Raw genomic sequence first — 57,671 nt, 5'->3', positions numbered from 1 at the left:
TCAAAATTAATCCAATGGGAACTAACCAGGGCAGCAAACGCTGCCTGAGTTGTGTTCCACGTGAAACCTTCTTTTCTGCGATGGTTTCAACAGAAACGACTTTCGACATTAAGCTGGCTCCTGAACACTCGCAGCTTTCTTGTTCTCATCTGGTGTGTAGTTATTCGCCACAATTTCACCGAATGGACCTGTCAGGTTTGGCTGAGTCAATTTTTTCTGGGTTTCAAGTGGTAAAAGTGGGAATACCAGTTCAGCAAAACGGATCGACTCTTCCAGATGTGGGTAGCCTGAGAAGATAAAGGTATCGATACCCAAGTCAGCATATTCCTGAATACGTGCTGCGACAGTTTCAGGGTCACCTACCAGTGCTGTACCTGCGCCACCACGTACCAGACCGACACCTGCCCAAAGGTTTGGAGAGACTTCAAGTTTGCTACGGTCGCCGTTGTGCAGTTCAGCCATACGACGCTGACCGACTGAATCCATTTGCTTGAATTTTGCCTGCGCTGCTGCAATGGTTGCATCATCTACATACTGGATCAGCTCTTCTGCGGCCTTCCATGCTTCTTCATTGGTTTCACGAACAATCACATGTAAACGGATACCGTAGCTAAGCTTACGGCCTTTCGCCTCAGCTTTGGCACGGACATTTTCAATCTTTTCTTTGACTGCTGCAGGTGGTTCACCCCAAGTCAGGTAAGTGTCAACCTGATCTGTTGCAAGTTCAATCGCAGCATCTGAAGAACCGCCGAACCACAGTGGAGGATGAGGTTCTTGAATAGGTGGATAGAGCAATTTTGCATCGTCTACACTTAAGCGTTCACCGTGGAAAGTGAAGCTTTCACCCGTGTGAGAGCGTTTCAGGATTTCACGCCAGATTGTCGTGTATTCAGTTGCAGTCTTGTAGCGGGTTTCGTGATCTTCATACACGCCGTCGCCTTTTAGTTCCTGCTCATCACCACCAGTGACTAGATTTAGCAAGACACGGCCACCAGATAAACGGTCAAAGGTTGCTGCCATACGTGCAGCCAGTGCAGGAGTCGTTACACCCGGACGTAGCGCAACCAGGAATTTCAATTTCTTGGTCGCGTCAATCAGGCTGGCTGCGGTTAACCATGGATCTTCACATGAACGGCCTGTTGGAATCAGTACACCTTCATAGCCCAGGTTATCGACCGCAACTGCAATCTGTTTCATATAGGCATGATCGACCTGGCGTGCACCTTTGCTGGTACCTAAGTAGCGGCTGTCACCATGTGTCGGAATAAACCAGAAAATTTTCATGTCTTTGATCCTTGAATTATTTGCCTGCCCAAACGGCTTGCTGAATATTGATAGATTTTGGAATGATCTTGAGTTCGCTAAAACGGTTCGCGAGTTCTTGCTGGTCGGCAATCACTTTCTTGGTGAGCGGTGCAGCACCAGATGGATTAGGACGACGCTGGATAAAGGTCTGGCTGACAATTGGTGTTAAGCCAGTACTTTGCGCAAAGATTTTTGCAGTTTCAGCTTTATGACGCTGTACCCATTTATCTGCAACATTGACCTGTTTGATAATTCCTTTTAATGCTTGCGGGTGTTTTTTAATTAAATTTTCTGAAGCCAGATAGAAGGTATAATTGGGGCTTAAGCCTTTCCCTGAAGCTAAGACTCTGGCTTTATCTTCTACTTGCGCTGCAGCATAGTACGGGTCCCAAATTGCCCAGGCATCAATCGCACCTTTCTGGAAAGCTGCGCGTGCATCCGCAGGGCTTAACCAGATTGGCTGGATATCGGTCCATTGCAAACCTGCCTTACGTACTGCCTGGACCAGTAAATAATGCGAGCTGGAACCGCGATGAACGCCGACACGCTTACCTTTTAACTGGCTCAGTTTGGTAATTTTGGAATTGTGTTGTACCAGAATGGCAGAAGAGAGCGGTTTTGCAGTTTCATAAGCAAAATAATGCAATGGCTTATTACCAGCTTGAGCATAGACAGGAGGAGTGTCTCCAGTCGCACCGATATCAATAGAACCTACAGCTAATGCTTCTAAAATTTGTGGTCCGCCTGGAAATTCGTTCCAGCTGATTTTTGCATTTGGAAATTCCTGTTCAAGCAGCTTTTGCTGTTGTGCAATGACCAGGTTTACCGAAGCTTTTTGGTAGCCTACACGAAGCTGTTTCACTGACGGATCAACTGCCCAAGCGGCACTTGAACCCAACATCGCACAAGCAACTAATGCGGCATTCATAGCATGACTGGAGGTCTTGAACCATGTGATTGCTTTGTTGTGTCGCTGATGTTGAGTCATTATTAGATCCCCTGATATTTTCCTATGATTTATTTGGTTAAAATTGCTGATTGAATATTCAGTTTTGCTGGAATCAGTTGCTGGCCATAGAAGGCATCAGCAACCTGCTGCTGTTTTTGCGCCACCTCTGGTGTGAGCGGTTTTACCCCAAAGCCCATACGTGAAATTGAAGTTTTCAATACGTCAAATGCCAAGCCTGTTGGTTTTTCTAGAAGTTTCGCTGCCTCATCTTGATGGCTAGATACCCATTCAGTAGTCAGGTTCAGCTCATTCACTACCGCATCAATGATCTGTGGATTCGCTTCAGCGAACTTACGATCAGCCAGATAGAACTGATGATTACTCACGATATTCTCACCAGTTGCAATCACACGTGCACCAATCTGATGTTCTGCTGCCGCAAAGAATGGATCCCAGATCACCCAGGCATCAACCGCTCCACGCTCAAAAGCGGCACGTGCATCAGAAGGTGGCAGGTACACCACTTCAATATCGCTGAGTTTCAGATTATTGGCTTCAAGGACTTTTAATAGTAAATAATGAACATTTGAGCCTTTGTTGAGTGCGACACGTTTGCCTTTCAGGTCCTGGACGGACTGAATATTTGAGTCTTTTTGTACAATCAGAGCTTCAGCCTTAGGTGCTTCAGGTTGGTTTGCGACATACACCAGATTTGAGTTGGCTGCCTGAGCAAAGATTGGCGGTGCTTCACCGGCTTCACCAAAAAACACACTGCCTACATTCAGACCTTCAAGTAATTGTGGACCTGCCGGGAATTCCACCCATTTCACATTTACGCCTTGTTGTTTTAATACAGTTTCCAACGTGCCGCGTTCTTTCAAGATTGGAAGGACGCCATATTTTTGGAAACCGATATTCAGCGTTACACTTTCTTCTTTTTTAGAGCAGCCAGAGAGCAACATTACGCCAGCAATAGCAGTACTCAGGGCTGCTGTTTTTGCAATGAATTTAACCGTAGATTGGCGCATGAATATAAGCTCCTGACAAAAAGCCAATTAGATGGAATAGACAAGTTAGGCATACGCTAATCGTTTTTTATTTTCCAAAAAAATAACAATTCGGGAATTTCTAATGAGAAAAAAAGATAAATAAAAAAGCGCAAAACTTATATAGAAAAGTGATTTGGAATTTTTATGGAATTTAATTTTTATATAATTTAAGTTATTGAAATATATATATAATTTTTTTAATAAAATATAAAGATATGGATATGAAAATCCATGCAAAGCTTTTTAAGTTAAATATTTGAGAAATCTACATATCTTTAGCAAAAAATAAGATATATAAACAAATAAAAAGTCACATTAAAGTGACTTTTTACAAACCAGGGAATTACGCTGATAGTTATATAGCGCCTGACGGGCATCGGGCAGATCATCGACAGAGGACTGTTCAAAACCCTGTTCTAGGAACCAATGTGCAGTGCGGGTGGTTAGAATAAACAGTTGCTGAATACCCATGCTCCGGGCTTTATCTTCCAGATAATTCAGAATCTGGCTGCCGCGGTTGGACTTGCGATAACTTGGATCGACAGCGACACAGGCAATTTCAGCAGAACGCAGCTCATTGCCTGTGGTTGGAATCGGGTATAGCGCGGCACAGGCCAGAATCATGCCGTCACGTTCAATGACCGCGAACTGTTCAATTTCATTTTCCAGACGTTCGCGTGAGCGATACACCAGAATGCCTTCTTCTTCCAAAGGCCGTAGCAGGTTAATCAGACCGCCAACATCCTGAATGGTAGCCATACGTACATCTTCATAATGGGCATCGGTAATCAGGGTGCCGGAACCATCTCGGGTGAAGAGTTCTTCCAGCAGCGCGCCATCATGAGCATAGGAAATCAGATGCACACGATTGACGCCATTCATTGAAGCTTCCTGTGCGGCACGAAGTTGCAAGCTCAGTTCGGATGGCAGGTCTTGAGCATCCTGCATCATATAAGCATCCAGCTGACTTGGTTGTACTTCACGTTGCAATTGTCCATCTGTATTCAGCAGGCCATGCTGTTTACCCAGGAAAATCAGCTTGTCTGCCTTGATACGAATCGCAGTTTTGGTCGCAACTTCTTCAGCCAGCAGGTTGAACACTTCGCCAGTAGTGGAATAACCGGTTGGTCCAAGCACCACAATGTTATGGCTGTCAAGATGACGCTGAATCGCATTGGTATCTACGGTACGGACTTCACCGGTTAACTGGAAATCAATACCGTCACGAATCCCATAAGGTTTGGCAGTAACAAAATTACCGGATACGACATCAATACGGGCGCCATACATGGGTGAGTTGGCCAGTCCCATCGAGAGCAGGGCTTCAATCTGCAGGCGGATTGAACCGACGGCATTCATGACACAGCTCAACGATTCACGGGTTGTGATTCGGCGCTGACGATGAAAAGGCGTGCTGATCTGACTTGCTGCCAGATTCAGGTTGATCTGTGGACGCGCACCATGCACCAGAATCAGATGAATTCCGAGAGAATGCAGCAGGGCAATATCGTGAATAATATGCTGGAAATTGTCATGCAGCACCGCCTCGCCATCAAACATGATCACGAAGGTCTTGTTACGGTGCGCATTAATATAGGGCGCAGAATGGCGAAACCAATGCACATATTGCAAAGTTGTGCTTTGAGACGGTTCTGCTGGGTTCATGCGCAGGCCTATATTAGAAAATAATACTTAATTGAATTTGATTCTAAAAAAACCCGGGAACGAAGTACAGCAATAAAAAAACACCTGAAGCGTGGGCTTCAGGTGCAATGGAGAAAAGATACAGAATTGAGATTTAGTTGAGGATACGGATAATCTTGTCATTACGCTCATTGACTAGCACATAATCACCATTAATTTTGTACCACTGCTGGTTTCTGCCTGCATTTGGCAGACGGCGTGCTTCATAACCACTTACTTCAAAACGGCGGTTGTCATACTGGTTAGGCAGCTTTTGACCGACACGCCAGTCACGGCTTGGATTTACCACGCGGTTGTTATAGCGTTTATCATTCCAGCGACGGTCATCACGGCGATCTTCCCATTTTTTCGCATCTTTATGATCCCAATGCGGTGCCGGTTTATGTGGCGCATAACGCGGATCATGTTGCGGTGCAGCCATTGCAGAAGTTGCAACTAAAGCACTCAAGGATAAAGCGATTGTTGTTAACACTTTTTTCATGGCATTCACCTGAATTCATCATTATCGTTTCGATGAGACTAAATTAGCGAATCAGTAGAGAGAAACCGTGAGGGCAATTTAGGCGAATTGTTAAATTTATGAAGAAAAAAAGAAGAATAAGAGTGAATTACAGGTTTTTTTAGTCAAGAACAGCATCCAATACCACCTGACTAAAATAAAAAAGACCCAAACAAGTTGGGTCTATGAAAATGTGAGGATTTAATGTCCAAGAATTCGAATGATACTGTTGTTGTCCGAATCGACCAGAATGTATTCATTATTGACTTTATACCATTGCTGTCTGCGGTCAGGTTTTGGCAACTTGTGGTCTTTATATTCAACTTTATAACCATTACCGCGATAATGCTGTGGCATCACATAGCCGGGTTGCCATTTCATTTGCTGTAAACGCTTTACACCACGCTCTTCACGCATGCGGCGACGGTCTTCATGGTCATCATCTGCGCGATCACGGAATTTTTTAGACTGACCTTGACGTTGATCCATATGACGTTCATCATCAAAATGCGGCGCAGCATTGGCAACATTCGTCAGCATTAATGTACTGATAGACATTGTCAAAGCAACCAAAAGCTTTTTCATGGTGAACCCTCAATCAATTGTTCATTTTCTACAGTCTAATTTACGCAAAAATTGCAGAGAAACTGTGAAGATCAGGCATGTATTCTTTAAAGAATGCAGAGAGATTATGACTATGCCATGATTTCAGTAGTTTTTGAACACTTCATACAGGCTAAGCGCTTGAGAAGCTGTGAAATACTATCCTGAGGCTAATGTATGGTGAGGTCAAGAGAAACTCGGTTAATTAGGGCAATTTATCTCCTGTATTCCAGTCGAATAGTACCTCAATATTTGCAGGTCTGAACTAGTTCCATTGTTCAGTCAAACCCTGTAACGACTGGATTGCTTCAGCCACACATTCCGCTTCAGTGGCATCATCTAAAGCTTGAATCAAGCTAGCTGATAATTGCAGGCTTTCAATATGGCGAATAGTCTCGATTTTACGTTTTTGGTCAGCCATGCTGGATTCTCCTTTATCTGGTCATCATCTTGAATACAGGTATCATAGCGCTCAGGCTTTAATTTGAAAAACCGAATAAAATTATTATTAGTATGTAAAAAACCGATTTATAGCTGTTTTTAATAGGTTTCCCGAATAAAAAAAGAACACGCTTGGCGTGCTCTTATATCGGTTTAAACCTGGCTTAGTAAGCGTAGTTCAGATCGGTATAGTCAGTCAGGGACTTCTGGATATGTGCATTAATAAAGGCACGTACATCATCCGTGGTCATGGGCTTGCCTTGATTGCTAATTACATGTTCGATATCTGGCTGATTTTCAATTTTAATGCGATACACAAAATGTTTAGCCAGACGGTAGCCATCATCCAGTTTTTCAATACCTGTCACATAGTAATAAGCATGTTCAAAGTTCAGATCGGTATGGGAAAAGATAAACTGCTCGAATAGTTTCAGCTTGCTGCCATTTTCGAGTGCCTTGATGTCGTCCACAATGCTGGCTTCAAACTTCACGCCGTATTTTTCAGAAACTGGCTGCTGATCAATCAGAAGTGACACCATGCCATCTTCCAAAGTGGTCACGGTGATGTTGTTTAGGTCAGTCATGTTGCACTCGAATCAAAATCTGTTAGCGATAGTATGGGTGAATTTTAACGAAACTCAATGCGACCAGGGTGGAGTCAGAGAAGATTTATGCATTATTTCTGTCTAAAATAGCAATGAAAAAGGGAGCCAAGGCTCCCTCATTTCAATCATGTTCACTTCAATCAGCAGTTAATCCTGCGCATCAATACTTTGACCATTCATATGCAGGCTGTCATCACCCATCAGGTACAGATAAGCCGGCATAATCGATTCCGGGGTTGGCAAGGTTAGTGGATCTTCATCCGGATAGGCTTTAGAACGCATCGCAGTCCGGGTTGCACCCGGATTAATGCAGTTAAAGCGCACATGTGGATGTACATTTTCTTTGGCAAATAGCTGGCTTACCGCTTCAATAGCAACCTTGGAAACTGAATAAGCTCCCCAGCGTTCACGCACCTGACGGCCTACACCTGAACTGGTAAAGACCACGGAAGCATGCTCAGATTTTTCGAGCAGAGGAAGCAGGGCCTGAGTCAGCACAAAGGGTGCACGCAGGTTGACAGCCATTACATCATCCCAGACGCCGGGGCTATAGTTTGCCAGTTCAATCCGTTCACCGAGCATGCCTGCATTATGCAGAATTCCGTCCAGACGACCAAACTGTTTACTCAGTGTTTCGAACAGGAGTTCGTAATCACGCTCAGAAGCACTGGAAAGCTGTAAAGGCAGAATTGCCGGGCGTGGTGCACCCAAACCTTCAATTTCATCGTAGATGACTTCAAGCTTGTTCAGGGTACGACCATGCAGCACTACCGTCGCACCATGCAGGGCATAGCTGATCGCTGCTGCACGTCCAATGCCATCGCCGGCACCTGTGATCAGGATAATACGATCCTTTAACAGGTCTGAGCGAGGTTGATATTCTGAATACTTCATGAACGACCTCCTTATTTCTTGCTTATTGTTGTGAAGTTTAATGTTCTGACCGGAACCTGAGTTTTAGCCGAGTACTGGCTTTAAAACCAGATCCTGAATTCGTTGATGTAATTCTTCTACACTATGCACGATACAATCGGCCTGCCAGGCGTTTAAATTATCTTTATGTTCTAAAGGCAGATAACCATAGGCTGCCAGAATAGTATACATATTGGCTGCACGTCCGGCATCGATATCACGTGGATGATCGCCGACATAGATACAGTCTTTAGCCGCCAGGTCAATCTGTTTTGCTGCCAGATACATTGGCTCCGGATCCGGTTTGGTACGGCCCACATCTTCCGGGCAGACCAGTACCGAACAGCGCTCTGAGAGATTCAATGCCGCAAGCAGCGATTCACTTAACCAGCGTGGTTTATTGGTGACAATACCCCAAGGAATACTGCGTGCCTCCAAAGCTTCCAGCAGTGGATACATGCCGTCAAACAGGTCAGTATCTACTGCAATATCGGCACCATACAGGTCTAAGAAACGCTGACGATGCGCCAGCAGGAGAGGATCTTCCAGCTCGAGTTCCGGATAGACCAGCTTGACCATGGCACGAGCACCTTCTGAAACCTGAGTGCGGATCAACTCTGGTGCTACTACTTCACGGCCTTCTTCGCGGCACATATCCTGAATAATGCGGACAAAGTCGGCAGCAGTGTCAATTAAGGTACCATCGAGGTCAAAGAGAACTGCTTTCATTCAGCAGCTCCATTCGCCTGTTCTTTTGCCGTATAGACCATATAGTTAACATCTACATTGGGCGCTAACCAGTACCGTTTGGTCAGCGGGTTATAGTGCAGACCCGTCATATCTTTTAGTTTAAGACCAGCGTTGCGGATGTCATGCGCCAGTTCAGATGGTTTGATAAATTTGCTGTAATCATGCGTACCACGTGCCAGCATACGCAGCACATATTCTGCACCAATAATGGCAAACAGATATGACTTCGGATTACGGTTAATGGTCGAGAAGAACACATGACCGCCTGGTTTTACCAGCTTATGGCAAGCCTGAATGATCGATGCCGGATCTGGAACATGCTCCAGCATTTCCATGCAGGTCACCACATCGTATTGTCCCGCCTGTTCCTCGGCGAGTTGCTCAACAGGAACCTGACGGTATTGAATATTGCTGACACCTTCCTGTTCCGCATGTAGACGTGCCACATTCAGTGGTGCTTCACCCATATCGATACCAAGCACATCAGCACCACGGCGTGCCATGCTTTCGGCCAGAATGCCACCGCCACAGCCCACATCCAGAACTTTCTTGCCGCTCAAGCCGCCAGCATATTCGTCAATCCAGTTCAGACGTAGTGGATTAATCATGTGCAAAGGGCGGAACTCGGAATGCTGATCCCACCATATGGCTGCGAAAGCTTCAAATTTGGCAATTTCTTGTGGATCAACATTCAATTGCGACATCGGTGTCACCTCAATCAAGTCATTATATTTTAAAAAAGTTCAATGTTGATTAGTGTAGCGCTTCCTGCAAAAAAAGCGATAAAAGCCTTAAAAAAGTTCACAGAATAAAAACGAAAGCCGCATATTTGATTTATCCACTGGAGCGTAAAACCTCGTGGTTCAGCACGAGGATATAAGCGACTGGAGTAAACCACATGAACGACACGAAATGTCGTTTTAAATACTTGTACTATAGTCACTATTAAGAAAAATACTGTTAAAATAATTGGATGAAGACACTCAAATTACGCATAAAAGACAAACATTGCAAGGTGCTAAATCAGTTAGCATCCGAAGTAAATTTAGTTTGGAATTATGTCAATGATTTGTGTTTTAAACATCTTCAAAAAAAACAACAATTCTTTTCAGCATACGATATTGCAAAATACACGAAAGGCACATCGAAAGAATGCAACTTGCACAGTCAAACTATTCAGGCAGTGACAGAAGAATTGGTCACAAGACGCAAGCAGTTCAAAAAAGCAAAACTAAAATGGCGTGTCAGTAATAAAAAATCAGCTAGACGCTCACTGGGTTGGATACCGTTTAAAAAGGTTGCAATCAAATATGCTGATGGCTGTGTTCAATATGGTAAACACCAATTCAAGTTATGGGATAATTACGGTTTAAGTCAATACAGGGTTAAAACAGGCTCATTCGTTGAAGATAGCCGAGGCCGTTGGTATGTATGTCTTGTAGTTGACAATGCTAAAACAGAGAAAACCGCCGCTATAACCTCAATTGGCATAGATTTAGGTTTAAAAGATTTAGCCACTTGTTCAGATGGCGTAAAACTTAAAGCCCCTCAAATCTATCGGAAATATGAACAAAAACTTGGTATTGCTCAACGTGCAAAAAATAAAAAACGAGTGAAAGCAATTCACGCCAAGATTAAAAATGTAAGACAAAACATGCTGCATCAATTCAGCCATAAACTGGTAAAAGAACATGCAGCAATCTTCGTTGGCAATGTGAATGCCAAAGCATTAGCGCAAACCAAACTAGCCAAGTCTGTGTTAGATGCCAGTTGGACAACACTAAGAACCATGCTCAAGTATAAATGCGAGAACGCAGGGGTATGGTATGAAGAAGTCAATGAAGCCTATACCACCCAAACTTGTTCGTGCTGTGGCTCACGCTCCAGTAGTCCGAAAGGTAGAGCAGGTTTAGGAATAAGAGAGTGGCAGTGTGGTGAGTGTGGTAGCTCATGGGATCGGGATGTAAATTCCGCACTGAATATTCTTGCGCTCGGGCATGAGCGTCTAGCAGTAGGAATCCCCTTGCTTTAGCTGGGGGAGGATGTCAAAGTATCTGCATAAGCTAATCATAAAGATTTTGAGGATCATAATTCCAATGAAAAAATTTATTTTAGGCACTGTTGCTGCATCTGTTTTAGCATTTTCTGGTAGTGCGATGGCCAACTTTGTAGCAGGCCAAGACTATCAAGTGCTGGCTAAGCCAGTTAAAGTTGAAAAGCCAGGGAAAATCGAAGTACGTGAATTCTTCTGGTATGGCTGTGGTCACTGCTACACACTTGAACCGCATATGCAGACCTGGTTGAAACAACTGCCTAAAGATATTCGTTTTGTCCGTACTCCAGCTGCGATGAACCCACTATGGGAACAGGCAGCACGTGCCTATTATGTGTCTGAAGCCCTGGGTGTTCGTCAAAAAGCGCACTTGCAGTTGTTCCATGATATCCATGCGAAGCAAAAACCAATTTTAGAACAAGCACAACTCGCCAAGTTCTATACCCGTTATGGTATTTCAGAAGCGAAATTTAACAGTACGTATAAATCATTCCCGATTTCTTCAAAAATCGCCCAGGCGAAAAATCTAGCCGCATCTTATCAGTTAACGGGTGTGCCAGCCGTGACCGTGAATGGTAAGTATGTCGTTCAGGGTGATGATGCCAAAGTAATTCAGGTGGTAAATTTCCTGGTAGAAAAAGAGCGTAAGGCAAAATAATTTCTGCCTGATCTTAAAAAACCTGCACATTGCTGCAGGTTTTTTATTGTTGAAAATATCTATTCTAGCTGCCTGAAGGCTGTTTATGCATGAATGCCCTGAAATAGCAGTTGCATCTGAATAACCGTCTGAGCTTTAAATTCTGCTGCGCGACTTTGTTGAAGATTGGCATCTGACAGACCCTGAATACTCAGCCAACCCATCGCCCAATTCAGGGATAAATCCACGAGCATCTGGATCAGCAGCCTCAAGTGTTGAGGCGATTTGATTCCCTGAGCGGAATAAAGATTTCCCAGCTCATCGACCAGATCAGCAACTAAAAATTGCAGTTCTCGCTCAATACTGGTCCGCAAAAAGTCTGATCCGCCCCAACGTTCTGTACTAAAAAATAGCCATGGCTCAGGATGTTCTTCAACAGCCTGAAGGAAAAGACCAATTGAGGTTTCAGTGTCTGAATGTACTTGATACAAGTAAGCTTCTACCAGCCGATTTAAGACACCTTTTAAATTAATGGCGACTTGGTCGAGCAGTTCCAGACCCAATTGCTGCATGTCCTTAAAATGCCGGTAGAACGCCGTCGGCACCAGTCCAACTTCACGGGACAGTTCACGCAGGCTGATATTGCTAAATGCACGACCACGGCTACTCAGTACCAGTGCGGCATCTAGTATTGCCTGATGACTTTGCTGTTTGCGTTCTGCACGTAAAGACATAAAAATCTTCTCGATATTTCCCTTTAAGTTTAACAAAAAATCGGCAATCACGCAGCGCCATTCAGATGGCCTGATTTTGTATTTTGATCGAACAAGACTGAATTGATTTTGTAAATCATGCCAAGGGCCGGGCAATCTTGGCAGAGGCTTCTGCTATACTGAGCCGCAATTATTTTTCAGTCAAAGCAGGACTTATTTATGCGTATCGACCAGCGAGCATTAGATCAATTACGTGACATCAAAATTACCCGCAATTACACACGTTATGCGGAAGGTTCAGTATTGGTTGAATTTGGTCATACTAAAGTGCTTTGTACTGCCAGCATTGACAACTCGGTACCCCGTTTCCTGAAAGGTCAGGGCCAAGGCTGGGTAACCGCAGAATATGGCATGCTGCCACGTTCAACACATACCCGTAGCGACCGTGAAGCGGCACGTGGCAAACAGAGTGGCCGTACTCAGGAAATCCAGCGTCTGATCGGCCGTAGCCTGCGCGCTATGGTGGACCTGAAAAAACTCGGTGAAAATACGATTACCATCGACTGTGATGTGATCCAAGCAGATGGCGGGACACGTACAGCCTCTATTACCGGTGCTGCGGTAGCATTGATTGATGCGATGAATGTGTTGCTTGAAAAGAAAAAAATCAAGCAAGATCCACTTAAAGGTCTGGTTGCTGCAATTTCTGTGGGTATTTTCAAAGATGAAGTATTACTAGATCTTTGCTATGAAGAAGATTCTAACTGCCAGACTGACCTGAATGTCGTGATGACTCAAGCTGGTGAATTCATTGAAATTCAGGGTACTGCAGAAGACAAGCCATTTACCCGTAGTCAATGCAATGACATGCTGGAAATGGCTGAGAAGGGCATCCAAGAGCTGATCAAGAAACAGCAAGAAGCTTTAGGCTGGTAATTTATCTTCTAGTGAAAAACGCATCTTCGGATGCGTTTTTTTATGGGTATTCTTAGGCTTCAATATTGCCTCACAAAAATTGAACAGGACCTATCTACTGTATCGCTGTGTTTCGAGAGATGATTTTCAATCTACTTAACTATAGAGGGTCGACGTATGAAAATATTATTCATGGCACTTTCAGTCTGTACCGTTCTTGGTCTGACTGCCTGTGATAATAATTCCCGTGATGCAGATCGGGATGGTGCTTCTGCACCAGCAGGACAAAATACCAATTAGTCATCATATAGTCATCATACCCAAGTGTCACTTCATTCATCTTTATTATTTTTTTGTGCAGTTTTTGCACAAAAAAATCGAAAAATAAAAAAAAAGGGTGCTTCGCACCCTTCTTCTATCGCGTATTCAGCAAGATCTAGGCGTTAAAACGCATGGATAAATCAATTGCTTTCACATCCTTGGTCAGAACGCCCATCGAAATATAATCTACACCTGTACTAGCCACTTCACGTAAGTTCTCAATCGTAATATTGCCCGAAGCTTCCAGTTTGCAACGACCTGCTACATGCTTCACCGCATCAATCATTTGCTGCTGGCTAAAATTATCCAGCATTACAATATTTGCCTTGGCTTCAAGTGCCTGATTTAACTCATCCCAGGTTTCTACTTCGACTTCTACCGGTTTACCTGGTGCAATCTGATGTGCCTTGGCAATGGCCTGTTCAATTCCACCAGCCGCCATGATGTGATTTTCTTTAATTAAAAAGGCATCGAACAGCCCCAGACGATGATTCTGACCACCCCCAATCGCTACGGCATATTTCTGTGCAATACGTAGGCCGGGAATAGTTTTACGGGTGTCTAATAGTTTGGTATTTAAACCTTCTAATTGTTTGACATAGCTTGCTGTTTTGGTCGCGACTGCAGACAGGGTTTGGACAAAATTCAGTGCCGGACGTTCTACCGTGAGCAGGCTACGCGCAGAACCTGCCAGTTTCAGGAAGGCTTCATTTGCCCCGACACGGTCACCGTCATTCTTCAGCCAGATCACTTCAATTTTTGGATCGTAGGCTTGAATCAAAGCATTCACCCAAGGTTGCCCAGCCAGCACCATATTCTCACGACTGATAATGGTGGCAGTCGCCTGTTCATCTTCAGGTGTCAGCAGGGCAGTGATGTCACCATCACCAATGTCTTCAGCCAATGCCTGTTGAATATTGATCTGAATCGACTGTTCTAGCAAAGCTTGAGATATGCTCATGAGTATTTCCGTATCTTTTGTAAGCCGTGAAAATTGCGCGTTATATTAGCACTGTTACATAAAAATGAGCGATTTTTCGTACAGTCATCACAGCTGAATTGAGATTTGGATACGAAAGTTTTAGCATTAAGCCAGCTGCATTGCGCAGCAGTCATTTTGATTGGGGATAGGAAAGTTTTTATGCAACAAGCACCTGCGTTTCATGTGAAGGATGGACAACTCATCGGTGCACGCCAGATTCCCTCACCCAATTTTAACCAGCGTCCGGAAAATACCGAGATTCAACTGATCGTGGTGCATAACATCAGCCTGCCGCCCTCACAATTTGGCGGTGGTTATATTGAGCAGTTTTTCCAGAATCAGCTGGATTGGTCAGTACATCCTTATTTTCAGACCATTCAGGGCATGCAAGTGTCCACCCATCTGTTGATTCTGCGTAGCGGGGAAGTGCTGCAGTTTGTCAATTTTAATGACCGGGCCTGGCATGCGGGTCGTTCGACCTATCTCGCTAAGAAAGAATGCAATGATTATTCTATCGGGATTGAGCTTGAAGGCAGCGATGACCTTCCCTTTGAACAGGCACAGTACGATGCACTGGTACAGGTGACTGCCTGTCTGCAAGCCCATTATCCAAAAATCCAGCAACATATTGCCGGACATTCTGATATTGCCCCGGGACGTAAAACTGATCCAGGCCTACATTTCAACTGGGTCGCATTCCGTAAACAATTGCATCATTATAAAAATACATCAATACCTGAATAGGAATGTGATAAAGCAATGAACTTCTACCAGAAGTTTCATTACAATAGGCAAAATTTAAACATTAGGTGAACAGTATGGCGCTGTGGCGTTCGACCGTCATTGTCAGTGCGATGACCATGTTGTCACGGGTACTGGGTCTGGTCCGGGATATTGTACTGCTCAATGTCTTTGGTGCAGGTAAGGACTTCGATACCTTCGTAGTCGCATTCCGTATTCCCAATTTCTTCCGGCGTCTGTTTGCGGAAGGGGCTTTTTCACAGGCTTTTATTCCGGTACTGACCGAATATAAAACCACACGGACGCATGCCGAGGTACAGATCCTGATTAGTAGGGTATTTGGCTGTCTGTCTACCGTCATGAGCCTGCTGACCTTCGTGGCCATGGTGGCTGCACCTGCCATTATTTATGTCTATGCACCTGGCTTCCATGCAGATCCAGAGAAGTTCGCACTGGCATCGGACATGTTCCGCCTGACCATTCCTTATCTGCTGTTCATGTCACTGACGGCTTTTGCCAGCAGTATCCTGAACAGCTACGGTTCATTCACTACACCCGCTTTTGCACCGGTGCTTTTGAATGTGGCAATGATTGCCGGCGCCTTGTGGCTTACCCCATATATGGCCGAACCGATCATGGCATTGGGCTGGGCAGTATTGATTGCGGGTGCTTTGCAACTGGCGATTCAGATTCCGGAACTATGGCGCAAGAAACTGCTGATTCCACCCAAAATCGACTTCAAGCATGAAGGCGTAGACCGCATCATGAAACTGATGCTGCCAGCGCTGTTTGGTGTTTCGGTGACGCAGATCAACCTGCTGCTGAATACTATTTGGGCATCCTTTATGCAGGATGGTTCGGTATCCTGGCTTTACAGTGCTGAACGTATGACGGAGTTGCCATTGGGCTTGATTGGCGTGGCAATTGGTACCGTGATTCTGCCATCTTTGTCGGCACGTCATGCCGAACAGGATCAGGTGAAATTCCGCAGTATGATCGACTGGGCGGCGAAAGTGATTGTAATGGTCGGCCTACCGGCCAGTATTGCATTGTTCATGCTTTCTACGCCGATCATTCAGGCGCTGTTCCAGCGTGGCCAGTTTGATCTAGAAGATACCCAGATGACAGCAATGGCGCTCCAGTGTATGAGTGCTGGCGTGATTTCATTCATGTTGATTAAAGTTTTTGCACCAGGTTTCTATGCCCAGCAAGATACCAGAACACCGGTACGTGTCGGTTTAATTGCAGTAGCGGCTAACGCGATTCTGAATGTTGTGTTTATTGGATTCTTCAAGCTGATTGACTGGCATGCAGAACACATGGCATTGGCTTTAGCTTCTTCAGGTTCAGCTTTGGTCAATGCCGGAATGCTATATTTCTATCTGCACAAGCGTGATATTTTCCGCTTTGGTGGCCACTGGAAAAAGCTCATGTTGCAGTTTGGTTTTGCCAACTGTGCCATGATCGCAGCGCTGGCATATGCATTGACCTGGTATAATGGTGAGGTATCGCAATGGATCCGTGTGGCTGAAGTCATCGGGCTGTGTATTGTCGGAGTCACAGTTTATCTGCTCGCATTGGTATTGACCGGTTTCCGACCACGACATCTGAAACCATAAAATTCATATAAAAAAATAAGAGCCATGAGGCTCTTATTTTTTACTTCTTATTCCATCGGTAGATGGTCTTGAGTCAGGACAAGATCCGTTACTCTAGACCTTACCGCGGGACAAGAAACCAACAATTGCAAGAATAACCGCAATTACCAACAGAATAATCGCGAAATCCTTAGACAGACCAGCTACTCCACCAAAACCCAGTAAACTGGCAATCAATGCAATAACAGCGAATATAATAGCCCAACGAAACATCTTTGAATCTCCATGTGTTTTTATTCTCAAAATTAGTATAGGGATAATAAGCTCTTCAAACTGTTAACCTTTTGTTGATAATCTGTCTAATAGTTAGTAATCGTGTGAGTATAGTTATCAGATGCTTACAGTACGTTTGTTTTGTACAGGGCTGCTATAATAGATTTCTCCTGTCTCATCTCTGCCTGCTGTTATGACTGATACTTTGCGTCCTGAATTCTGGAAACACTATACCCTGAACGAGCTGAAGCCTCAGGAGTGGGAAGCATTGTGTGATGGCTGCGGGCTCTGCTGTCTCATTAAATTTGAAGATGAAGATACTCAGGAAGTCACCTATACACGCGTTGCCTGTAAACTGCTTGACTGTCAGACCGCGCGCTGCTCAGATTATCCCAACCGTTTACAATTCGTGCCTGACTGTATTCAGCTCACGCCTGAAAAATTGGCGACTATTCACTGGTTGCCAGCCAGTTGTGCCTATCGCCGGGTGGCTGAAGGAAAACACTTGCCGTCTTGGCATTACTTGATCAGCGGTTCACGTGAAAGTGTCATTAAAGCGCGCAAGTCAGCCGCAGGCCGCTGTCTGAGTGAGCTCGAAGTCGATGAAGATGAAATGGAAGATCATATTGTGCGCTGGGTGCGCTAGAAGTTTCATTCTAACACACAGTGCTATGCAGTAATTGCTGTGCTGCACTACCCGCCATTGGCCGATAGAAATAAAAACCTTGTCCGATCTGGCAGTCACAATTAATCAGGGTAGAAAGTTGCTCGGTATTTTCAATACCTTCTACCAGTACATCAAGCTCAATACTCGAACCGATCTGGGTAATGGCTTTGACAATTGCCAGTGCCGAGGGATCGGTATTCAGGCGTTCCACAAAGTTACGGTCAATCTTGATACAGTCCACCGGATATTCCTGCAAACGGGTCAGGGAAGAATGACCGGTACCGAAATCATCTAAAGAAATATGAATGCCCGCCTGTTTTAACAAGTTCAGTGCGCGAATAACATAATTAGCCCCACGTTCTGACAGACTTTGTTCGGTAATCTCCAGTTCAACCTTGTCTGCCGAAATATCAAAGCGAGACAGGCGTTCTAATAACTTTTCAGCATAATCGTCACGCAGGAATTCGACAGGTGCTGCGTTGATCGAGATTGGCAGAACTTCTAAGCCTTGTTCCTGCCATTGGGTCATATCTTCAAAGACTTTCAGCTGCATGGTTTCGCTGATTCGTGAGGCCAGTTCATAGTCCTGAAAGGCACAGAAAATACGGGATGGCAGCTGAACCTGGTGGTGCTGATCTTTCCAGCGCAGCAGTGCTTCAAAACCAATCACCGCACCATCGGACAGGCGTACCTTGGGTTGATAGTAAGGAATAATCTGGTTTGAATTGATAATTTTACGCGCCAAAATTAGTTGACGGGTCATCTTGTCCAGCGATTCAAACATTTCCTGACTGAACATGCGGATGCCACCGCGACCACTGTTCTTCAGATCATTGAGTGCGATATCGGCACATTTTAATAAGTTGGAACTGTTGATGGCATCACGGGGATAAATGGCACCACCAACACTGATGCCACTATTAATACTTCTACCGGCATAACTGATCGGTATTTGCATCTGCTGACAGACCTTTTTAGCCACCTCTAACAGCTGTGATTCATGCTCAAGATTTTGGACCAAGACAGCAAATTCATCACCCCCTAAACGGGAGACGATGGCTTCAGGTCCAAGATTGTTCTTGAAGCGTTCCCCCAAGACATGTAAAAGATGGTCACCGGCAATATGCCCCAAGGTGTCATTGATATGCTTGAAATAGTCTAGGTCAATCAGGAGCAGTCCAGCTTGGCTCTGTTGTTGCCGTGCTCTGAACAGGACGCGTTTAAACTGTTTATAGAAAGTGCCGCGGTTATATAGTCCAGTCAGCTCATCAATTTCTGTGACTGCTTTCAGCCGGGTTTCCACCTGTTTTTGCTGGCTGACATTACGTGAAACACACAGAATCTGTCGAGTCACATTGTGTTCATCCACGATTGGAGTGAGTAAATTATCCCAATACTCTGGTGCTTGACCCTGTAGCTGGCTAGTGCCAGAAAAACGGGCATTCATACCTTGGGCAGCACGCTTTAGCGCACGCTTGCCAGATGAACGGACCTCGGCAGGCAGCAGATTCAGCCAGGACATGCCAAAATGCTGTTCAGTTTCAGACAGTCCCAAAGCCTGTCGGCCAGAACGGTTTACATGACTCAATTTACCATCAGGCGTCATGATTTTAATGCAGTCCAAGCTTGCATCCAGCATATTTTGCTGAGTAGCAATGATCTGAGAGAGTTGCTGCTGGATTTCAAAATAATCATGCACATCGGTCAGGGTGATAGCCCAGTGCAGCAGGCTACCCGTTTCATAATGAAACTTCATGTTCAGCAAACACATACGATAACCGTGATCCAGTTTCTGGATCCGGCATTGCAGTTCTGCATTCTGACGTTTATTTAGTGCAGTATGCCATTCTCTAATAAAATTAGATAAATCATCAGGATGAATAAACTGTTGCCAGTATTCCCGACCGTACTCATTCAGGTCAATCCCGAGATAGTCCTGCATGGCCGTATTAAAATATTCAATCTCATCCCGAGTCTGCAACCACATTGGTTGAGGGAGGGCATCAGCAAAATCCTGGATACATGTCAGCTCTGGGCCAGTGGTCGACCTGAAAGTATCTGACGGTAAAGAATCCGGTGATTCAAACCGGGCAAAAGTGTCCAAATTCTGCTTATCAAATTCCATGTATTCACCGATACAGAGGTTTTATTTGATCTAACCCCGGACCCACTTATCTATTATTAGAATAAAAGAACATTCATTCAGCGCTAGCTGATCTAAAAAGAATATGATCAAATTTGTATGAAGATGCAAGGTCTAATTCACTTGAAATGATAAAAAATATTGTCATACGTCGGTACAGAGACAGAAGCTAGACAAACTTCATATTCGGAATTAAAAACAGCTAATGCTAGAATGCAAACAGATTAAATGTGAGCCCATTATAAAATGTCAGACAGCCATATCCCTCTTCCTGAACGTTTGAGGCCACGTGACCTCAGGGAAATTATTGGACAGGATCACCTGCTCGGTGAAAATGCACCTTTACGTCAGATGATTGATCAGGGGCATTTACCGTCTATCATTTTCTGGGGTCCACCCGGTGTAGGCAAAACCACAATTGCACTTTTACTGGCACAGGCAGTGGACCGGCCCTTTGTCAGCCTGTCTGCACTAAATACCGGGGTGAAAGAACTTCGTGAAGTCATTGCGGACGGTGGTGATCTGCTGACCCCCGTGGTGTTTATTGACGAGATTCACCGCTTTAATAAGTCTCAGCAGGATGCTTTGTTAAATGCGGTCGAAAAAGGCAAGATTACCCTGATTGGTGCCACCACCGAAAATCCATCTTTTGAAGTCAACAGTGCCTTGTTGTCACGCTGTCAGGTTTATACTCTAAATGCTTTAAGTGCCGAGGCAATTGAGACTTTACTTACTCAGGCGATTCAGTCTGATCGTTTCTTACAAGAACGTCATATTCAAATTGAAGAATTCGATGCCCTGATCCAGTTTGCAGCAGGAGATGCACGTAAAGCACTTAATCTGTTAGATCTGGTTGCCAGCACCTTTGAACCGGATATGGAAAATATCATCACCAACGCGGTGGTGGTAAAGGTAGCGCAGCAAAATATTGCCCGCTACGATAAGTCTGGTGAGCAGCACTATGATCTGGTCTCAGCCTTTATCAAATCGATTCGTGGCAGTGATCCGGACGCAGCACTATACTGGATGGCACGGATGTTAAAGGGTGGTGAAGATCCAGTCTTTATTGCACGCCGTATGCTGATTGCAGCATCTGAAGATATTGGCAATTCCAATCCAAATGCATTGTTACTGGCGGGAGAATGCTTCCGTTCAGTTCAGGCCGTTGGAATGCCGGAATGCCGGATTATTTTAGGACAATGTGCAGTTTATCTGGCCACCAGTGCCAAGAGCAATAGCACCTATCTGGCCATCAATAAAGCCATGGAGCTGGCAGATAAAACTTCTCATCTGCCCGTACCATTACATTTACGTAATGCACCGACCAAGCTGATGAAAGAGCAGGGCTATGGTGTGGACTATCTATATCCACATAACTATCCAGAACATTTTGTACTACAGGATTATATGCCACCGGAACTGAAAGGAACCAGGTTGTATGAGTCAGCACGGAATAAACGTGAGGTTGAAGGAGAACGCTTACAGCAACGCCGCTGGCAACAACAGCAACAGCAGCAATAAAAATTTCTACGGATATCTACGGTTTATCCTTTTAGGTGTCCATTTTTATTGGTTTTCCTGCCAAAAGCTGTACGGTCAACTCAGGCTGAACTCAGTTGCAAGTCCATCACTTTTTTAGAAACTTAAAACGGTGCGCAAAAAAAAGCCCAGTTCAGGGAGAACCGGGCTGAAAATAGGATGTCCTTGGGGGAGATACATCCTAGAGGGTAGAAAGAATTCTGGTCGGCAAGTCTGGCGAAAATAACTTATAACATCATGACCTCGCCTGCTATAGAAATGATTTTAAGAGCTTTGATCAGAGATGTAAAACTGATTATTTTTATTAATAGAATTTGTTTTTTCGATGATTGTAGAAGGCAATAAAAAAACGAGCTAGGCAGCCCGGTTTTCGATTTGATTCTGCTGAGCAGATTGCAGCAATTCATCCATTTTATGGCGAATTCGACCTTCAATTTTGCGTACATTCTTGGCATTCAGAGATTTACTCATGGCACGTAGCGGGATAAACAGTTTATCTCCCATACCATCCACCAGGACAAACTCCGGTTTACCACTGCGCTTTTCACTGTACATGATGCCGGCAATATTCACTTCCCCATAAACAATATGCAGATCGCAGCAGGCATCAAAAAATTCATCCAGTGCTTTGGCATGTGTGTCATTAAACTCACCAGTACGGCAGAGTTCGTGCAGGGTAATGCCGTTGCCATTCGGACTGATAATTTTCTCGACAACCAGCCCTAAGCCCTGATCTGTTTCCACAAAGCCATAGGGTGTTTCAATCGGGAAACTAAAAATGTTGTGCTTATAGTGATTTTTACACAGCTGTAGGTATTGCAATGCTTCACGGCGGAACTGCTTATATACACCCTGAGCATGCCCACGTTTAAAACGGCCGAGATGTGCCCATTCACCGTTATCATTGATACGGTTTGGGTTCATCACTTTAATGGCTTTACTTTCATCAGTCGGATGCTGATAAACCAGTTTATAACCGCCTTTACCTAGAAGGGTAAGATCATTAAGTTGATACATCATAGAGACCTGAATAAAATAAATGGGAGAATTTTTAACCGTAATGTAACATAAAATACACGAAAAAGCCCACCCAATACCCTTGGTGAAAGGGGTATACGATTTTAAGCTCTTGATAAATAAATTAAATAACTGAGTGGTTCAGCTCAAAAAAATGTAAATTAAGCTTCGAGCAGCTTTTGCATCTGCGCTTTAATTTTAGTCTCAACTTTACGTACATTTTTAGCATTGATACGCTTGCTCATGGCACGTAATGGAATAAGCAGTTTTTCACCCATACCATCGACCAGAACAAATTCAGGTTTATTATGCCGCTGTTCGGTATACATAATGCCGGCAATATTCACTTCACCATAGACAATATGCAGATCACAACACTGATCAAAGAAGAGATCCAAAGCCTGTGCATGCTTCTCGGTAAATTGTTTTTCACGACAAAGCTCATGCAGGGTAATTCCTCTGCCATTTGGGCTGATAATTTTTTCAACGACTAGCCCCAAACCTTTATCGGTCTGAACAAAACCATACGGAGTTTCAACGGGGAACTCAAACTGGTTATATTGATAGTTGTTCTTGCATAATTGCAGGTATTGCAATAACTCACGGCGGAACTGTTTATACGCCCCTTGAGATAACTGGCGCTTGATCTTGCCATGACCTTTCCAGCCTCCATCAATATCTACACGATCCGGATTCATGATCTTGATAATCTTATCGTCTTGCTCGGGGTGCTGAAAAACAATTTTTGAGCATCCTTGGCCCAGACGGGTAAGTTCATCAATTTTATACATCATGTAATGTTCCTGATAAGTCGAGGGATCTCATCCTAGGCCGATGGCAAAATGGACAGATGGGTTAATGCTACCTAAAAATAAGAAAAATTTCATGTGCTGACATGGAAATGATATTTAAACTGATGATTTACAAAAGCATAAAAATAAAAAACCGAGCCATTCAGCCCGGTTTTTTGAATCTGTCGATAACAGATCAGATATTGTCTAAATCAATACCTAAACGTGCAGCAACTTCTTCATACGCTTCAACCACACCGCCCAGGCCTTGGCGGAAACGGTCTTTGTCTAGTTTTTTCTTGGTATCTTTATCCCATAGACGGCAACCGTCTGGAGAGAATTCATCACCCAGTACGATACGGTCGTGGAACACACCGAATTCAAGTTTGAAATCAACCAGAAGCATATTACCCGCTTGGAATAATGCTTTAAGCACTTCGTTCACTTGGTAAGTCAGTTCTTTCATTTTTGCCAGTTGTTCAGCAGTTGCCCAACCCAAAGCAATCGCTTGAGATTCGTTCACCATTGGATCGCCAAGGGCGTCATCTTTAAAGAACAATTCGAATGTAGGAGGTGTTAACTCTTTACCTTCTTCAACACCAAGACGACGGCATAAAGAACCCGCAGCATAGTTACGTACAACACACTCTACTGGAATCATTTTGAGTTTTTTTACCAATACTTCGTTTGGCGTTAATAGCTTCTCAAAATGAGTTTCAATACCAGCAGCAGCCAGCTTTTCCATGATGAAGGCGTTAAAACGGTTATTCACCTTACCTTTACGATCCAGTTGTTCGATCTTTTCGCCATTGAATGCTGACGCATCGTCACGAAAAACTAAAATCAGGTGGTCTTCACTGTCTGTGGTATAGACAGATTTCGCTTTACCAGTATAGAGCAAGGTTTGTTTTAACATGAGGGAACCTTCTACAAAAAAAAATGCCTAGAAAATGTCTAGGCTGGCCAATTTTGGTAAATCTGGTTTAACAGTTCTGCTGCTTTTTCGCGATCGGCAAAACTGTTATCAGGATTAAACACAGCCAGGGTGTTACTCGAACCTGCAGGAGAGAGTCTTAAAACATAGGTCTGCTGATCGACCTTAATCGTTACCTGGTAACGATCTTTGCTTTGACCAACGATGGAATGGTTAAGGCTGCTGAGCGTGGCAAGAGTGTATTGCCATATTGTAGCAGCATTTCCATCAATTTTGAGCAACGGATTTTGATTTCCATCCATCACCAGTTGCGGCTTTCCCGTTATATCTGTAACAGTTTCATCAGCTTGAGTTGAACGAACTGGCTCAGCAGAAGGGCGTGGCAGGGCAAAACGGTTGCCACGTTCATTTTCCAGTTTTGGTGCATGTTCAATCGCAAGCGGATCTACTGTCGGAGCAGGATACAATGGCGTTGCAGGACGAACCATAGCACCTTCAGGGTATTGCAGAGGCTCTAGCGTAGTGGTGTCCTTGTAGTCCAAAGTGCCATTTTTAAAGGCCATTGAACTACAACCCGCTAAACTGAATGCTGAAAGGGCAAGGATAAGTCCTAAACGTAATTGCATAGTATTGTGCTCTTATTTAATGACGCCCGCTGCAGCAAGTGCTTCATGAAGCGGAGCGCGATATTGTTCTGCAAGTGGTGTTAACGGCAGGCGAATACCTGTACCGATGAGGCCCATGTCATGGAGTGCCCATTTCACAGGAATTGGATTCGATTCGCAAAATAAAATATTGTGTAAATTTGCAACCTGAGCGTTAAGCGCTTCAGCACCAGCATCATCACCGCTAATAGCAGCGGCACACACTTCGCTCATGACTTTTGGTGCAATGTTGGCGGTCACAGAAATGTTCCCTTTCGCACCATGTGCCATCAGCTGATACGCCGTTGCATCATCGCCAGAATACACGGTCATGTCTTTGCCTTGTAAGCCAGCGATCAGTGCAGCACCGCGTTCAACATCACCTGTCGCATCTTTAATCCCGACAATTTGCGGGATATCTGCCAGACGAATCACTGTTTCGTTTGACATGTCCACACCGGTACGGCCTGGTACGTTGTACAGGATTTGCGGCAGGTCTACTGCTTCGGCAATCGCTTTATAGTGCTGATACAGGCCTTCTTGAGTTGGCTTGTTGTAATACGGAGTGACTAGAAGTGTAGCATCTGCGCCCAGGTCTTTGGCTTCCTGGGTCAGCTCAATGGCTTCACGTGTTGAGTTTGCGCCTGTGCCGGCAATGATTGGAATACGTTTGTTCGCGACACGAATGATTTCTTTGATCACTTGCGTGTGTTCACTCATGCTGAGTGTAGATGCTTCACCTGTTGTACCAACCGCGACAATACTGTTGGTGCCCTCTGCAATGTGCCACTCAACCAGCTTCTCGAGACCCTTCCAATCTACGCTGCCATCTTCAAACATAGGGGTGACGATTGCGACAATGGAACCCTGAATGGTCTGTGCTTGCTGAGTCATTTTAAAAAACTATCCTATTTGTCCATCCGAAGAGAATAAGAAAACATATTTGGGATGGGTTTGTATTTTGATTTGTAGCAAATTCAATGCATTTGCGCCGAATTGAATATTGCGTATGCAAATTATGACTGATCAGCAGCATAAGAACAATATGCTTTGCTGAAAGCCACTCAATTCTTTATACAAAGCTCTGTAACAACAAGCAAGCAATAAAAAGAATGAAACTTCTTGTAAAACGATAAAAAGAGAAGAGTATTTTCACATGGTCTGGATAATTGGACACTTAAATAGAATTGTCATATAAATGACTGTTTAAGTAGGTTATTACATTGGAAATTCAAATAGTTAAGCGATTATTTAAGATTTATAAATGATTATCCAATAGCTAAAACATATCAATAATACAAGGATAGACATGGTTAAAAATGCATTGAAATCCCTGTAATAATTCTTTTTAGATATTAGTGAATCCTTAAATATTTATTGAATGTTGGATTTTTTTAGCTGATCTGTAAGCCTTAAATCCTTAAACAGGAATTTTCTGGCAATGACAATAATTGTTTTTGCGACTTTCTAAGGATTCTATCTCAAACAACAGCACCGACTCCTGTATCTGTATATCCCACTAAAACATTCAACTTATTGGTAGTTAAATCCGACTTCGGTCTCATAGATGATGACGGCTCTATTTGAACGCTGATTGAACAAGGATAATCCAATGGAAAAATCAGATAATAAGCATGCTATCGTCACGGTCGCGATCTGTTTTCTGATTGCAGTGATTGAAGGCTTAGATATTCAGGCTGCAGGTATTGCAGCAGCGGGTATTCGTGAGCATTTTGGTCTCGATAGCTCACAATTGGGTGTATTTTTCAGTGCAGGGATTCTGGGTCTATTGCCTGGTGCACTGGTCGGTGGTCGTATTGCGGACCGTATTGGCCGTAAGACTGTTTTGATCTGGTCTACAGCGGTGTTCGCTGTATTCACACTTTGTACAGTATGGGTCAATAGCTTTAACTCATTATTGGCTGTACGTTTCTTGGCAGGTGCGGGTCTCGGGGCGGCAATGCCAATCTTAATTACGCTTGCATCTGAAGCTGTAACACCTGCAAATCGTGGTCGTGCAGTCGGCTTGATGTACTGTGGTATGCCAGTCGGTGCAGCAATTCTGTCATTGATTGCAGCGACTGAATTTGGTGCAAACTGGAAAAACATTTTCTACCTCGGGGGATTATTACCAATCATCGTGATTCCGGTGATGATGTTCTTATTGCCTGAGTCTAAAGAGTACTTAAAAGCGAAAGATCTAGCAGAAAATGCACCTGCTGATGCTGCGCCTAAAGGTGCGTTTAAAGACCTGTTTAACTCACAAAACCTGCTACGTACCATGTTCATCTGGGTAAGCTACTTCTTCACATTGATGGTGGTATACATCATGCTGAGCTGGTTGCCATCTCTATTCCAAGAACTTGGCTTCACACGTAAAGAAGGTGCTACTGCTCAGTTCTACTTCATGCTAAGTGCGACTGTAGGTACAGTGATTTTAGGTGTGTTAACTGACCGCTGGAAGAAAGCATACGTCATTCTATTAATGTACGGCGGTATCTTGGCAGGTCTATTGGCGCTAAACGCCGCAAGTTCATTAATACAAATGTACATGGCATCAGCGCTAGTGGGTGCATTCGTTATTGGCTGTCAAGGTGTATTGTATGCCTTCGGTGGTATCGTTTACCCAACAGAAGTTCGTGGTACGGGTGTTGGTGTTGCATCAGCAGTAGGCCGTATTGGTGCAATGCTTGGACCAGCAATTGCAGGTAGTCTGTTAACTGCAGGCTTCGGTGCGGCGGGTGTAATCTCAGCAGCGATCCCATGTATTATTATCTCAGCAGTATTCATGTTGTTCTTGGTTCGTAAAATGAACAGTGCGGCATAAGCGAAACTGAATAAAAAAACCCGCAGGATGCGGGTTTTTTTATGCCTCAAAGGATGATTCAAACGACATAAATGAACCTCTTAAAACTTATATCGCTATTCGACTTTAGCCATATTTGTCATGATTGCACTGAAAAATAATTACAAATAGGAAAGAGTGCTTGGCTCAAAAACTACGCATTGCGCATTTCCTATAACAACATCAAAACTATACGCTATAGAGCATTCAGGGCGAAATTCAGCTTGAGTTACCTCATCTCCTTGAAACTCAAACACACTCTCTTTCTCGACGGGCATAGCTCAACTTTGAAAATCAAGCGCGTATGATGATGTCAATCTACACATCATTGTCTTTAAGCTGGATGCAATGCCGGAATATTTTGATTGGCTATATAAGACGTTATACACGGGCTTATTGTTACTTTCATGTGGCATCGCTAGGTAAAGCCAAAATCTACCTATGTTTTGTACGCCATTTGGCCCAAGAATTGCCCGAATACGATTTTTGTCAGAATGCGCAGTCATTCTATTTTTGTCACCGGGACTAAAAAACAGCATGGTTTTTAGGCTATGCTTGGGCATCATCAAGATTTCAAGGAATGAGAGCGTATGCAGCAGAATGCCGCGTTGATTGTTGTGGATGTTCAGAAGGGATTTACCCCGGGAGGTAATCTGGCAGTCGCAGGTGCGGATCAGATTATTCTGAATATCAATCAACTAGGACAATACTTTAGTAATATTGTACTGACCCAGGACTGGCATCCAGAAAATCACATTTCCTTTGCAGCTCATCATCCTGACAAAGCTACCTATGACACGATCCAGCTAGAGTATGGCCCTCAGGTGCTCTGGCCAAGCCATTGTGTGCAGGGCACTGCGGATGCTGAACTGCATCCAGAATTGGATCTGCCACAAGCGCAGCTGATTATTCGCAAAGGCTTTCATCAAAATATCGACAGTTACTCTGCTTTTATGGAAGCAGACCGGAAAACCAGTACCGGTCTGGCAGGTTATCTGCGAGAACGTGGTATCGATACGGTATTTATTGTTGGAATTGCCACCGATTTCTGTGTGGCGTGGACAGCGATGGATGCCTGCAAACTGGGTTTTAAGTCCTATGTAATTGCGGATGCTACTAAAGGCATTGACCTAAATGGTTCACTGCAACATGCCTGGCAGGATATGCTGGCTCAAGGAGTAAAAAGGATTTATCTGAAAGATATAATCGATGTGGCCTAAACGCTGGCTTTATTATTTTTGAGCTGATCTGCTTTCAGACGAGTTGATATATTTATATATTTTGAGGCATCAAACGATGCCTCGATTTCCTTTTAAATGCCCCTGGATTTCCCCATGTCAGCACTCCTTCAATTTAGCCAGTTTGTCCAAAAGACCTTTGCTTTGTGGGTGATTCTGTTTTCTGCCATTGCCCTGATGCTACCGGAGCTTTTTGTCTGGCTACGTGCCTATATTCCCTGGATGTTGGGCCTAATCATGTTGGGTATGGGCATGACCATGACAGTAGGCGATTTTAAAAGTGTGTTACAGAGTCCAAAAGCAGTGGCAATTGGGGTGGTGGCCCAGTTTATGGTGATGCCAGGGCTGGCTTTTCTCCTATGTCAGCTGTTCCAGCTCCCGGCTGAAATTGCGATAGGGGTAATCCTGGTGGGTTGCTGCCCGGGTGGAACTGCATCCAATGTGATTACCTACATGGCCAAAGGCAATACCGCCCTGTCTGTGGCCTGTACTTCGGTTTCAACTTTGCTGGCACCTGTTTTAACCCCGGCTATTTTCTATCTGCTGGCCAGTCAGTGGATTGAGATCAATGCCTGGTCAATGCTGGTATCAATTCTGCAAGTGGTATTATTTCCGATTATTTTGGGCCTGATTATCCGTGCCATTTTAAAGGCTAAAGTTGAGGCTTATATCCAGGTAATGCCACTGATCTCGGTGATTGCGATTGTCGCAATTGTCGCCGCAATTATTGCTGGCAGTAAAACCCAGATTCTGGAATCCGGACTAATGATTTTAGGCATTGTTGCCTTACACAATGGCCTGGGTTATTTGCTTGGTTATTGGGCTAGCAGAATCTTCAAACTGGCTGAAATTGACTGCCGTGCGGTGTCGATTGAAGTGGGGATGCAGAACTCAGGGCTAGGTGTGGCTTTGGCTGCAACCCATTTTGCTGCATCTCCCATCACAGCCGTACCGAGTGCCATTTTTAGCTTATGGCACAATATTTCTGGACCAGCCTTGGCTACTTATTGGGCAGCTAGAAAACCCGCTGAGACGGATCAGCAGAACTGATGCCAGCAGAAACAAGGAATAAAAAAAGCCCGATGCTAAGATCGGGCTTTTTACTCTTCAAAATTTATTAGGAGGCTTTGGACTGTTTCGATTTCAGGATATCGGTTCGGAAGCTTTGCGCCAGTTCTGCCATCTCGGCATCCATCCCATTCATCACGAAAGCATGACGGGTCAGGACATTGGTTGGATTTGGCATGCTGACCAGTTCATAGTGATCAGAAATAGATTTAAGTAAGAAATTCGGGACATGTACCGCACTTTCACGCGCTATCAGTTGCTGTGCCAGACGTTCAGCCGCTTGAGTTGAATTCAGCTGCATTTCATCCACTTTTGAAGCGATCGCGCTGCGTGTCTGCAAGACAAAACGTTTATCTTCACGATAGCGTTTGTACAGCACTTCAGAAAGTAACTGGAAGACATAGCTGATCAGGGTGAGGCAGGCGAGGGCATTGGGCTTGTCTGCGGCAATACTCAGTGTTGCACCTTTTTCATCAAACTTGTGTACCGTCCAGACATCCGAACTGTTCAGTTTATAATGTTGTACGCACAGTTCAGTGGCCTTATTTAGGAAGATCTGACACAAGTTGAAATAAGGCACAGACACAGTCTTGTTGACCGAATCCAGCAGCTGTTTGGGATCATAGAACTGGATATTCAGCGACAGGGTATCTTTTTCGACTACAGCCGGCGTGCTGTCTTTTTCCTTTGGCTTATTGTGAACCGCTTGCTGTGCCTGAGCAATTGCCAAAGCCGCATTGTGTTTTTCCTGTTCCAGTGCCTGAGTCAGCGTTTGAATTTCAAATTTCAGACGTGATTCATTATTGATGCGCGCCAGGTATTCACTGCGGCTTGGACGGGCAATGGCGCGATAAGCTAACCATAATAAACTATGCAGAATGAAAGAGAATAAAATCGCTGTCCACTGGGTACGCAGAATTTCACCGATACTTGGCTCAATCAAAGTAATCTCAACTGAACCGACTTTTTTCTCGTTAAGTAATGCTTCGCGGACAAAAACCTCACCATCTCGGGTTTTCGTCAGACCACCAGTGGCTAAAACCTGAGCATTTGCATCCAGGATGCGAATTGAGGCAACACTTGGGTTAGTGGAATAACGATTTGCCAGTAAAGCCAATGAAACACGATTGGCTGGATCCAGCTCAGCTAGGCTGTCTGTCACCAGTTGACTGGTCATGAGCTGACCTTGGCTGGCACGGTTTTCATTCAGCTGGTGAGTGGTTGCCAATACCAGTAAGAAGGTATGAAGGGCAAAACTTATAATCAGTAGGCTAGCAAATAGCCCTTGTCTAGGCGCATTCAACGTAAACTTCCAAGGCAATTCTATTCAAATTCGATTATGATTCTAACAATAGTTGTAGCTCAGACCCGAGTCAATTCATGCGAGAAATCATTCTTATATCATTCTTAGGACCCGACCAGCCTAATCAATTTACACGATTAATGCAGGTTTTGTCCGCTCATTCCTTACAGATCCTGGATGTTGGACAAGCGGTTATTCATAACCAGTTGACCTTAGGTATTGTTGTATCTTCGGACGACCAGACCGCTACCGCATTAGCCATGAAGGAAATCCTGATTCTAGCACATGATATCGGGTTAACAGTGCGCTTTAAACCGATCTCTGTCACAGAATATAATCAATGGGTCAAAGAAGGCGGTCAGACCCGTTATATCGTGACCGCATTGGCCCCGGAATTAAAGGCTTCCCACTTGCAAGCCGTGACCCAGATCGTGTCCAGTCAAGGCTTTAATATTGAAACTGTAACCCGACTCTCCGGTCGTCCGGTACTGGACGATGATGATACGGAGGCTGGACCAAAACGTGCCTGTGTACAGTTCAGCCTGAAAGGTCAGATGCTGGATGCCGCAGCAATGCGTACAGCCTGCCTAAGCCTGTCTACGGCACTGAATGTCGATGTTGCAGTTCAGGAAGACAATGTTTATCGCCGTAACCGTCGTCTAGTCTGCTTTGATATGGACTCGACCCTGATCGAGCAGGAAGTGATTGACGAGCTGGCAATTGAAGCAGGTGTCGGTGCACAGGTGGCTGAAATCACCGAACGTGCCATGCAGGGCGAGTTAGACTTCCAGCAAAGCTTCCGTGCACGTGTAGCACTACTAAAAGGCATGGATGCATCTGTGCTGCCGAAGATCGCAGAACGTCTGACCATTACTGAAGGTGCAGAACGTCTGATCTCTACCTTGAAAGCACTGGGTTATCGCACCGCAATTCTTTCTGGCGGCTTCCAGTACTTTGCTGAGCATCTGCAAGCCAAGCTAGGCATTGATGAGGTCCATGCCAATGTCCTCGATGTTGAGGATGGGATTGTGACAGGTGAAGTCAAAGGTCATATTGTTGATGGTGCGCGTAAGGCGCATCTGTTAATGACGATTGCTGAAGAGATGGGTATTTCCCTGGAACAGGCAATTGCCGTGGGTGATGGTGCCAATGACCTACCAATGCTATCGATTGCCGGTTTAGGCGTGGCATTCCGTGCCAAGCCACTGGTCCGTCAGAATGCCAATCAGGCGATTTCTAGTGTCGGTCTGGATGGCGTACTGTACCTGCTTGGTGTACATGACAAAGACCTCAGCCGTGCCTGAGATTAGCGATTTTTAAGATAGAAACGCGGTCAAATGGCCGCGTTTTTTTATGCTGATTGATCACGCGCTGAAGAGTAGTAGAGGGAACTATATAGAAATATACCGATCATCTTAAACGGAAAAATAATTTTTTCAGTCCAGAAAAACGGCGTTTATTTTGTAATGACACGCCAGCATCGATGGGGCAAATGTTTCGGAAAAACTCTAAAAATAAAAAATGTAATGACAAAATAATATCGCGACAGAATATGTCGTTGAACAGAAATAAAGGACTTTTTTTAGTCAAAAAACTCATCATAATGCTGGCATAGATAGACAAATCAATATATTCCACGAAGTGGATTTTACGACATTCAACCATGAGAACCGCTGCATTACTTGCATGATCTGGGGTTGGACGGAGGGGATTTTATGGTAACAGCGAATTTAGCAACAATTGTGGGCTTTAGTCTGGTAGCCGCTGCTGTACTTGTTGTGTTCTTCTCGCCGTATCGTCGCTGGTTAAGTTTTATGGTGGCTGGAATGTTTACCTGGGGGCTGATTGAAGTCATTCGCCTGGGAACACAGACACTATTTGAACTGCCAATGACCTATGGTTATTTAGCGGCGTTATCGAGCGTGATGGTCATAGTAACTCTATTGTTGCTACGTGAAGATCGTCGTGCCGAGCGCGCACTGGCCAAGCGCCGCTGCATCGAACATACACCTGTTTATGAAGATGACCAGCAGCAGTTATCCAGCCGATAATTGCGCTATTAAAAACAATAAAAACAAATGCACCTTCGGGTGCATTTTTTGTTAACGATCATCTACAAACTGCATGCTTAACCTCCTTGTAATTTATGCTAGGATAGCTATCAATTTTCGTACAATTACAATAGGCATAACTCATGAAACTGTCGTCAATTCCTGTCCTGAAACTTCCTTTGGTCGATCTCAGTACCGACCCGCTTGATTTACTGGTTGCAGGCTTGGCTTTGCGTATGAAGCAGTTGGCACGTACCAGTCCAAAATTTATTGAATTGGTCCATGAGCGTCAGTTCCGTATTCAGATCGGTACAGATGAAGGTCTGGCGCGCCAGATTATTGTCAATAACGGTGATATTGATACTGTATCAGGTAATGCTGAGCCAGCAGATTTTGTATTGCAGTTTGCAGACAGCGAGCAGGGTGTTAAAACTTTGATGAAAGGTGACCCAACCGCATTTATGACCGGCATGCAAAATGGCACTATCAAAATGGAAGGTGACTTTGGCTTGCTGGTCTGGTTTAACCAGGTGGCAAAGATGCTTCCACCAAAATTGCCAAAACCAGTCAAAGAAAAGGTGAAGCTGGTACGTCAGTTCATCAAAGAGAAAACGGGTAAATAAGATTTAAATTTTTTAAAAGATCTGGAATGCTAGTCAATTAAATAATTGGTTAGCATTTTTTTCGAGCTTAGAAAATATATGAAATATCATCCGCAACTGTTTCAGGCAAGACTAGAGCTAAAAGAGATTGTTTCTGCGAGATATATATTCATTAATCAGATCTGACGAGTTTTGTAGTGAAGAGCATTGCTCCGCAAGATGCCTCCCTTGCGAAGCTCCACTTCTCATTCGGGCAAAACCAAAGTAATAAGGACTGATCTAAAAGAATACTTTATAAAGAAAAAATTTCGAGAAAAAAGTATCTGAGAGCTTATTATTCAACTTCTAAATTAAACGTCACCGGTCCGTCATTGACCAGATGCACTTTCATGTCGGCAGCAAAAATACCAGTTTGTACATGATCGAACTGGCTTTGAGCATACTCTACCAGCTGCTCATACAGCGCTTTGGCCTCAGCCGGTGGCATGGCCGGACCGAAGTCAGGACGTAAACCTTTTTTGGTTTGGGCCATCAGGGTAAACTGTGAAACCAGCAATAAGCCACCGCTCGCCTGGGCAACGTTCCAGCCCATTTTTCCCTGTTCATCATCAAAGAAACGGTATTTCAGAATTTTATCAATCAGCTTCTGGCCTTTTTCTAAGGTATCTTCCTTACCAATCCCTAAAAAGACCAAGATACCGTGCTGAATTTCTCCGGTTGTTTCACCCTCAACAACGACTTTGGCTTCTAGCACTCGCTGTAATAATGCGCGCATATTTGACTCAAAAACTGAAAATTATGTGCATTGTACAAGAACCGCAGCAAGTCTGCAGATTAGCTCTGCTTAAAATGTATTCTAATCTATTGACTATATTTGATAATATTTTAAGAAATCTAAAAACACGATTGAATTTATAAAAATTATCTGTTTTATCTATTTTTTAATCTCGAGTATCTTAGCCCATGCAGGAAAGGTAATAAATTGAGAGATTTAGAAATGTTTAAGCGTTCATTACTGGTTGCAATGCTTGCAACTGTCACAGCCGCACAAGCTGCCCCATTAACTAAAGATAACGGCGCGCCAGTGGGGGATAACCAGAACTCGATCACTGCTGGTCCAAAAGGTTCCGTTTTACTTCAAGATGTACAATTAGTTCAAAAATTACAACGTTTTGGTCGTGAGCGTATTCCTGAGCGTGTGGTACATGCGCGTGGTACAGGGGCATATGGTGAATTCGTTGCAACCAAAGACCTGTCTGATCTGACCCTTGCTTCATTGTTCAAAGCCGGTACTAAAACTCCAGTTTTCTTACGCTTCTCTACCGTAATTCATGGTAAAGGTTCACCAGAGACTTTACGTGACCCGCACGGTTTCGCAGTGAAGTTCTACACACAAGAAGGTAACTGGGACTTGGTCGGTAACCAGACACCAGTCTTCTTTATCCGTGATGCGATCAAATTCCCAGACTTCATTCATGCCATGAAGCCAAGCCCGGTGACTAACGTACAAGATGCCAACCGTGTGTTTGATTTCTTGTCGAGCCAGCCATGGGCAACCAACATGCTGACCTATGTATACGGCAAGCAAGGTGTTCCAACCAGCTACCGCGAACAGGACGGTTTTGGTGTTCACGCTTACAAACTGTATAACGACAAAGGCGAATACAAGTACGTGAAATTCAACTTCCGCTCTAAACAAGGCGTGAAGGGCTTGAACGTGAAAGAAGCGGCTGAGCAGCAAGGTAAAGATTTCAACCATTTGACCAATGATCTTTACAACAACATTTATGCAGGTAACTTCCCGAAATGGGATCTGTATATTCAGGTGCTTGATCCTAAAGACCTGGGCAAGTTTGATTTCGATCCGCTAGATCCAACTAAAATCTGGCCAACTGAGCTGGTTCCAGAAACTAAAGTCGGTACCTTGACCCTGAACCGTATGCCGAAGAACTTCTTCAACGAGACTGAACAGTCGGCATTTGCGCCAGGTAACCTGGTTCCAGGTATCGAGCCATCAGAAGACCGTCTGCTACAAGGTCGAATCTTCTCTTACTCAGATACACAAATGTACCGTCTGGGTGCAAACCACCAGCAGATTCCGGTCAACCGCCCAGTGGTGAATGTGAATAATAACAACCAGGATGGCTACATGAATGTATCTGAGCGTGACTCAGATGTGAACTATGAGCCTAGCCGTAAAGAGCCAAAAGCTGCAACTGCGAAAGCACGTGCGGTTCAAACTCCACTTACTGGCACAGTTCAACAGATCGGTGCCAAAGAACAGAACTTCAAGCAGGCTGGTGAACTTTACCGCTCATACACAGCTAAAGAGAAAGATGACCTGATCATGAACCTGGCTGCTGACTTAGGTGCAGTGAAAGATTCAGAAACCAAGCACATCATGTTGTCTTATTTCTACAAGGCAGATGCAGACTACGGTACCCGTATGACCAAAGCAGTCAACGGTAACCTGGCGACGGTTAAAGCCAAAGCTGCAAAATTAAAAGACTAATCTCGATTGGTCTTGAGGAACTGGTGACTAGGGTATAGCACATCACCTCCGAAAAGTCCTGTAAAACTCCAAACCTTTCCTGCACCCTAGGGGGAGTTTTACAGGCACTCCGTTTCTATCTCATCTCAGGTGAATTGAATCCTGAGTGACTGAAATTTTCTTTTCGATTTCTGTTGGAGTTCATCATGAAATTTATGCCAAAAGCATTTTTAGCCAGTATTCTTGCCTTCAGTTCCGCATTTGCAACTGCTGCTGAAGTGAAGAATGTCTCCCCTGCAAAAACTGTGGCAAGCGTTCAGATGACTTCACAACAGGAATTGGTCGACCTCTTCTTCGCTGCTGCCAAAATTGGCAATAGCGAAGTCATCAACGAATTTTTAAAACATGGCTTTCCGGTCGATGTGCGCAATAAAGACGGTTATACCCCGCTGATGATGGCGACCTATTATGGTCATCAGAGTATTGTTACAACCTTGTTGAAACATGGTGCAGACCGCTGTGCCCGAGACAACCGCGGCAATACCGCTTTAATGGGGGCCTTGTTCAAAATGGAATTTGCCATCGCCAAACAGCTGCGTCAGATGGATTGTGATGCCCAAGCCAAAAAGGCCGGACAAAAAACCACGGCTGAATTTGCTAAAGTGATTGGCCAGGAAAAACAGCTACAAAAAATCATCCAGGAAGCAGAAAAACCTAAAGTAAAAGCAGACAAATAAGCTGTTATTTATGGTAGTACTTTGGTCTATATTTCTCCTGGCTGTATGTAATTGCTGCAATATTGCAGGGCTTTTTATGCTTTAATGCAAAGATAAGCACAGCGATATTTCCTAAGTTATGGCGCCAATCATCCAATCCCTGCTTGATACTGACTTGTACAAATTCACCATGTTACAAGTGGTATTACACAAGTTTCCGCAAACGCACAGTCTTTATCATTTCCGTTGCCGTAATCTTGAAGATACGGTTTATCCACTCACGGATATCCTGGATGATCTGAACCATCAGCTTGATCTGCTGTGCCAGCTGAAATTTAAAGAAGATGAACTGCAGTATTTACGCAGCTTGCGTTTTATCAAAAGTGATTTTGTGGATTATCTGGAGCTGTTCCAGCTCAAACGCCGCTTTATCAAGGCGACCATCGACAGTGAAGGTCGTTTAGACATTACCGTTGAAGGCCCAATGGTTCAGGCCATGATGTTTGAAATCTTTGTCCTAGCGATTGTCAACGAACTGTATTTTAGCCGGATCCGTACTCCAGAAGTGCTGATAGAAGGTGAACGTCGGCTGCAGGCCAAAATGCAACTACTGAAACAGTACGATGCTTCGCAGGATTCAAATGATCCGCCATTTCTGGTATCTGATTTTGGTACCCGCCGCCGTTACAGCTTCGAGTGGCAAAAGCATGTGGTGGAAGAATTTAATAAGGCAGCGCCACAAGTCTTCCGTGGAACCAGTAATGTACTATTAGCCAAAGAACTGGGTATTACGCCAATTGGTACGATGGCGCATGAATTCCTGCAAGCTTTCCAGGCACTGGATGTACGCCTGCGTGATTTCCAGAAAGCAGCACTTGAAACCTGGGTACAGGAATATCGTGGTGATCTGGGAATTGCCCTGACTGATGTGGTCGGGATGGATGCCTTCTTACGTGATTTCGACCTGTATTTTGCCAAGCTGTTTGATGGCCTGCGTCATGACAGTGGCGACCCTTATGAATGGGGCGATAAAGCCTATGCCCACTATAAAAAACTGAAAATAGACAGCAAAACCAAGATGCTGACTTTCAGTGATGGCCTGAATCTGGAAAAAGCCTGGAAACTGCATCAGTACTTCAAAGATCGCTTCCAGGTTAGCTTCGGGATCGGAACGAATTTGACCAATGACATGGGGCAGACACCGCTGAATATCGTGCTGAAACTGGTGGAATGTAACCGTCAGTCAGTCGCAAAAATTTCCGACAGTCCAGGAAAAACCATGACCGACAATGATACCTTCCTTGCGTATCTGCGTCAGGTATTTGACATCAGCGAAGTCGCTGAATAATAATCCCAATCAGCCGTCTCAAACTTGAGACGGTTTTTTATGCAATGTCCTGTCTGTTAGGGTCGTTAGCATAAATTGTGATAAATAACTCAATAAAAACCGCATAATTGTAAAAATGAGCTGTGCTAAGATCAGACTGATTTGAACCATAACACCTATGATAACGATGACAGCTTTAGCTTTTAATTTGGGTCTGCTGATAGAAACAGAAGACTTGGTGCAGCATCTGGGCAATGAAAAACTCCGTATTGTTGACCTGAGCCGTGCCTCTGTTTATGAACAGTTGCATATTCCGTATGCACTCCATTTACAGCCAAAAATGCTGGTTCGTCAGGAAGAGCAAGCTTTGGGTTTATTACCGGATCAAGAAGGCCTAGAAGCACTGGTTCGTTATCTGAATATTTCTCCTGAGCATCATGTCGTGGCTTATGATGATGAAGGTGGGGCTTGGGCAGGGCGTCTGTTATGGAACTTACATTGTTTAGGATTTGAGAACACCAGCTTACTCAATGGCGGTATTCATGCCTGGTTAGCGGCTGGGCTGCCGACTTCCTCTGATCCGGTGAAGCTGGAGCCAGTCGAACAACTGGTGCAAATCAACCTGAATCAGGAAAATGTAGTACGGATTGACTATGAAGCCCTACGTCAGCAGGTCGATCAAGGGCAGATCCAGCTCTGGGATTGCCGTACTGAAGATGAATATACCGGCTTGCGTCTGACAGCGCGACGCGGCGGTCACATTCCGGGAGCACGTCATTTTGAGTGGAGTACTGCCCTTAACCGTGAAAATCATTTAAAATTACACCCTTTGCAGCGCACACAACAGCGCCTGGAACAACTGGGTTTTAATCTTAAGCAGCCTGTGGTGGTGTACTGTCAGTCACATCACCGCTCCGGGCTGGCCTATATCTTAGGACGTCTGCTCGGCTGGAAAATTCAGGCTTATGACGGTGCGTGGAGTGAATGGGGCAACCGCCTCGATAGTCCAATCGCTACAGGGGAGTTGCCATCTTGAGCATCACATCGCGTTTAAAACAACAATTATTTATCCAGGCTCAGAAAGTGGTGCCACAGCATCGTCTGTCTCGTGTGGTAGGTAAAATTGCAGCCAGTGAAAATCCGGTTGTAAAAACTGCGGTGATTTCTGCTTTTAAAGCCAAATACGGCATCGATATGTCGATTGCGGAGCAGACCAATGCCTTGAAGTTCAAGTCATTTAATGATTTCTTTACCCGCGGTCTAAGAACCGGAGTGCGTGCGGTTGACGCTGACCAGGGCAGTATTGTTTCTCCTGCCGATGGCGCCATTTCCCAGCTCGGCAAGATTGAAAATGGTGATGTGTTCCAGGCCAAAGGCCAAAAGTTTACAGTTGAAAATCTGATTGCCGATCCACAACTGGCGCAGCCATTCAAAAACGGTGAATTTGCCACAGTATATCTGTCACCACGTGACTATCACCGTGTGCATATGCCATTTGCTGGCACACTGACAGAAACCCTGTATGTACCGGGTGAACTGTTCTCGGTCAATCAGACGACAGCAGAAAATATTCCAGGCCTGTTTGCACGTAATGAGCGCATGGTGTGCCTGTTTGATACTGAGCTTGGTCGTATGGCAGTGGTGCTTGTTGGGGCCATGATTGTAGCCGGTATTGAAACCGTGGCGACGGGTAAAGTAAAACCTTCAGGCCGGATTGAATTGAACCAGCATAATCTGTTTCTAGAAAAAGGTGCAGAACTTGGCCGTTTCTACCTGGGCTCAACGGCTGTCATTCTGTTTGAAGAAAACAAGATGCAATGGGATGAGAAGTTTAAAGCCAATTCAACAGTGTTGATGGGTGAAGCTTTAGGGCATACCGTTTAAGAAAATTCCTCCCGACCTTCCTTTGAAAAGGGAGGAATTAAAAGGTACAAAAAAAGCGCCATCAGGCGCTTTTTTAGATCTAGAATTTATTTATTGCTTCACAACAATCGAATCGATACCACTATGCTGCAAAGTCTGTTGTGCAATCACCGCCGCTTCTACAGAATCATAGGGACCGGAAACCACACGGTACCAGACCTTGCCATTTTCAACACTTCTGACCACATCCGCAGATAGGCCATTCAGGATAATCTCGGCACGGCGTGCATCTGCCTGATCCGGATCATCAAAACTGCGTACTTGTAGAATATAGGTCGCTACTGGTGCAACAGGTTCTTCAGTTACCAGTCCCGGCTCATTCACAGTTTCAGGTGCAGCTTCCTCAGTTCGAGGAGCTTCTACAATGACCACAGCATCCTGTTTATTGGTTTCAGGCACAGCCTGTTCAGGAATTGGAGTAACCTGCTGTTTCGGCAACAGGTCATAGAAGCGATAATCCTTGTTGGTGTCTTCCTCTTCATAATGCTGAGAAGTGATCTGATCATTGTTTGGTTTTACAGGTTCCCATGGCTTCCACAGCATGAGCGCCACCAGAAAACTTAACACGATTAAAATGATCACGAGTGTGCCTAGCCATGCAGGAATCAATGGCTTCTTTGGCTTGTTCGGACGTTCAGATACACCGCGTTGCGTTTTTCCAAACACTGGGGATTTCCTCTTGTATTTATTTTACCAGACAGAAAAAGGCATAACCGGTGTTATGCCTTACTCTCTGCATCGTATGTGATCGTAATACAAATGTCATTATACAAATCACCCACTCCACAGGATATTTTTATGAACTAGATGTCAAATCGGACATCTAATTCATAGTTTTGGCTGTCTACTTGCATGCTTACTCTGAACAAAGTTCTTCGTCTTGCGTCAAATGTAAAAGCAATGCTTTACATTTCCACTTCGAGCCCAGCTCTCGTCTTGCGAGCATGCAAAGCAGTGCTTTGCTTACATGCTCTCAGGAGCTGATACGCCAAGAAGTTCCAGACCATTACGGAGCACTTGACGTACATTTACAGACAACAGCAGACGAGCTTGAGTCAGTTCAGCATCATCACCGAGTACTTTGTTCTCATTGTACCAACCATGGAACAATGCAGCCAATTCTTTCAGATAGTTACCCACCTGGTGCGGTTCATAGCTGTTTGCAGCACGAACCACAATCTCAGGGTAGGCTGCCAGTTTTGCCAGGATTTCAGTTTCAGCATCCAGCTCGAGTTTGGCAGCCAGACTACGTGCAGCCACAGCATCAAAGTTCACGCCAGTCGCAATAGCCTTTTCTAACATACGGCAGATACGTGCATGGGCATACTGGATATAGTACACAGCGTTATCCTTGCTTTGTGACACTGCAAGATCAAGGTCAAAGTCAATATGCTGTTCAGACTTACGCATTACATAGTAGAAACGTGCTGCATCATTACCTACTTCTTTACGCAGGTCGCGTAAAGTCACGAACTGACCTGAACGAGATGACATTTGCACCATCTCACCACCACGCCATAAGCTGACGAACTGCACTAACAGCACAGTCAGTTTCTTCGAATCATAACCCAGTGCATCAATTGCGGCTTTTACACGTGCGATATAACCGTGATGGTCTGAACCCCAGATATCAATGATATCGGTATAGCCACGTTGTAGTTTATTTAAGTGGTACGCAATGTCTGATGCGAAATAAGTCGTTTGACCATTACGGCGTTTGACCACACGGTCTTTTTCATCACCAAATTCAGTTGATTTGAACCAGATATTGCCATCTTTTTCGTATAAGAAACCACGTTGATCCAGCGTTTGTAATGCTTCTTCAATTTTTTCTGTCAAAGACGCTTCACTGAACCACTGGTTGAAAGTTACACCAAATTCACCAAGGTCATCTTTAATGTCATCAAGAATCGCTTTAAGCGCTGCTTGATGGAACACGCGGTAACCTTCGCCAATTAAGCTTTGAGAATTGAAGATCAAGCCATCGATATGTTTTTCTTTATCGCCTGAAAGTATGACTTTATTGCCTTCAGCATCCGGTTCAGCCGCAAACTGCACATCTTCAGGTACGTCTTTGTAGACATCTGCTACCGGGCGTACATAGGCATCGCCATCCTGGTCGATAATGCTTTGTGCGATCTCTTTAACATAGTCGCCTTGATAGGCATTTTTCGGGAATACCAGTTCTTGGCCAGTCAATTCCAGATAACGTAAATAAGTTGAAGTCGCCAGAATATCCATTTGACGACCAGCATCATTCACATAATATTCGCGGTCAACTTTGGCACCTGTTGCCTCTAACAGGTTCGCTACGGTCATACCATATGCAGCACCACGGCCATGACCCACATGCAGGCTAGAAGTTGGATTCGCAGAAACGAATTCCACCTGGATGCGTTTTTCCGCATTGGCCTGGGTACGACCATAAGTCGCTTGTTGCGCCTGGATCTGGTCCAGAACTGCGAAACGCTGGTCAGCATTCAGGAAGAAGTTAATGAAACCCGGGCCTGCAATCTCGGCTTTGCTGATATCTGCAACTTCTGGCAAGGCAGCAAGGATTTTTTCTGCTAAATCACGCGGCTTCATACCCGCAGCTTTAGACGCGATCATGGCAATATTTGATGCAAAGTCACCGTGGCTACGGTCTTTGGTACGCGTCAAATTACTTGTATTGTTCCAGTCAGATGGGAGTACGTTTTGTGCCTGTAAGGTTTGCACTGCATGATCGAGAGCTGCTTGGATTGCCGTATTCATAATCAGTCGAAAATAGATATCGCAGAAAAACAGCAAATATAGCAAATTTCCGACTCTTTAGGTAAAACCATTTATGGGGAATAAAAAATATACGATCGGTAGCTGGAAGATTTATACAAAATTGTCATTTATTCGTTCGTATATCACATAAAGAATATCGTAATAAGCAAGTTGCAAAATTTGCTATAAAAATGAATCCTCAATCACTGAAAATAGCCTATATTAACCAGATTGAAATAACAAAAAGAGCTTGCAGTGGATTCGCAACAACGTCCGGTTATCTTTGGCAATACTCCTAAACTTCCCGCTAAATGGGCACTGATAATTATCCCTTTCATCCTGTCCTGCCTGATGAGCGGTATCATTTCTTTCATTAATATGCTGCGTACTTTGGGCTGGATTGAAGGTTTTATTTCATTATGGCTGCATAACTGGATGATTTCCTGGGCGTTCGCTTTTCCGATCGTGCTGCTATTGTTGCCATTCGTACGTAAGCTCACTGGCCTGTTGGTGGATATGAGTGGCTCACAACTACCGAAGTAGATTTATTGATTGCATACCACTCACGCGTTGATTGAGTTGATTTACCTGCCGATTTTGAAAAGTATACAGCTGGCCCGAATGATCAATTTTCAGGACTCTGGCTTGCACTAGAGCAAGCCGGAAGATCTCCAGCTTTTTGAGATTAAGCAGAACAAAAGGATTACCAAGATTGTTCTAGCAGGAACTACACCTGACCTTGTACTGCTTAAAACACGTTTAAGGTTTTCTAGAGTTCTTATCTGGCAAATAGAAAATTGAATGATGGCTCAATCCCTGAGATTTGAGCATAAGCTAAGAATCAAAGCACATATTCGACAATGGCCCGGATAATCCCCAGTACCAGACCGATAAAGGCCCCGACCACCACGCCGTTGACCCGGATCATATGCAGATCGCCACCGACCTCATTTTCAATCTTGTCAATCATTTCACGTGAATCCCATTCATGAATCCGTTCACTGATAAAACGGATGACTTTCTCGCTGTATTGATCACTTAAGTCAACTGCCATATTACTCATACGGTTATTCAGTAATTCACGCACTGAACTGTTGGAAATGATATTTTCACCCACTTGCTGAATGGCAATACGTAGATTCTCTGCAATACCGGAATCCGGTTTTTCCAGATCTGCCTTGATCGCATCACAGAGAATCACCACGGCACCACTAATGAAGTTCAGTACCTGTGGGCTGTCCAGCAGGGCATCTTTAGCAGAATTTAGACGCTGACTGGCATCGCTATCATTGTCAGCTAGTTGCAGCATCAGCTGATGGGCGGACTCTTCAATCTTCAGGCGCCAAGGATGATCCGGATCTGCCAGCATGGCTTCGACGCGCTGAATTACCGAGTCGATACTGCGCTGTTGCACGTCAATCCCGATCCAGCTGGCACCCTTTGCCAATTTCCACACCCCCATTTCCTTAAACAGGGTACGGGTCAGTTCACGGGTCTGCTCCGGATGAGACGTCATCCAGGCATGTACCAGATCCAGGCCACGTTGCAGAACATCCTGATGAAAATCATTTTCCAGTACAGCGCGCAACATCTCACTGGCCAGATGATTGATCTGGGTGCTTTTCACCCATTGCACACTATTGCTCTGAATAAAGCCGGAAATCTGTTCCTGACCGACAAATTCAAAGATCCGTGGAGCAGTCTGCTGGATGACCTGAGTCACCTGACGGTTATTCTCCGGATTTGCCAGCCAGCGGCCTGCTGCCAGGCTCAGGTCGGTACTGGCCAGACTACGCTCCACAATTTGTGGAGACAGGAAGTTTTCCTGCACAAAGCGACCCATCGACTCGGCAATACGGGCCTTATTGCGTGGAATGATCTCGGTGTGGTCACGCAGAAACCTGGGAATGGGCAACTTGCCAAAAGGATTGCGGAACAGAACGGTAATTGCGTACCAGTCTGCCATTCCACCTACCACACCTGCTTCTGCAGACAGCATCAGGATATGGATCAACCATACATATTCTGGCAGTAATTTGGCAGCGACCATCAGTGCCAGCCAGGTGACGACAGCCACAATTAAGGCAATGGTGGCAAAACGTTTACTGCGTTGCAGGCTCGGTGAACTGGTCTCTGTCTGCATAAAGACTCCTATTTAGTCATAGTCACAGGCTGTGGCTGCAGTATCTCACCTGTTGGGCTCAGACCATATTTAGCGCCGAGCGATTGTAGAATCAAGCGAGCATCGAAGGCATCTTTGGGCGCCTGTCCCTGTTTAAAGCATTCAATCGTATAGGCAATCTGTGCTGGCTCTACAGTGACACGATACGGCATGTCATAGAAGGGATCAGGCCAATAAAATGGATAACGGCGATAATAGCCATAGGGATATGGCATGGGTGTGGGATAGACGATTGCTTCACGCGGAGGTCGTTGGGTACGGTTGCTTGGATCATCCAGCACCCGAAAGAACTGGAAACCATTCTGTATAGTCGTCTGGGCCGCCTTAACTAAGGTAATTTCTTCAGCTGTCCCAAAGCTCATGTTTGGACGCGCCTTGAAACTGATCCGGTAAGTCTGGGCATTGAGAGGTGTAGTACTGTACTGGCCGAGCTGATCAAAGGTCAGTGGTTTGGAAGGCGTCGTTGCACAGCCTGAAAGCAGGGCAGTGCTTGCAAATGCTAAGGCGATGATGGTCTTCTTCATCTTCGTTCTCCTGATGGGGTGATCCAGCGACAGCAGTACCTGAAAATACCTAAAAACTGCTATCCGGCTGGGTCAGGAAACTTAATTCTTCCTCGGTAGATTCACGGCCCAGAATCTGGTTGCGATGTGGGTAGCGTCCAAAGCGTTCGATAATGATTTTATGCTTGATTTCATATTCGAGATTAGACGGATTACCGAGGCGTTGAAATAGTTTGAAGGCATATTCATGAATCAGTCTGGATTCACTGTGCATGAACGGCATATATAAAAAAGCCCGCTGTTCCGGACTGAGCTGCTTGTCCAGATCCAGGCTAATGGCTTCCTGTGCCAGAGCTAGAGCCAGGCTATCCTGGGCAAAAGCACGTGCAGTACCCCGAAAAATATTGCGAGAAAACTGGTCCAGAACAATGATTTCTGCCAGACGGCCTTCGGCAGTTTTACGCCAGGACCATAATTCGGCCTGACTTGCCTGTTCCAGAATTTCTGAAAATTGCTCAGTCAAACTTTGGTCGAAATGGTCGCTTTTGGCAAACCAGTTCGGCTGGTTCTCGGCACTAAACCAGAAGTCCAAAATATCTTGATAATTCATAAGGTTTACAATTCATTAGCATTTATTTGTTAATAAAATCACAAATTTCACATGTCTTATAGAGAAAGTTTGTGTTAAAAATTTGCGGAATTAAAATCAATGGTTTGCCTGAAAAGCAGGCAGGGTGTAATGTGCGGATCTAAAATCACGTTATACTCTTATAAAATGATGATTTTATTTTAATAGTTTAGCCCATTAAGCGAGATTGTAATGAGTCAACCTGAATCGACCAGCCAAGCTGTATTACCAACTTGGGTGGATTCGTCGCTCATCAAGGGGATGCTGCGCGGAATTGAGCGAGAAAGCCTGCGTATGCAAGGTAATGGCTTTCTGTCGCAAAGGCCGCATCCTGTAGCACTAGGTTCAGCCCTGACTCATCCGCATATCACCACTGACTATTCTGAAGCTTTGATGGAGTTTATTACTCCGCCAAAAGACAGTATTCGTGGCGCTTTGGATTACCTGATGGATATCCATGCCATCGTACATCGCAAACTGGAAGATGAAGAAAAGCTGTGGCCGATGTCGATGCCATGCATGCTCGACAGCAGCGATGACAGCATTCCACTGGCGCAGTACGGTTCTTCCAATATTGGTTTATTCAAGACACTTTACCGTCGTGGTCTAGGTGTGCGCTATGGTCGCCGTATGCAGACCATTTCGGGCGTACATTATAATCTGTCTTTCCCGGATCATTTCTTCGAAGCGCTACAGGCCAACGAAAGTGATGAATCACTGCGTAACTTAAGCCTGCAGGATTACCGTAGCCACCGTTATATGGGGCTGATCCGTAATTTTATCCGACTGACACCATTGGTGATGTTCCTGGTCGGTGCTAGCCCGGCAGTGTGCCAATGCTTTATGACCGGTCGTGACCATCAGCTGTTGCCACTTACTCGCGGCACCTTATATACCCCATATTCAACTGCATTGCGCATGGGCCGTTTCGGTTATCAGAACTCAGCCCAAAAGCAGCTCGGTATTCATTACAATAACTTGCAGGACTATCTGGAAGGTCTGCAAAAAGCAGTTAAAACACCATATAAACAATTTACCCGTCTGGGCCTTGAAGATGCAGCAGGACAACCAATCCAGATCAATGATCATGTGCTACAGATCGAAAATGAATATTACAGTCTGGTACGTCCAAAGCAGGTGCCAGAAGCCGGTGAAACTCCATCACAGGCACTGGCAAATCGTGGTATTGGCTATGTGGAACTGCGTGCAGTGGATGTCAATCCATACAGCCCGATCGGGATTGATGAACATACCGCAGGCTTCCTGGAAGTAGTTGCACTGTACTGTTTATTGCAGGACAGCCCGGCACTGCTGAGCGATGAGCAGGACATCATCGAAAAGAATCAGGCTGAAGTGGTCAATCGTGGTCGTGCTCCGAATGCGGCTATTCTGGAAAATGGTCAAAAATATCTAATCGAAGACTGGTGTGCAGTTCATCTGGCGCGCATGCAGCCGCTGGCAGAATTATTGGATGCAGCATATGGCAATAATCTTTACACGACGGCCATGAAAACCATGCAAATCCGTGTTGATGAAGTCGATGCGACACTTTCTGCGCTTGTGGTGGGTGATATCCGTAAGCAGGGTGGCATGTGGCATTTCGGCCAGGTGCTGGCACAGCAGCATGCTGCGGTTTATCAAGCGCATCAGCTCAGTAAAAAAACCACTGCATATTTTGATGAGTTAGTACAAAAGTCCTTGCAGCAACAGCAGGAACTCGAGCAAGATAGCAGCATCAGCTTTGCTGAATATCTCGCTCAATTTCGATAAAAAACAAGAGGATCGACCATGAAATGGGGTTACCGCTTCGTGAGTGGTGCGTTATTTGCCGCATCCGTGATGGGGATGGCATTTGCATTATATCTAGAACATGTGCAGGGCCTTGAGCCTTGCCCGTTGTGTATTTTTCAGCGTATTGGCCTGATTGGTCTGGGGATTATTTCTTTCATTGCTTTCTTGCATAATCCGAAAGCAAATGGCATGAAACGCCTGTATGCCTTTTTAGGATCACTGAGTATTTTGTGGTCCGCAGGTGTAGCAGGACGTCATGTCTGGCTGCAAAACCTGCCGCCGGATAAAATCCCAAGTTGTGGTCCGGGTCTGGATTACTGGCTGGAAACCTTGCCAATGAAGTCGGTGTTCCAGCAGGTACTCAGCGGTTCAGGTGAATGTGCCAAAGTGGACTGGACTTTTCTGGGGCAGTCTTTACCAGTCTGGTCACTGGTATTTTTCTGTATCTTGTTACTGGTCAGTTTATGGCAGTTATTCCGTAAATATCAGACGGCGCCAGTCAAACGCCTAAGAGATAAATACTGATGCAAATAAAAGCCCTCATTTGAGGGTTTTTTTTATAACTGAATCAGGTCAGAGCAATGCCTTCAACACTTTCCAGATCCATCATATATTCATGGATCTGGTCAAAGACTTTGTCCTCCACACTCGGATAGAACCAGCGCACGATCTGTTCAGCCACTTGTGGGTGAAACCGGATTTCAAAATGGTTCAATCCATAGAAAATCGCTTTATGGGAGTCTGGAACTTTCAACTGAAAACGCGGGTTTGGATGTTCACCGAGCGCACTTTTGACACTGACCAGATAATCCCCAATCACATTGCGGGTGCGGTTATGCCGGTTTTCATATTCAATTGTACCGGCCACCAGATAGGTCTGGATATGCGACGGAATCGGTGCCGGTTTACGGTTATCATCCATTAGGCCAATTCTGACTTCATTATGTTCCCAGTCATCATCCCGAACACTGCCGTGGCGCAGATCCAGAATGCCATTACTGCGGATATTCACCACATGACCAATAATCTTTCCAAACGGGAAGCGTCCCAATTTATCCTGCAGGCTAAAACCAAAGCGCTCTAATGCTGCACCATGATGTGGTGAGCCGAGGCAGACCAGATTGTCGACCATATTGACCCATTCATAGACATGCTGTTTACCATAGAACAGGGCACTACGAGCAACTAATCCGCCCATACTGTGTCCGATCAGATCAATACTGGTAATGCCGGGATTGCGGGTGATCAAGTCATGCAGGGTATTGGCCAGACTACGGCCATTGGCGGAGATACGGCGTCCGGAATTATAGTTGAGGTACAACATGGTATTGTTATCACGCTGCGTCAGCAGCTTTTCACCAATGCCTTCATGTTTATGATTGGACCAGGTCAGATGATTCATGCATAAACCATGCACGAAGATAGTAATTCGACCCGTCAATTCGCCCTGCTGTAGTGAGGTATAATGATCATAAATCACCATCGGCAACGCCATCGGATTTTGATGCTTGATCAGATAGTCGCCAATAATGCCATTTAATACACTTACCAGAAAATGCAGGCTTGGTGTCAGCGGCTTGTCATGCAGGCGTGGAAATTTGGTAATAATACGGCGCAGTCCAGGGGCAACCATGGTATTGCCATAGTGGAACAACAGGTCATAGGAACGCTGATAGAGCCGGACAATGGCAGGCAGGTTCTGGATTTTTTCTGAATGACGTTCACTTAAACCAAAGAAACTATATAAGATTTCACGCTGGATAGTCTTGATCAGTTCTTGGGCAACATCATTAAACCGCATGGTAACAAGCTGAGCAAGTCCTTCCAGTACATCTGCCTGGGTAGGAGGAGTACGATCCCACTTGCAATAGGTTTCATGCAATGGCGTTAAGCTTGTCATTGGATCCGTTCCTTTCATCAATGCGAATATCTGAGACCTTTCTTTTTAAAGATGTTCGCGGTATAAATTCTTCTGAACTTTGATGTTTCTAATTTTTCTGGGAATATTCTTAAAATACCGAGGAACGTGAAAAACTGCGGTGTTTTTTGTCGGACAATTCACCAAAAACAGATTAGATAACGATGATCCATCTCTGATATATAAAATAGATTTTGATTAAAATATAGGTGTTTTTATTAATAATTGATGAATGTCATTTACTTACACGGCTTTCGAAGCAGCGCTGCCTCGATCAAGGGCCAGCTGCTTCAGCAGTATTGCGAAAAAAATCCACAAATTCAGGTGCATTTGCCAGATCTGAACATGTCACCTGTGGATACGATTCATTACATGTCAGCGCTGATTGAGTCACTGGACCATGTAAGCTTGGTGGGCAGTAGCCTGGGGGGATTTTATGCGACACATCTGGTCGCCAAGTACAGTGTGCCGGCTGTACTGATCAATCCGGCCATGCGACCATGGCAGCTGTTCCGCGAACTGTTCGATGATGAGCTGCCGTTACAGGTGCATCCGAACTGGCGTCTGGACGATTCACATCTTAATCAGCTAGAAGGACTGTCACTGCCAACTGCACAAGATGCAGACAAAATACTGGTACTGTTACAACAAGGCGATGAAGTTTTGGATTATCGTGAAGCACATCGCTATTATAGTGCTGCTCATCCTCCGGCGATGCTGATGACTGAGGCCAATGGCAATCACGGGATGGATGATTTTGCGGAGAAAATTCCGCTGGTGTTACAGTTTTTATTGGACTGCATAAAAAAGGAAACCGAATAACGTGTCTCAATATACGGCTCAATCTCTTGAAGTTCTGTCTGGTCTGGACCCGGTCCGTCGTCGTCCGGGCATGTATACCGATACCACTCGTCCAAACCATCTGGCGCAGGAAGTGATTGACAATGCTGTGGATGAGGCACTGGCCGGACATGCCAACAAAATTACCGTGACAGTCTATAAAGATGGCTCGTTATCAGTCGAAGACAATGGCCGTGGTATGCCGGTGGATATTCACCCGGAATATGGTCAGAGCGGGATTGAAATCATCCTGACTAAACTGCATGCCGGTGGCAAGTTTAGTACCGATAATTACCAGTTCTCTGGTGGTCTGCATGGTGTCGGGATTTCAGTAGTCAATGCGCTGTCGACCCGTGTCGAAGTGGCCGTACAACGTCAGGGTAACCTGTACAAAATGGCCTTTGAAAATGGTGAACCGACAGGTCCGCTGGAAGTGCAGGCAGGTAAGGCACCCAAACGCGCGTCTGGGACTACGGTGCAGTTCTGGCCAGAAGCCAAATACTTCGATTCACCAAAATTTGCCCTGAAAGCCTTAAAACATAATCTTAAAGCCAAAGCTGTTCTGGCCGCGGGTTTAGAGATCAATTATATCGATCAGATTAATGACGAGAAGATCACCTGGCAGTTTGAAAATGGTCTGGTCGATTATCTGATGGATGAGCTGGAAGACCGTGAGATCATCCCAGCACCCGCTTTTGTTGCAACGGGTGATGCCGAACGTGCCAGTGCTGAATTTGCCATTTGCTGGAATGTTGAAGGTGGCGAAAGCATCCAGGAATCCTACGTCAACCTGATTCCAACTGCGCAGGGCGGTACTCATGTCAACGGCCTGCGTTCGGGTGTGACCGATGCGATGCGTGAATTCTGTGAATTACGTAATCTGTTGCCGCGTAACATGAAGCTGTCTGCCGAAGATGTCTGGGACGGCGTGAACTATATCCTGTCACTGAAATTCCAAGAACCGCAATTCTCAGGTCAAACCAAAGAACGCCTGTCGAGTCGTGAAGCGGTCGGGGTGGTGCAGAATATTGCCAAAGATGCCTTTGCATTATGGTTGAATCAGAATTCAGATATCGCCATGCAACTGGCGGAGATGGCAATTTCCAAAGCCGGTCGCCGTCTCAAAGCAGCGAAAAAAGTAGAACGTAAGAAAATCGTCGCGGGTCCAACACTACCCGGAAAACTGTCGGATTGTGTTGGCCATGATCTGGACCAGTCAGAACTGTTTATTGTAGAAGGGGATTCTGCAGGCGGTTCAGCCAAGCAAGCGCGTGACAAGAACTTCCAGGCCATCATGCCGATTCGAGGTAAGATTTTAAATACTTGGGAAGTGTCTTCTGATGAAGTTCTAGCATCTCAGGAAGTGCATAATATCGCGATTGCCATTGGTGTGGATCCGGGTTCAGATGACCTGTCTGAATTGCGTTATGGCAAGATCTGTATTCTGGCCGATGCCGACTCGGATGGTCTGCATATTGCGACCTTGCTGTGCGCACTGTTTGTGAAACATTTCCCGACACTGGTCGAAGAAGGCCATCTATATGTTGCAATGCCGCCTTTATTCCGGATTGATGACAACAAAGACGTGCACTACGCCCTGGATGAAGACGAGCTAAATAGCATTCTGAAAAAATGCAAAACCAAGAATCCGCAAATTACTCGATTCAAAGGTTTGGGTGAGATGAATGCCAGCCAGTTGCGTGAAACCACACTTGATCCAAATACGCGCCGTCTGGTGCAACTAGATTTAGATGATGCCCATCATACCGCAGGTTTACTGGATAAATTACTGGCGAAAAAACGTGCCAGTGACCGTAAAGACTGGTTAGAGCAAAAAGGTAATCTGGCAGATCTGGTGGTTTAAACTACCGATTTTAAGTAATCAAAAAATCCCGCCAGAGCGGGATTTTTTATGAATAAAGATTAGACATCGCATAAAGAACAGTTAACGCCGCGGCAATTATGTAAAACCGAGCTGCGTGCGCTATTTTTATTGGTACCGGGTCCTTCTACCAGAGGCCCTGCAAGTTGTTCAGCACCTGAACCCGGACGCCATTTGCTTTTCATATTAATTTGCTGATGACCGGTGATCATCGGTTTAGCTAAAGTCTGCTGTTGGCAATAATTACATTCAATCGTATCGGTCGAGATACGGGCAATTGGAACACGTTGTTCAAAAATTCCCTCGCAATGCTCACAGCGGAAATCATATAACGGCATTTCTGTACTCCTGTAGCATGAAGGCCTCAAATTAAAAAGACGGGTAGCCGAAGGCTTTAGGTTGGATGACTACCCGTTGTGAAGCTAAAACAATAATAAATCGTAAAATCTAGCGTTTATGCCCCCAGAACTTATCATCGTTCAGCGCACCCTGAGGCAGGATATTCTGTTCAAAAATTGAAGTTGGCAGAGATACGGTACATGCACAATTTGGAATATCCACGATACCGCCAATACGGCCTTCAACTGGTGCCGCAGTCAGTAACATGTATGCTTGTGAACCGGTAAAGCCGAAGTTTTCAAGGTATTTGATTGCTTTTAAACACGCCTGACGATATGCCACAGTGGCATCCAGATAATGGTTTACGCCATCTTCAACGCTGATGCCTTCAAAGGTCAGCCACTGGTCATAAGCCGGACGGACATTACTTGGCACAAAGATTGGAGAATCAATATTATATTTCTCCATACCGCCCTTGATCAGGTCGAAGCCTACACGGGTAACACCATCCATTTCGATCGCGCCACAGAAACCGATTTCACCATCTCCTTGCGAGAAGTGCAGATCGCCCATCGAGAAGCCAGCACCTTTCTGATAAACAGGGAAGTAAATACGGCTACCTGCTGCCAGGTCTTTAATGTCCGTATTCCCGCCATGTTCACGTGGTGGAACAGTACGTGCCGCTTCAGCTGCCATACGGTCGAATTCAGCACCTGTTACGCCACGCAGAACAGCAGTACGTGGATCAGGCGGATTAGCCTGACCTTTAGGAACCAGTAAAGCTTCACGGCGATTCCATTCCTTTAGCAAATCATGCGATGGCAAAGTTCCCATCAAGCCAGGGTGTTTTAAGCCGGCAATACGCACGCCCGGAATATGACGTGAAGTCGCAAATAAGCCTTTTAAGTCCCAGATGGCTTTGTCAGCTTCAGGGAAATAGTCAGCCAGGAAGCCACCGCCATTTTCCTTGGCAAATACGCCAGAGAAACCGACATCTGAAATTGGCTGAATGTCGAGCAGGTCAATTACCAGCAAGTCACCTGGTTCAGCACCTTCTACATAGAAAGGTCCGGTCAATGGATGGGCACGGGTCAGGTCGACATTTTTGACATCAGAAATGTCATCGGTATCCTTAATCTGCGCATCCAGGAAATCCAGACTTTCAATCAGGATTTCTTCACCCGGTTTTACCGAAGTCAGAAATGGCAAATCCGGATGCCAGCGGTTATGTCCAATTTCCGCCTGTTCTGCCAGCGGAACCCCCGGTTTAATTTTAATATGTTGCATGTTTTATCCCCTGTGTTGAGGTCGAATAAAGCTAGTTTTTGATGTTATTGCCCGTGTCATCCATGATGAACAGCGGATCTTCGATCACGCTTTCAACAGGAACTGACTGAACCTGGATCGTTTTGCCGTCATAATCAATGATGATTTGACCGGCTTCTGGATGCTGAATAAAAAACCTGGCGAGTTGTGGCTCAACCAGAACCCGAAAGCGGCGACTCAAGCCTCGTGCACCGAAGCGAACATCGTGTCCGGTAGATAGAAACTGAGTTGCAGCTGGTGTGAGTTCAACCGTGCGGCTCTGCTTACAGAGTCGCTGATTCAGTTTCTCGATTTCCAGGCTGACCAGTGTTGGCACAAAATTAGCTTCTACCGCTTCATAATTCAGAATGCGTTCAATACGATTCAGAAACTCTGGATCAAATTTCTTGTACAGGGCGCGTTCGGTAATCTGGCTGTCATCCAGTTTGGCCAGTCGGGCCAGTTTCTGGATGGGTTTTGGAAGCTTGGTCAGCTGTCTTAAACGTGCCTGGGCATCTTTGGCACCGACGTTACTGGTCATAAAGATCATGCAGTTTTTGAAATCCAATACTTTGGTACCCGCGGTCAGCTTTAAGGTTCCGGTTTCCAGAACGTTGAGCAGACCCCGAATGACTTCGGTACTGGCTTTTTCAATTTCATCAAACAGCACAATACCTGGCTTGGAAAAACTGCCCTGAATATGGGCTTCATCAAACAGGGTATTGCCTTCTTTAGACCCGACATAGCCTGGAGGGGCACCTGTCAGTGCTGCAGCATAATGTTCCTGTGCCAGTGTGTTCATGTCGATCCGGCAGAATGCATCGGGCTTGCTATGGATTGCCTCAGCAATCAGCCGAACCGTTTCAGTTTTCCCCACACCCGTCGGTCCTAGCATCAATGTGACTGCCAGTGGCCGGGTAGGAGCATTAAAATCTGCCTTGACGGTTAAGAGCATGTTTTCAATTTCATCCAGTGCGGCACGCTGCCCAATGATATGACCACGGACATGCTGCATGACTTTTTCAGGATCAAAACTAAAGCGAGAGGTACGTGCAATACGTTCTTTGCTCTGCATCTCATAACGCTGTTTGGCCAGGTTTTCCTGATTGGCACTGATGCGGTCGCTGGCAAATGTCATATCGAATACCTCCTCTCAGACCAAACTTAAGATGCTTCTTTTTCTAGGCCTTCATGTGGCAGATTGCCGATTGGGCATTCCGCAACACCGATGGTAGAGCGGGTAATTTTTTCCACGTTCTCTTGCGCTTTTTGAGCATCCAGAACCCAGGTCTTGTAGAAGTCAAATGGACAGTCCGCAACGCCTTTATCGCCGTCACCATTGTTATAGACACCGGTATAGCCGCGGTGCAGCAATTTAAATAAATGGTTTTGTGACTGGTCGTATTTACGTGCATCACGAATTTCATGCAGTGACAATTGCGCGTATTGGATGCCGTTTTCTTCCGTACCACATTCACCCAAAGTACGGCCGTCGAAGCCGACTACTGCTGAGTGACCGAAGTAGGTGTAGACCCCATCAAAACCGGTACAGTTGGCAACAGCAACATAAACGTTATTTGCCCATGCCATGCATTTCGCCATATTGATCTGCTGATCTGCAGCCGGGTACATATAGCCTTGGCAACGCACGACCAGTTCAGCGCCTTTCATGGCACAGTCACGCCAGATTTCTGGATAGTTACCGTCATCACAGATGATCAGTGACATCTTGATGCCCTTCGGCCCTTCAGTCACATAGGTGGTATCACCTGGGCACCAGCCTTCAATCGGGCACCATGGGATAATCTTGCGGTATTTCTGAACGATTTCGCCCTTGTTATTAATCAGGATCAAGGTGTTATAAGGCACCTTGTTTGGATGTTCCTCATGTTGTTCACCGGTAATTGAGAACACGCCCCAGACGTTGGCTTCAATACAGGCTTGCGAGAAAATCGCGGTTTCATCGCCTGGAATGGTGGCAGCGGTTGCCATCATCTCGTCATGGTCGTACATAATGCCCATGGTGCTGTATTCAGGAAAAACAATCAGGTCCATACCCGGAATACCCTGTTTGATTCCTTTCAACATCTCAGCAATTTTTTTTGCGTTCTCAAGAACTTCCGCTTTGGTATGCAAACGAGGAATTTTGTAGTTTACAACTGCTACACCTACTGTATCTGGGCTGCTTGAGATATCACCGTGACGCATTCAAATTTCTCCAACTCTTTTATCGATTCAACTTTATGATTCGAGTGTCGCGTGAAATGCGTTACAGCAAAATACGTTGAATTGCGTATATGGAGGCGGAGACTGAAAAGAATTTTTAAATGTGAATAATCAAATAAAATATTAAAATCAGCTGCCGATTAATTAAGTGAAATAGAAATTAAAAATCCCCCGACGAATCGGGGGAGGTGGAGAAAAATTACAACCAGATTAAACCAAGAAGATTAAACAGAGAGATATTTACTGATGGTCGTCTCATCGACATTTTCACGGACATTTTCATAAGCAAAGCGGCCCTTATCGATCACCAGGAAGCGATCGGCCATCGCCATGGTGAAACTCAGCACCTGTTCAGAGACCACAATGGTCAGATCACGCTGATCCCGAATCTCTTTTAGTGTTCTGGCAATGTCCTTGATAATAGAGGGCTGAATCCCTTCCGTCGGCTCATCCAGCAGCAGTACTTTAGGGTTGGTCGCCAGAGCACGGGCAATTGCTAATTGCTGTTGTTGCCCACCCGATAAGTTTCCGCCTTTACGTTTGCGCATATCCCAAAGCACAGGAAACAGCTCATACAGGTCATCCGGTACTTTGCCATGGGCAGAAGCCGGTAAACCGGTCTGAATATTTTCCAGCACCGACATGGTGGAGAAAATCATCCGGCCCTGCGGCACATAAGCCACACCGTTTTCTACGCGCTGGTAAGGATCCAGTTTTTCCAGATTCTTGCCATCCAGCTTGATTTCACCTTTGCTATTTTTAATATCACCAATCAGGGTTTTAAACAGGGTGGTTTTACCCATGCCGTTACGGCCCATGATCGCTACAATTTCCTTCGGCTGGATCTTCAGTTCCAGGTCGTGAATCACCTGACTTTGTTTATATCCTGAACACAAAGCATTAATTTCTAATAATCCGCTCATAGTGGCCTCCTTAGTGTCCCAGATAAACTTC

The 57,671-nt window shown here is 45.1% G+C and carries 59 protein-coding genes (2 of these 59 cut by a window edge); 24 read left to right on the top strand and 35 right to left on the bottom strand.

From position 1 onward, the window contains the following. From ssuC to ubiG, 12 genes are all read right to left on the bottom strand, one after another. On the bottom strand, positions 1-109 hold the 5' end (the start) of the coding sequence (gene ssuC, locus F955_RS03185) for an aliphatic sulfonate ABC transporter permease SsuC (protein ID WP_004890947.1). Its footprint begins 707 nt before the window's first position; only the first 109 of its 816 coding nucleotides appear in the window; its start codon is at positions 107-109; the stop codon falls past the left edge of the window. After that, the gene (gene ssuD, locus F955_RS03180) at positions 109-1,284 is read right to left on the bottom strand and encodes an FMNH2-dependent alkanesulfonate monooxygenase (RefSeq protein WP_004890944.1); all 1,176 of its coding nucleotides are present in this window, start codon (positions 1,282-1,284) and stop codon (positions 109-111) included. The genes ssuC and ssuD overlap by 1 nt, the downstream gene beginning before the upstream one ends. Before the next feature lie 16 nt (positions 1,285-1,300). Further along, complete coding sequence (locus tag F955_RS03175) at positions 1,301-2,293, bottom strand: sulfonate ABC transporter substrate-binding protein (RefSeq protein WP_004890941.1); 993 nt, start codon at positions 2,291-2,293, stop codon at positions 1,301-1,303. A gap of 29 nt (positions 2,294-2,322) precedes the next feature. Beyond that, positions 2,323-3,282, bottom strand: a complete 960-nt coding sequence (locus F955_RS03170; RefSeq protein ID WP_004890938.1) for a sulfonate ABC transporter substrate-binding protein — start codon at positions 3,280-3,282, stop codon at positions 2,323-2,325. A 336-nt stretch (positions 3,283-3,618) separates the two neighbouring features. Further along, positions 3,619-4,968 carry an amino-acid N-acetyltransferase gene (gene argA / locus F955_RS03165; protein WP_004813921.1) on the bottom strand — a complete coding sequence of 450 codons (1,350 nt, stop codon included), beginning with the start codon at positions 4,966-4,968 and terminating at the stop codon, positions 3,619-3,621. Between the two features lie 133 nt (positions 4,969-5,101). After that, complete coding sequence (locus tag F955_RS03160; protein WP_004813919.1) at positions 5,102-5,488, bottom strand: RcnB family protein; 387 nt, start codon at positions 5,486-5,488, stop codon at positions 5,102-5,104. 219 nt (positions 5,489-5,707) lie between these two features. Further along, positions 5,708-6,091, bottom strand: a complete 384-nt coding sequence (locus F955_RS03155) for an RcnB family protein (RefSeq protein WP_004813917.1) — start codon at positions 6,089-6,091, stop codon at positions 5,708-5,710. A 283-nt stretch (positions 6,092-6,374) separates the two neighbouring features. Beyond that, positions 6,375-6,530 (bottom strand): hypothetical protein, encoded by a 156-nt coding sequence (locus F955_RS16680; protein ID WP_004813915.1) that lies wholly within the window; start codon positions 6,528-6,530, stop codon positions 6,375-6,377. A 184-nt stretch (positions 6,531-6,714) separates the two neighbouring features. Further along, on the bottom strand, positions 6,715-7,134 hold the full coding sequence (locus F955_RS03150) for a hypothetical protein (protein ID WP_004813913.1): 420 nt from the start codon (positions 7,132-7,134) through the stop codon (positions 6,715-6,717). A 168-nt stretch (positions 7,135-7,302) separates the two neighbouring features. After that, positions 7,303-8,049: a YciK family oxidoreductase gene (locus tag F955_RS03145; RefSeq protein WP_004813911.1), complete on the bottom strand. Its 747-nt coding sequence runs from the start codon at positions 8,047-8,049 to the stop codon at positions 7,303-7,305. A gap of 63 nt (positions 8,050-8,112) precedes the next feature. Further along, positions 8,113-8,796, bottom strand: a complete 684-nt coding sequence (locus F955_RS03140; RefSeq protein WP_004813910.1) for an HAD family hydrolase — start codon at positions 8,794-8,796, stop codon at positions 8,113-8,115. After that, positions 8,793-9,521, bottom strand: coding sequence for a bifunctional 2-polyprenyl-6-hydroxyphenol methylase/3-demethylubiquinol 3-O-methyltransferase UbiG (gene ubiG, locus F955_RS03135; RefSeq protein ID WP_004813907.1), 729 nt, complete (start codon positions 9,519-9,521; stop codon positions 8,793-8,795). The genes F955_RS03140 and ubiG overlap by 4 nt, the downstream gene beginning before the upstream one ends. A gap of 269 nt (positions 9,522-9,790) precedes the next feature. Here ubiG and F955_RS03130 point away from each other — a divergent pair, with 269 nt between their 5' ends. Beyond that, the gene (locus F955_RS03130; protein WP_004814062.1) at positions 9,791-10,849 is read left to right on the top strand and encodes an RNA-guided endonuclease InsQ/TnpB family protein; all 1,059 of its coding nucleotides are present in this window, start codon (positions 9,791-9,793) and stop codon (positions 10,847-10,849) included. Positions 10,850-10,913: 64 nt separating this feature from the next. Continuing rightward, entirely contained in the window at positions 10,914-11,528 is a 615-nt protein-coding gene (locus F955_RS03125) for a thiol:disulfide interchange protein DsbA/DsbL (RefSeq protein WP_004813905.1), read from the top strand. A gap of 83 nt (positions 11,529-11,611) precedes the next feature. Here F955_RS03125 and F955_RS03120 read toward each other — a convergent pair whose 3' ends face one another. Continuing rightward, positions 11,612-12,241, bottom strand: coding sequence for a TetR family transcriptional regulator (locus F955_RS03120; RefSeq protein WP_004813904.1), 630 nt, complete (start codon positions 12,239-12,241; stop codon positions 11,612-11,614). Positions 12,242-12,439: 198 nt separating this feature from the next. On the opposite strand from F955_RS03120, the gene rph reads away from it, so the two are divergent. Beyond that, positions 12,440-13,156 carry a ribonuclease PH gene (rph, locus tag F955_RS03115; RefSeq protein WP_004813903.1) on the top strand — a complete coding sequence of 239 codons (717 nt, stop codon included), beginning with the start codon at positions 12,440-12,442 and terminating at the stop codon, positions 13,154-13,156. 156 nt (positions 13,157-13,312) lie between these two features. Then, entirely contained in the window at positions 13,313-13,435 is a 123-nt protein-coding gene (locus F955_RS16960) for a hypothetical protein (protein ID WP_004813902.1), read from the top strand. Positions 13,436-13,571: 136 nt separating this feature from the next. Here the strand turns inward: F955_RS16960 and nadC are convergent, their stop codons facing one another. Continuing rightward, positions 13,572-14,417 carry a carboxylating nicotinate-nucleotide diphosphorylase gene (nadC, locus tag F955_RS03110; RefSeq protein ID WP_004813901.1) on the bottom strand — a complete coding sequence of 282 codons (846 nt, stop codon included), beginning with the start codon at positions 14,415-14,417 and terminating at the stop codon, positions 13,572-13,574. 180 nt (positions 14,418-14,597) lie between these two features. On the opposite strand from nadC, the gene ampD reads away from it, so the two are divergent. Beyond that, on the top strand, positions 14,598-15,182 hold the full coding sequence (gene ampD / locus F955_RS03105; protein ID WP_004813900.1) for a 1,6-anhydro-N-acetylmuramyl-L-alanine amidase AmpD: 585 nt from the start codon (positions 14,598-14,600) through the stop codon (positions 15,180-15,182). A gap of 65 nt (positions 15,183-15,247) precedes the next feature. Continuing rightward, complete coding sequence (gene murJ, locus F955_RS03100; protein ID WP_171058651.1) at positions 15,248-16,798, top strand: murein biosynthesis integral membrane protein MurJ; 1,551 nt, start codon at positions 15,248-15,250, stop codon at positions 16,796-16,798. 93 nt (positions 16,799-16,891) lie between these two features. On the opposite strand, the gene F955_RS16270 is transcribed toward murJ, so the two are convergent. After that, positions 16,892-17,050, bottom strand: a complete 159-nt coding sequence (locus tag F955_RS16270) for a DUF1328 domain-containing protein (protein ID WP_004647174.1) — start codon at positions 17,048-17,050, stop codon at positions 16,892-16,894. 193 nt (positions 17,051-17,243) lie between these two features. Between F955_RS16270 and F955_RS03090 the strand changes: the two genes are divergently transcribed. Beyond that, on the top strand, positions 17,244-17,696 hold the full coding sequence (locus F955_RS03090) for a YcgN family cysteine cluster protein (protein ID WP_004813897.1): 453 nt from the start codon (positions 17,244-17,246) through the stop codon (positions 17,694-17,696). A 10-nt stretch (positions 17,697-17,706) separates the two neighbouring features. On the opposite strand, the gene F955_RS03085 is transcribed toward F955_RS03090, so the two are convergent. Then, positions 17,707-19,842, bottom strand: a complete 2,136-nt coding sequence (locus F955_RS03085) for a putative bifunctional diguanylate cyclase/phosphodiesterase (protein ID WP_004813896.1) — start codon at positions 19,840-19,842, stop codon at positions 17,707-17,709. 264 nt (positions 19,843-20,106) lie between these two features. On the opposite strand from F955_RS03085, the gene F955_RS03080 reads away from it, so the two are divergent. Next, the gene (locus tag F955_RS03080) at positions 20,107-21,381 is read left to right on the top strand and encodes a replication-associated recombination protein A (RefSeq protein ID WP_004813894.1); all 1,275 of its coding nucleotides are present in this window, start codon (positions 20,107-20,109) and stop codon (positions 21,379-21,381) included. Positions 21,382-21,753: 372 nt separating this feature from the next. Here F955_RS03080 and F955_RS03075 read toward each other — a convergent pair whose 3' ends face one another. The 5 genes from F955_RS03075 to dapA all read right to left on the bottom strand — a co-directional run bounded on the left by F955_RS03075 (position 21,754) and on the right by dapA (position 25,679). Next, entirely contained in the window at positions 21,754-22,419 is a 666-nt protein-coding gene (locus tag F955_RS03075; RefSeq protein ID WP_004813893.1) for a YrbL family protein, read from the bottom strand. Positions 22,420-22,577: 158 nt separating this feature from the next. Then, positions 22,578-23,210: a YrbL family protein gene (locus F955_RS03070; RefSeq protein WP_004813890.1), complete on the bottom strand. Its 633-nt coding sequence runs from the start codon at positions 23,208-23,210 to the stop codon at positions 22,578-22,580. Positions 23,211-23,403: 193 nt separating this feature from the next. After that, the gene (gene purC / locus F955_RS03065) at positions 23,404-24,123 is read right to left on the bottom strand and encodes a phosphoribosylaminoimidazolesuccinocarboxamide synthase (protein ID WP_004813888.1); all 720 of its coding nucleotides are present in this window, start codon (positions 24,121-24,123) and stop codon (positions 23,404-23,406) included. Between the two features lie 38 nt (positions 24,124-24,161). After that, on the bottom strand, positions 24,162-24,767 hold the full coding sequence (locus F955_RS03060; protein ID WP_004890926.1) for a hypothetical protein: 606 nt from the start codon (positions 24,765-24,767) through the stop codon (positions 24,162-24,164). A 12-nt stretch (positions 24,768-24,779) separates the two neighbouring features. Then, entirely contained in the window at positions 24,780-25,679 is a 900-nt protein-coding gene (gene dapA / locus F955_RS03055; protein WP_004890923.1) for a 4-hydroxy-tetrahydrodipicolinate synthase, read from the bottom strand. Positions 25,680-26,397: 718 nt separating this feature from the next. Here dapA and mhpT point away from each other — a divergent pair. From mhpT to F955_RS03040, 3 genes are all read left to right on the top strand, one after another. Then, positions 26,398-27,612 (top strand): 3-(3-hydroxy-phenyl)propionate transporter MhpT, encoded by a 1,215-nt coding sequence (gene mhpT / locus F955_RS03050; protein ID WP_004890920.1) that lies wholly within the window; start codon positions 26,398-26,400, stop codon positions 27,610-27,612. 608 nt (positions 27,613-28,220) lie between these two features. Then, entirely contained in the window at positions 28,221-28,850 is a 630-nt protein-coding gene (gene pncA, locus F955_RS03045) for a bifunctional nicotinamidase/pyrazinamidase (protein WP_004890918.1), read from the top strand. Between the two features lie 114 nt (positions 28,851-28,964). After that, entirely contained in the window at positions 28,965-29,918 is a 954-nt protein-coding gene (locus F955_RS03040) for a bile acid:sodium symporter family protein (RefSeq protein ID WP_004890915.1), read from the top strand. A 67-nt stretch (positions 29,919-29,985) separates the two neighbouring features. On the opposite strand, the gene F955_RS03035 is transcribed toward F955_RS03040, so the two are convergent. Beyond that, the gene (locus F955_RS03035) at positions 29,986-31,239 is read right to left on the bottom strand and encodes a hypothetical protein (protein ID WP_004890913.1); all 1,254 of its coding nucleotides are present in this window, start codon (positions 31,237-31,239) and stop codon (positions 29,986-29,988) included. 77 nt (positions 31,240-31,316) lie between these two features. Here F955_RS03035 and serB point away from each other — a divergent pair, with 77 nt between their 5' ends. The 3 genes from serB (at position 31,317) to F955_RS03020 (ending at position 33,913) form a co-directional block, all read left to right on the top strand. Beyond that, the gene (gene serB, locus F955_RS03030) at positions 31,317-32,543 is read left to right on the top strand and encodes a phosphoserine phosphatase SerB (RefSeq protein ID WP_004890910.1); all 1,227 of its coding nucleotides are present in this window, start codon (positions 31,317-31,319) and stop codon (positions 32,541-32,543) included. A gap of 411 nt (positions 32,544-32,954) precedes the next feature. Beyond that, a complete protein-coding gene (aciT, locus tag F955_RS03025) occupies positions 32,955-33,290 on the top strand; it encodes a ciprofloxacin tolerance protein AciT (protein WP_004890907.1) in 336 nt (111 codons plus the stop codon). A gap of 143 nt (positions 33,291-33,433) precedes the next feature. Next, positions 33,434-33,913: a hypothetical protein gene (locus tag F955_RS03020; RefSeq protein WP_004813874.1), complete on the top strand. Its 480-nt coding sequence runs from the start codon at positions 33,434-33,436 to the stop codon at positions 33,911-33,913. Positions 33,914-34,226: 313 nt separating this feature from the next. Here F955_RS03020 and dtd read toward each other — a convergent pair whose 3' ends face one another. After that, positions 34,227-34,667, bottom strand: a complete 441-nt coding sequence (gene dtd / locus F955_RS03015; RefSeq protein WP_004890902.1) for a D-aminoacyl-tRNA deacylase — start codon at positions 34,665-34,667, stop codon at positions 34,227-34,229. A 222-nt stretch (positions 34,668-34,889) separates the two neighbouring features. On the opposite strand from dtd, the gene F955_RS03010 reads away from it, so the two are divergent. The 5 genes from F955_RS03010 (at position 34,890) to asd (ending at position 40,310) form a co-directional block, all read left to right on the top strand. Then, entirely contained in the window at positions 34,890-36,404 is a 1,515-nt protein-coding gene (locus F955_RS03010) for a catalase (protein WP_004890898.1), read from the top strand. A gap of 185 nt (positions 36,405-36,589) precedes the next feature. Continuing rightward, positions 36,590-37,120 carry an ankyrin repeat domain-containing protein gene (locus F955_RS03005; protein ID WP_004890896.1) on the top strand — a complete coding sequence of 177 codons (531 nt, stop codon included), beginning with the start codon at positions 36,590-36,592 and terminating at the stop codon, positions 37,118-37,120. Positions 37,121-37,238: 118 nt separating this feature from the next. Beyond that, a complete protein-coding gene (gene pncB / locus F955_RS03000) occupies positions 37,239-38,447 on the top strand; it encodes a nicotinate phosphoribosyltransferase (RefSeq protein ID WP_004890893.1) in 1,209 nt (402 codons plus the stop codon). Positions 38,448-38,613: 166 nt separating this feature from the next. Continuing rightward, positions 38,614-39,462 (top strand): sulfurtransferase, encoded by an 849-nt coding sequence (locus F955_RS02995; RefSeq protein WP_004890889.1) that lies wholly within the window; start codon positions 38,614-38,616, stop codon positions 39,460-39,462. Beyond that, entirely contained in the window at positions 39,459-40,310 is an 852-nt protein-coding gene (gene asd, locus F955_RS02990) for an archaetidylserine decarboxylase (protein ID WP_004813864.1), read from the top strand. The genes F955_RS02995 and asd overlap by 4 nt, the downstream gene beginning before the upstream one ends. A gap of 90 nt (positions 40,311-40,400) precedes the next feature. Here the strand turns inward: asd and F955_RS02985 are convergent, their stop codons facing one another. Beyond that, positions 40,401-41,015 carry an SPOR domain-containing protein gene (locus F955_RS02985; RefSeq protein ID WP_004813862.1) on the bottom strand — a complete coding sequence of 205 codons (615 nt, stop codon included), beginning with the start codon at positions 41,013-41,015 and terminating at the stop codon, positions 40,401-40,403. A 297-nt stretch (positions 41,016-41,312) separates the two neighbouring features. Then, positions 41,313-43,103, bottom strand: coding sequence for an arginine--tRNA ligase (argS, locus tag F955_RS02980; RefSeq protein WP_017401707.1), 1,791 nt, complete (start codon positions 43,101-43,103; stop codon positions 41,313-41,315). 255 nt (positions 43,104-43,358) lie between these two features. On the opposite strand from argS, the gene F955_RS02975 reads away from it, so the two are divergent. Beyond that, entirely contained in the window at positions 43,359-43,646 is a 288-nt protein-coding gene (locus tag F955_RS02975) for a DUF2798 domain-containing protein (protein WP_004890882.1), read from the top strand. Positions 43,647-43,944: 298 nt separating this feature from the next. Here F955_RS02975 and F955_RS02970 read toward each other — a convergent pair whose 3' ends face one another. From F955_RS02970 to F955_RS02960, 3 genes are read right to left on the bottom strand one after another with little or no spacing between them, the layout of a single operon-like run. Beyond that, positions 43,945-45,246: a DUF445 domain-containing protein gene (locus F955_RS02970; protein ID WP_004890880.1), complete on the bottom strand. Its 1,302-nt coding sequence runs from the start codon at positions 45,244-45,246 to the stop codon at positions 43,945-43,947. 8 nt (positions 45,247-45,254) lie between these two features. Then, on the bottom strand, positions 45,255-45,809 hold the full coding sequence (locus tag F955_RS02965; protein ID WP_004890876.1) for a CC0125/CC1285 family lipoprotein: 555 nt from the start codon (positions 45,807-45,809) through the stop codon (positions 45,255-45,257). A 49-nt stretch (positions 45,810-45,858) separates the two neighbouring features. Continuing rightward, a complete protein-coding gene (locus F955_RS02960) occupies positions 45,859-46,398 on the bottom strand; it encodes a DUF924 family protein (protein WP_004890874.1) in 540 nt (179 codons plus the stop codon). Between the two features lie 210 nt (positions 46,399-46,608). Here F955_RS02960 and gshA point away from each other — a divergent pair, with 210 nt between their 5' ends. Both gshA and F955_RS02950 read left to right on the top strand, forming a co-directional pair. Beyond that, positions 46,609-48,186 carry a glutamate--cysteine ligase gene (gene gshA / locus F955_RS02955; protein ID WP_004890871.1) on the top strand — a complete coding sequence of 526 codons (1,578 nt, stop codon included), beginning with the start codon at positions 46,609-46,611 and terminating at the stop codon, positions 48,184-48,186. An 18-nt stretch (positions 48,187-48,204) separates the two neighbouring features. Continuing rightward, positions 48,205-48,732 (top strand): disulfide bond formation protein B, encoded by a 528-nt coding sequence (locus tag F955_RS02950; protein WP_004890868.1) that lies wholly within the window; start codon positions 48,205-48,207, stop codon positions 48,730-48,732. A gap of 43 nt (positions 48,733-48,775) precedes the next feature. On the opposite strand, the gene F955_RS02945 is transcribed toward F955_RS02950, so the two are convergent. Next, complete coding sequence (locus tag F955_RS02945) at positions 48,776-50,107, bottom strand: PGAP1-like alpha/beta domain-containing protein (protein ID WP_004813848.1); 1,332 nt, start codon at positions 50,105-50,107, stop codon at positions 48,776-48,778. A gap of 246 nt (positions 50,108-50,353) precedes the next feature. On the opposite strand from F955_RS02945, the gene F955_RS02940 reads away from it, so the two are divergent. Together F955_RS02940 and parE are read left to right on the top strand one after the other, a co-directional pair. Beyond that, entirely contained in the window at positions 50,354-50,947 is a 594-nt protein-coding gene (locus F955_RS02940; protein ID WP_004890866.1) for a YqiA/YcfP family alpha/beta fold hydrolase, read from the top strand. A 1-nt stretch (position 50,948) separates the two neighbouring features. Beyond that, a complete protein-coding gene (gene parE, locus F955_RS02935) occupies positions 50,949-52,829 on the top strand; it encodes a DNA topoisomerase IV subunit B (RefSeq protein WP_004890863.1) in 1,881 nt (626 codons plus the stop codon). Between the two features lie 59 nt (positions 52,830-52,888). Here the strand turns inward: parE and F955_RS02930 are convergent, their stop codons facing one another. From F955_RS02930 to urtD, 6 genes are all read right to left on the bottom strand, one after another. After that, positions 52,889-53,185 carry an FmdB family zinc ribbon protein gene (locus tag F955_RS02930; RefSeq protein ID WP_004813845.1) on the bottom strand — a complete coding sequence of 99 codons (297 nt, stop codon included), beginning with the start codon at positions 53,183-53,185 and terminating at the stop codon, positions 52,889-52,891. A 109-nt stretch (positions 53,186-53,294) separates the two neighbouring features. After that, positions 53,295-54,473 carry a formamidase gene (gene fmdA / locus F955_RS02925; RefSeq protein WP_001163819.1) on the bottom strand — a complete coding sequence of 393 codons (1,179 nt, stop codon included), beginning with the start codon at positions 54,471-54,473 and terminating at the stop codon, positions 53,295-53,297. A gap of 31 nt (positions 54,474-54,504) precedes the next feature. After that, positions 54,505-55,629 (bottom strand): AAA family ATPase, encoded by a 1,125-nt coding sequence (locus F955_RS02920; RefSeq protein WP_004890859.1) that lies wholly within the window; start codon positions 55,627-55,629, stop codon positions 54,505-54,507. A 26-nt stretch (positions 55,630-55,655) separates the two neighbouring features. Continuing rightward, on the bottom strand, positions 55,656-56,699 hold the full coding sequence (locus tag F955_RS02915) for an aliphatic amidase (protein ID WP_004813842.1): 1,044 nt from the start codon (positions 56,697-56,699) through the stop codon (positions 55,656-55,658). A gap of 242 nt (positions 56,700-56,941) precedes the next feature. Further along, a complete protein-coding gene (urtE, locus tag F955_RS02910) occupies positions 56,942-57,640 on the bottom strand; it encodes an urea ABC transporter ATP-binding subunit UrtE (protein WP_004890856.1) in 699 nt (232 codons plus the stop codon). A gap of 10 nt (positions 57,641-57,650) precedes the next feature. After that, positions 57,651-57,671: the 3' end of an urea ABC transporter ATP-binding protein UrtD gene (urtD, locus tag F955_RS02905; protein WP_004890854.1), read on the bottom strand. Its footprint extends 738 nt past the window's final position; the window shows 21 of its 759 coding nt (coding positions 739-759); the start codon falls outside the window, past its right edge; it ends in the stop codon at positions 57,651-57,653.

Origin of the sequence: Acinetobacter schindleri CIP 107287, assembly GCF_000368625.1 — a bacterium.
Classification (GTDB): Bacteria; Pseudomonadota; Gammaproteobacteria; order Pseudomonadales; family Moraxellaceae; genus Acinetobacter; species Acinetobacter schindleri.
This window is presented reverse-complemented; position numbering and strand designations above follow the sequence as displayed.

Bases quoted from the DNA above. Each gene is read 5' to 3' on its own strand.
- ssuD (WP_004890944.1), bottom strand. From the start codon at position 1,284: ATGAAAATTTTCTGGTTTATTCCGACACATGGTGACAGCCGCTACTTA.
- F955_RS03175 (WP_004890941.1), bottom strand. From the start codon at position 2,293: ATGACTCAACATCAGCGACACAACAAAGCAATCACATGGTTCAAGACC.
- F955_RS03170 (WP_004890938.1), bottom strand. From the start codon at position 3,282: ATGCGCCAATCTACGGTTAAATTCATTGCAAAAACAGCAGCCCTGAGT.
- argA (WP_004813921.1), bottom strand. From the start codon at position 4,968: ATGAACCCAGCAGAACCGTCTCAAAGCACAACTTTGCAATATGTGCAT.
- F955_RS03160 (WP_004813919.1), bottom strand. From the start codon at position 5,488: ATGAAAAAAGTGTTAACAACAATCGCTTTATCCTTGAGTGCTTTAGTT.
- F955_RS03155 (WP_004813917.1), bottom strand. From the start codon at position 6,091: ATGAAAAAGCTTTTGGTTGCTTTGACAATGTCTATCAGTACATTAATG.
- F955_RS16680 (WP_004813915.1), bottom strand. From the start codon at position 6,530: ATGGCTGACCAAAAACGTAAAATCGAGACTATTCGCCATATTGAAAGC.
- F955_RS03150 (WP_004813913.1), bottom strand. From the start codon at position 7,134: ATGACTGACCTAAACAACATCACCGTGACCACTTTGGAAGATGGCATG.
- F955_RS03145 (WP_004813911.1), bottom strand. From the start codon at position 8,049: ATGAAGTATTCAGAATATCAACCTCGCTCAGACCTGTTAAAGGATCGT.
- F955_RS03140 (WP_004813910.1), bottom strand. From the start codon at position 8,796: ATGAAAGCAGTTCTCTTTGACCTCGATGGTACCTTAATTGACACTGCT.
- ubiG (WP_004813907.1), bottom strand. From the start codon at position 9,521: ATGTCGCAATTGAATGTTGATCCACAAGAAATTGCCAAATTTGAAGCT.
- F955_RS03130 (WP_004814062.1), top strand. From the start codon at position 9,791: ATGAAGACACTCAAATTACGCATAAAAGACAAACATTGCAAGGTGCTA.
- F955_RS03125 (WP_004813905.1), top strand. From the start codon at position 10,914: ATGAAAAAATTTATTTTAGGCACTGTTGCTGCATCTGTTTTAGCATTT.
- F955_RS03120 (WP_004813904.1), bottom strand. From the start codon at position 12,241: ATGTCTTTACGTGCAGAACGCAAACAGCAAAGTCATCAGGCAATACTA.
- rph (WP_004813903.1), top strand. From the start codon at position 12,440: ATGCGTATCGACCAGCGAGCATTAGATCAATTACGTGACATCAAAATT.
- F955_RS16960 (WP_004813902.1), top strand. From the start codon at position 13,313: ATGAAAATATTATTCATGGCACTTTCAGTCTGTACCGTTCTTGGTCTG.
- nadC (WP_004813901.1), bottom strand. From the start codon at position 14,417: ATGAGCATATCTCAAGCTTTGCTAGAACAGTCGATTCAGATCAATATT.
- ampD (WP_004813900.1), top strand. From the start codon at position 14,598: ATGCAACAAGCACCTGCGTTTCATGTGAAGGATGGACAACTCATCGGT.
- F955_RS16270 (WP_004647174.1), bottom strand. From the start codon at position 17,050: ATGTTTCGTTGGGCTATTATATTCGCTGTTATTGCATTGATTGCCAGT.
- F955_RS03090 (WP_004813897.1), top strand. From the start codon at position 17,244: ATGACTGATACTTTGCGTCCTGAATTCTGGAAACACTATACCCTGAAC.
- F955_RS03085 (WP_004813896.1), bottom strand. From the start codon at position 19,842: ATGGAATTTGATAAGCAGAATTTGGACACTTTTGCCCGGTTTGAATCA.
- F955_RS03080 (WP_004813894.1), top strand. From the start codon at position 20,107: ATGTCAGACAGCCATATCCCTCTTCCTGAACGTTTGAGGCCACGTGAC.
- F955_RS03075 (WP_004813893.1), bottom strand. From the start codon at position 22,419: ATGATGTATCAACTTAATGATCTTACCCTTCTAGGTAAAGGCGGTTAT.
- F955_RS03070 (WP_004813890.1), bottom strand. From the start codon at position 23,210: ATGATGTATAAAATTGATGAACTTACCCGTCTGGGCCAAGGATGCTCA.
- purC (WP_004813888.1), bottom strand. From the start codon at position 24,123: ATGTTAAAACAAACCTTGCTCTATACTGGTAAAGCGAAATCTGTCTAT.
- F955_RS03060 (WP_004890926.1), bottom strand. From the start codon at position 24,767: ATGCAATTACGTTTAGGACTTATCCTTGCCCTTTCAGCATTCAGTTTA.
- dapA (WP_004890923.1), bottom strand. From the start codon at position 25,679: ATGACTCAGCAAGCACAGACCATTCAGGGTTCCATTGTCGCAATCGTC.
- mhpT (WP_004890920.1), top strand. From the start codon at position 26,398: ATGGAAAAATCAGATAATAAGCATGCTATCGTCACGGTCGCGATCTGT.
- pncA (WP_004890918.1), top strand. From the start codon at position 28,221: ATGCAGCAGAATGCCGCGTTGATTGTTGTGGATGTTCAGAAGGGATTT.
- F955_RS03040 (WP_004890915.1), top strand. From the start codon at position 28,965: ATGTCAGCACTCCTTCAATTTAGCCAGTTTGTCCAAAAGACCTTTGCT.
- serB (WP_004890910.1), top strand. From the start codon at position 31,317: ATGCGAGAAATCATTCTTATATCATTCTTAGGACCCGACCAGCCTAAT.
- aciT (WP_004890907.1), top strand. From the start codon at position 32,955: ATGGTAACAGCGAATTTAGCAACAATTGTGGGCTTTAGTCTGGTAGCC.
- F955_RS03020 (WP_004813874.1), top strand. From the start codon at position 33,434: ATGAAACTGTCGTCAATTCCTGTCCTGAAACTTCCTTTGGTCGATCTC.
- dtd (WP_004890902.1), bottom strand. From the start codon at position 34,667: ATGCGCGCATTATTACAGCGAGTGCTAGAAGCCAAAGTCGTTGTTGAG.
- F955_RS03010 (WP_004890898.1), top strand. From the start codon at position 34,890: ATGTTTAAGCGTTCATTACTGGTTGCAATGCTTGCAACTGTCACAGCC.
- F955_RS03005 (WP_004890896.1), top strand. From the start codon at position 36,590: ATGAAATTTATGCCAAAAGCATTTTTAGCCAGTATTCTTGCCTTCAGT.
- pncB (WP_004890893.1), top strand. From the start codon at position 37,239: ATGGCGCCAATCATCCAATCCCTGCTTGATACTGACTTGTACAAATTC.
- F955_RS02995 (WP_004890889.1), top strand. From the start codon at position 38,614: ATGACAGCTTTAGCTTTTAATTTGGGTCTGCTGATAGAAACAGAAGAC.
- argS (WP_017401707.1), bottom strand. From the start codon at position 43,103: ATGAATACGGCAATCCAAGCAGCTCTCGATCATGCAGTGCAAACCTTA.
- F955_RS02970 (WP_004890880.1), bottom strand. From the start codon at position 45,246: ATGCAGACAGAGACCAGTTCACCGAGCCTGCAACGCAGTAAACGTTTT.
- F955_RS02965 (WP_004890876.1), bottom strand. From the start codon at position 45,809: ATGAAGAAGACCATCATCGCCTTAGCATTTGCAAGCACTGCCCTGCTT.
- F955_RS02960 (WP_004890874.1), bottom strand. From the start codon at position 46,398: ATGAATTATCAAGATATTTTGGACTTCTGGTTTAGTGCCGAGAACCAG.
- gshA (WP_004890871.1), top strand. From the start codon at position 46,609: ATGAGTCAACCTGAATCGACCAGCCAAGCTGTATTACCAACTTGGGTG.
- F955_RS02950 (WP_004890868.1), top strand. From the start codon at position 48,205: ATGAAATGGGGTTACCGCTTCGTGAGTGGTGCGTTATTTGCCGCATCC.
- F955_RS02945 (WP_004813848.1), bottom strand. From the start codon at position 50,107: ATGACAAGCTTAACGCCATTGCATGAAACCTATTGCAAGTGGGATCGT.
- F955_RS02940 (WP_004890866.1), top strand. From the start codon at position 50,354: ATGAATGTCATTTACTTACACGGCTTTCGAAGCAGCGCTGCCTCGATC.
- F955_RS02930 (WP_004813845.1), bottom strand. From the start codon at position 53,185: ATGCCGTTATATGATTTCCGCTGTGAGCATTGCGAGGGAATTTTTGAA.
- fmdA (WP_001163819.1), bottom strand. From the start codon at position 54,473: ATGCAACATATTAAAATTAAACCGGGGGTTCCGCTGGCAGAACAGGCG.
- F955_RS02920 (WP_004890859.1), bottom strand. From the start codon at position 55,629: ATGACATTTGCCAGCGACCGCATCAGTGCCAATCAGGAAAACCTGGCC.
- F955_RS02915 (WP_004813842.1), bottom strand. From the start codon at position 56,699: ATGCGTCACGGTGATATCTCAAGCAGCCCAGATACAGTAGGTGTAGCA.
- urtE (WP_004890856.1), bottom strand. From the start codon at position 57,640: ATGAGCGGATTATTAGAAATTAATGCTTTGTGTTCAGGATATAAACAA.